Here is a 55,808-nt window from a genome sequence, read left to right on the forward strand (position 1 = left end):
AGCCCGAGGCCTGGATGATCGACTGGTGGAAGGCGACGTTGGCGTCGGAATACTCCAGCACGTGGTCGGCCAGCTCGCCTTCGGCGAAGCGGTCGAAGGTGGCGTGCAGGTCGGCCATGCCGCGCTCGTCGGCGCGCTCGACGAAGAGGCGGGCGGCCATGCCCTCCAGCGCCGCGCAGACGGTGATCATCTCGATGATCTCCGCCTTGGTCTTGCGCACCACGAAGATGCCGCGCCGGGGCATGGAGCGGATGAAGCCCTCCTGCTCCAGCAGCGCCATGGCCTCGCGCACCGGGGTGCGGCTGACGCCCAGCGCCTCGCAGAGCTGGCGCTCGTCGAGGCGGATCTCGCTCGGCCCGCCGTAGATGTCCATCTGGGTGATGGCTTGGCGCAACGCTTGGTAGGCCTTGGCCTTGAAGCTCATCCCCTGATCCAGTGGCGCGACCGAGAAACTCATCGTCTGCATGGCTGTTCCCGTCCCTGACTCTTCTTTCCCCTCGCGTGGGAGGGCCCCCGGCTGAAGGGGTTTGGGCCGCGGTTTCGTTGCCCCGGAGAAGGGAAGCGGCTTGGATTGGTGATACGGTATACCAGATACCACTAGCCCGCAAGCGATTATGTTCGCTCAGCGAACTGTTTCACGAGCGGACTTGGAATGGAGGGGAATGTCCCGCGAGGGTTGCGGAGGCGTGAGGGACGACGAACCCCATCCCCTTGCGTGCCGATTTGCGTGCCGATGACATGGCCGTCCCGCCGCTGCAGTCGGTGGGACGGCGCGCTGTCGGAAGGAGATTCCGGCGATGGAGGCTGAATCGCGGGAGCCGGCTACCCGACGTTCTCCGCCAGGAAGCGCTCGAAGGCGTCCACGTCCAGCGGGCGGCTGATCAGGAACCCCTGGATGCGCGTGCAGCGTTGGCGGCGCAGCATGTCCGCCTGCTCCTCCGTCTCCACCCCTTCGGCGATGGTGTCGAAGCCCAGGCTGTCGGCCAGATTCACGATGGTGTTGACGATGGCCGGGTCGGTGGCCGACTGCACGATGTCACGGACGAAGCTGCGGTCGATCTTCAGCGTGTTGATCGGAAAGCGCTTCAGATAGGCCAGGGAGGAGTAGCCGGTCCCGAAATCGTCGATGGACAGGCGGATGCCGATCCCCTTCAGCCCGTGCAGGATGGTCACCGCCTTCTCGATGTCGCCGATCATGGCGCCCTCGGTCAACTCCAGCTCCAGCCGTTCGGGCGGCACGCCGCTGCGGTCCACGACATCGCGGACGAAGTTCACCAGACGCGCGTCCTGGAACTGGCGCGGCGACAGGTTGACCGACACCGACGCGATGTCCAGCCCTGCGGCCAGCCAGCCGGCCAGCCGGCCGCAGGCCTCCCTCAGGGTCCAGGCGCCGATTTCCCAGATCAGGCCGGTCTCCTCGGCCAGCGGGATGAACTCCGCCGGGCTGACGAGGCCGCGCACCGGGTGGTGCCAGCGGATCAGCGCCTCCGCCCCGATCACCCGGTGGAAGCCGCGCTGCGGCATGTCCACCTTGGGCTGGAAATGCAGCGCGAACTCCTCGCCGGTCGCGGCGGCGCGGCGCAGGTCGCTTTCCAGCCCCAGCGTGAAGCCGGTGCGCTCCCGCATGCCCGCCTCGTAGAAGACGAACTTGCATTCCGGGTTGCGCTTGGCGTGGTACATGGCGAGGTCGGCGTTGCGCAGGAGCTGGTCCGCCGTCTCGCCGTCGTCGGGGAAGAAGGCGACGCCGATCGAAGCGCCGCAGAAGAGTTCCTGGTTGTGGACGGCGAAGGGCTCGCCCATCGAATAGAGCACCTTCTCGACCAGCCGGGCGCCGGCGGCGCGGTCCACCGCATCGGGCGCCACGATCAGGAACTCGTCGCCGCCCAGCCGGCCCACCGTGTCGGACACGCGGGTGCAGTTGCGCAGCCGCTTGGCCACCAGCTTCAGCAGATCGTCGCCGGCATGGTGGCCCAGCGTGTCGTTCACCTGCTTGAAGCGGTTGAGGTCGAGGAAGGCCACGGCAACCTTGGTGCGCATGCGCTGGGCGCGCGCGATGGCCTCCTCCAGCCGTTCGCAGACCAGCCAGCGGTTCGGCAGGTCGGTCAGCCGGTCGAAGCTGGCCTGATAGCGGATCTGGTGTTCCTGGTCCTTGCGCTGGCTGATGTCGGCGAGCGTCAGCACATAGTGTTCCAGCGCCCCGCCCGGCGCGCGCACCGCCGTGACCGACAGCGAGGCCGCGAAGGCGTCGCCGGAATGGCGGAAGCTGGTCACCTCGCCCTGCCAACGCCCCTCCGTGCGGGCCGTGCGCCAGATGTCGTCGATGAAGGCGCGCTCGTGCGAGCCGGGGGCGAAGATCACCAGCGGACGGTGGAGAAGCGCCTCCCGCTGGAAATCGGTCATCACCTCGTAGGCCGGGTTGACCGCCTGCACCGACAGGTCGGGGTCCACGATCAGGATGCCGTCGGCCACGCTGTCGAAGACGGTGGCGAGCAGCCGGATCTTCTCCTCGTGCTGTTTGCGCTCGGTGATGTCCTGGACGGTGCCTTCGTAATAGCGGATGCGGCCCTGCGGGTCGCGCACGCAGCGCGCGTTCTCCGAAATCCAGATGATCGAGCCGTCGCTGCGGAAGACGCGCGCCTCGAAGCTCTGCACCACGTCGCGCTCGGCCATCAGGCGGGCGAAGGCCTCGCGCTTGCCGGGATCGACGTAGAGCTGGCCGGCGATGTCCGTAAGGTTGTCGATCAGGTCGGCCGGCGACCGGTAGCCGTAGATCCTTGCCAGCGCCGGGTTGACCCGCAGATAACGCCCGTCCACCGTGGTCTGGTAAATGCCTTCGACCGCGTTCTCGAAAATACTTCTGTATTGCTCTTCCGTCTCTTGGCTCATGGACCGGGCCTCATCTGGCGCGAGAGCGTTGGCCTCAGGAAAAAGCATGCGAAGGACCTGAGCGGGCAATTGCGATGGACGCCTCTTTTGCGCCGCAAAAAAGTAGAAGGCGGATCGCGACGCGCGTCAAGGCGGTTCGTTTTATATTTTTCACAATTGCAATAAAAGCGGCATATGACCCATCCCGCCCGGACGTTGCATCGCCGCAGCGTCGGGTGGCGGAAAGGCCACAGAATCGGCCCTGATCATCGGTTCGGGTCATTGGCAAACGAAAAGGGCCGGATCGCTCCGGCCCTTGCTGCGCGCGGGATTTCCGCCCTGTAAGAGGCGCCGCCGGGTTCAGTGACCGTGCGTGCCCGTCTTGGCGCCTTCCTTCAGGACGAAGTGGCGCGAGCAGTAGGGGCATTCGACTTTCCCCTCGGCGCTCAGCGTCAGATAGACCAGCGGGTGGCCGAGCGCGCCACCACCACCGTCGCATCCGACGGTCAGAGTCTCGACTTCGATCGTTTCAATTGGCTGCATGGCAGACATCCTCCGCTTTGACACACGCGCGCGTTAACGCCATCGTTAAGATGCCCACCGAATGAGGCACGCGCGCGGGGTCGGATCATACCCAACGCGCCGGACGGATCAAGTGATTGGACAGTGATCGACCCCGGGGGTTCGGACTCGGGGCACGACTGGAAAGGCCCTTTCGATTCCATGGTTGCGAACGCCCCGCTGAACGACGCCGCCCTGCCCGCCCACACCGTCCCCGCCTACGCCGTGGAGGTGCGCGGCCTCACCAAGACCTATCAGGCCGCCGGCAAGTCCGGTCCGAAGCAGGCCCTGAAGGGCATCGATCTGGCGATTCCGCGCGGGGCGGTGTTCGGGCTGCTGGGACCGAACGGGGCGGGCAAGTCCACGCTCATCAACATCATGGCCGGACTGGTCAACAAGACCGGCGGCACGGTGTCGATCTGGGGAACCGACATCGACGCCCATCCGCGGCAAGCGCGGGCGTCGATCGGCGTGGTCCCCCAGGAACTGAACATGGACCCTTTTTTCACCCCTCGGGAAATGCTGGAGCTTCAGGCCGGCCTCTACGGCGTCCCCAAGGCCGAGCGGCGGACCGAGGAACTGCTGGAAGCCGTGGGTCTGCGCGACAAGGCCGACGCCTACGCCCGGTCGCTGTCGGGCGGCATGAAGCGGCGGCTGATGGTGGCGAAGGCGATGGTCCACACCCCGCCCGTCCTGGTGTTGGACGAGCCGACCGCCGGCGTGGACGTGGAACTGCGCATCCAGTTGTGGGAGCATGTGCGCAAGCTGAACCGCGAGGGCTCGACGGTGCTGCTGACCACCCACTATCTGGAGGAGGCGCAGGAGCTGTGCGACTCCATCGCCATCATCAACCACGGCACGGTGGTGGCCTGCGAGCCGACCGCCACGCTGCTCCGCCGGGTGGACGCCAAGGCGCTGACCGTGCTGGTCGACCGTGACCTGGACGCCGTGCCGGCGGAGCTGTCCGCCTTCACCGCCGAACTGGCCGAGCCGCGGCGCCTGATCGTCCGTTACCAGCCGAGCCGCCAGCGGGTGGACGGCATCCTCGCCGCGCTGATTGAGGCCGGGCTGGGAGTCGTCGATCTCAGCACCGAGGAATCGGACCTGGAGGACATCTTCCTGCAACTGACCGGCGGCGCGCACGCCCGCAAGGAGATCGCGCACAATGCGGCGTAGGGCGGTAGGCCGGATGGCGAAACTGATCGTCGGGATCGGCCTTCTGCTGTCCGGCTGCACCGCGGCCTATCAGCCGATGGGCCTTCCCGTAGCCGAGCCGGCCCTGACCGACAACGCCCTGACCGCCGCCGACGGCTTCGAACTGCCGCTGCGGCGCTGGCTGCCCGAAGGCGGAGCGCCGCGCGCGGTGGTGCTGGCCCTGCACGGCTACAACGACTATTCCAACGCCTTCGAAGGGGCCGGGCGCAGCCTCGCCATGCGGGGGATCGCCGTCTACGCCTACGACCAGCGTGGGTTCGGCGCCACGCGGAACACCGGCATCTGGCCAGGAACGGACACGCTGGTGGCCGACCTGAAGACGGCGGTGTCCCAGATCCACACCCGCCACCCCGGCCTGCCGGTCTATCTGATGGGCGAGAGCATGGGCGGTGCTGTGGTGCTGACCGCGATGACCGGCCCGAATCCGCCCAATGTGAACGGCACGATCCTGGTCGCGCCCGCCGTCTGGGGCCGCGACGCGATGGGTTTCTTCCCGCGGGCTCTGCTCTGGCTCAGCTACACCATGGTGCCGGGGATGGTGGTGCACCCGCCGAAGGAACTGAAGATCCAGGCGTCCGACAACATCGAGATGCTGCGCGCCCTGGGCCGCGACCCGCTGGTCATCAAAGGCTCCCGCGTCGATGCGCTGGAGGGGCTGACCGACCTGATGGGCACGGCCCTGGCCGCCTGCGGCCATCTGTCGGTGCCGTCCCTGGTGCTCTACGGCGCCCACGAGGAGGTGCTGCCGAAGACCCCGGTCAACCGCGCGGTCCAGGAGTTCGAGACCGGCGGGCGGCATGTGGTGGCGGTGTATCCCGACGGCTGGCACATGCTGCTGCGCGACCTGAAGGGGCAGGTGGTGGTCAACGACATCGCCGCCTGGATCGAGAATCCCAAGCAGCCCCTGGCGAGCGGCGCCGACCGCAACCGCAGCCTCCTGGCCGCGAAGTAGGCATGAATGGGCCGCCCCGGCGGGGTGTAAAAATGTCGAAAGGAGTGTTTGCACTCGGTCAGGCTTTTCGCTATGGTGCGCCTCCGCTGATGATGGACCCGTAGCTCAGCTGGATAGAGCGCTGCCCTCCGAAGGCAGAGGCCGATGGTTCGAATCCATTCGGGTCCGCCAGCGATTTCAAAGGCTTAGCCGCAATGCGGGCTAGGCCTTTTTTTATTCACATGCCCGTTTGCATCCCCGTATCGCTGTGGGAGCGCTATGCCAGCTCCCGAACAGCGGGGGCATGGCCGCGAGCGCCCGCCATCGGCTCCGCACCGGCTCGGCTCTGATTTCCCCCACCCACCAGATACGCGGCCGTGACCCCCGTTACCCCTCCCCACACCACATGCGCGGCCAGCATCAGACTGTTGCGCGCGCGAGGATGGCGCGTCGCGGGAGTCAGGATGCGCATCGCCGGAATCCACCCCAGATAGCTGGCACCCCAGACCGCGAGGCCGTAGCCGATCCCCGTCACTGCCGTTGGTCCGCCGATCCGCTGCGCGACCGCCGGATACAGCGCTCCGGCGGCGGCGCCATAGCCGTAATGCAGGGCGAGCGTCAGGTCGCGGCGTTCCGGTTCGTCCAGCGCGTCCATCAGCCCGGTCGGGCCGACGACGCGGTCCGTGATGAGGCGCGGCGGCAAGGGGTAACGGTCCTTCTCCGGCAGGGCGCGGAACATCGCGCGCATGGCCGCCGTCATGGCGACGGTGCCGGCCAGTCCGGCGATGGCTCCGGCGGCATATCGGTTCATGGTGACTGGACCAAAGGTTGTTGTGTGGGACCATCGATCAACAGGACCGGGCCTTTCGAGGTTCCTGGCACGGGTGCCGGCGAAACCTCTGGCGCCGCCGAGCGTTGACGGACCAGGGCGTGGCATCGGAATCAAGGTGCAGCACATGCATCGCTTCCTGCGGGACAACGGGTTATCGGTCGCCTTGTTCGGGCTGTTCCTCGTCTCGATCGTCGGGCAGGTGCTGGCCGGATGGCGGGCCCTGGCGGAGGAGCTTCGCCTGCACGCCCAACCGCACGTCGGCTTCCTCGACTATTTGACCACCGGCCATTTCCTGTCGGCGACCTTCGAGAACTGGGAGAGCGAGTTCCTCCAGATGTCGGTCTATGTGCTGCTGACCGCCATCCTGGTCCAGAAGGGCTCCTCGGAATCCAAGAAGCCGGGAGAGGCCAACCCGGAGGACGAGGCGCCCGAGCGGCGGCGCGGCGACCCCGACGCACCCTGGCCGGTGCACCGGGGCGGGCTGCTGCTGCGGCTCTACTCCCACTCGCTCAGCATCGCGCTGGTGACGCTGTTCGTGATGTCCTTCGTCCTGCATCTGGCGGGCAGCACGCGGCGCTCGAACGAAGAGGCGGCGTGGCATCACCAGCCCATCCGGACCATGGGTGAAACCCTCGTCGATCCGGAATTCTGGTACGAGAGCTTCCAGAACTGGCAGAGCGAGTTCCTGTCCATGGGGGTTCTGGTCGTGCTCGGCATCTATCTGCGCGAGCGCGGCTCCCCCGAATCCAAGCCTGTCGCCGCCCCCAACCGCCAAACCGGCGACTGACCGCCCGGCCCTTCACGACCGGCCTTCGGCGGCGTCGGGCCACGCTCGACTCTCGGGCCGCCTTCGGCCATGGTAACGCCCCAAAGGGAAGAGGCCGCATCATGTCCGACGAAAAGACCACCGACACGCTCCAGACCGTCACCGAAGCCCCCGCGCCCGTTGGGGACGGCAGCGGCCTGTATCTGGTGGACGGGTCGGGCTTCATCTTCCGGGCCTTCCACGCCCTGCCGATGCTGAACCGCCCGGACGGCACGCCGGTGAACGCGGTGCTGGGCTTCTCCAACATGCTGCTCAAGCTGCTGGCCGACCTCAAGGCCTCCGCCGTGGCGGTGGTCTTCGATTCGAAGCGGCTGAACTTCCGCAACGAGTTCTATCCCGAATACAAGGCCCACCGCCCCGAGCCGCCGGAGGAGCTGAAGCCCCAGTTCGCCCTGATCCGCGAGGCGACGGAGGCCTTCTGCCTGCCCTGCCTGGAACTGGAGGGCTACGAGGCCGACGACCTGATCGCCACCTACGCGCGCTTGGCGAACGAGGCCGGGCGCGAGGTCACCATCGTGTCGTCCGACAAGGACATGATGCAGCTCGTCCGCCCCGGCGTGCGGATGCTCGACCCGCTGAAGAACAAGCCCATCGGCCCCGACGAGGTGTTCGAGAAGTTCGGCGTCGCCCCCGACCGGGTGGTGGACGTGCAGGCCTTGGCCGGCGACAGCGTCGACAACGTGCCGGGCGTGCCGGGCATCGGCGTGAAGACCGCCGCCCAGCTCATCACCGAATACGGCGACCTGGAATCGCTGCTGGCCCGCGCCGGCGAGATCAAGCAGCCGGCCCGCCGCCAGAAGCTGATCGACTTCGCGGAGCAGGCGCGGATCTCCCGCCGCCTCGTCCTGCTGGACGACCACGCCCCGCCGCCGAAGCCGCTGGAGGAGCTGCGCGTCCGCGAGCCCGACCACCAGAAGCTGATCGACTTCCTGCGCGCCCAGGGCTTCCGCACCATCGTCAGCCGCGTCGAGGCGGAGATGCGCAAGGACGGCACCATCGCCGACGGCGCGGTCCCCTCCTCCGCCACGCCGTCCGCCGGCCCGGCCAGGACGGTAACCCCCTCCCCCGCCCCGGCGGCGGAGGCCGCCGCGCCGCGCAGCCGCCCCGCCCCGCCGACCGACGTCGAGCAGCGCTACGAGCTGGTGCAGGACCTCGACGCGCTGGCCGTCTGGCTGGAGCGCGCCCGCACCACCGGCGTCCTGGCCGTGGACACCGAGACCAACTCGCTGACCCCCGCCACGGCGACGCTGGTCGGCATCTCGCTGGCGACGGAACCGGGGCTGGCCTGCTACATCCCCCTGGCGCATCAGGCCCCCAACGCCGCGGCCAGCGGGGAGCTGTCCTTCGAGACGCCGGAAGCGCCGAAGCAGATTCCGGCGGAGGACGCGCTGAAGGCCCTGAAGGAGGTGCTGGAGGACCCGGCGATCCTCAAGATCGGGCACAATTTCAAGTTCGATCACCAGCTGTTCGCCCGCCACGGCGTGCGCGTGTCGCCGGTCGACGACAGCATGCTGATCTCCTACGTGCTGGAGGGCGGCGCCCACGGCCACGGCATGGACGAGCTGGCGGAGCTGCACCTCGCCCACACGACCATCCCCTACAAGGAGGTCTGCGGCACCGGGAAGAACCAGATCACCTTCGACCGCGTGCCGCTGGACAAGGCGCTGGCCTACGCCGCGGAGGACGCCGACATCACGCTGCGGCTGTGGCGGGTGCTGAAGCCGCGGCTGGTCGACGAGCGGATGGTCACCGTCTACGAGACTCTGGAACGCCCGCTGGTTCCGGTGATCGCCGACATGGAATCCTGCGGCATCCGCGTGGACCGGGCGGCGCTTGCCCGCCTCTCGCAGGATCTCGCCGTCCGCATGGCGGAGATCGAGAAGGAGGTGCATGGGCACGCCGGGCGCAGCTTCAACATCGGCTCGCCCAAGCAGCTCGGCGAGATCCTGTTCGACGAGATGAAGCTCGGCACCGGCAAGAAGGGCAAGACCGGTGCCTACTCCACCGACTCCAGCGTGCTGGAGGAGCTGGCGGAGCAGGGCCACGTCATCGCCCAGCGCGTGCTCGACTGGCGGCAGCTCGCCAAGCTGAAGAACACCTACACCGACGCGCTCCAGGCCCAGATCGTCGAGGGGACGGAGCGGGTGCACACCGCCTTCGCCATGGCGGCGACCAACACCGGCCGCCTGTCCTCGACCGACCCGAACCTGCAGAACATCCCTGTCCGCACCGAGGAAGGCCGCAAGATCCGCCGCGCCTTCGTCGCGGCACCGGGCCACAAGCTGATCTCCGTCGACTATTCGCAGATCGAGCTGCGGCTGGTCGCCGAGATGGCCGACATCGCCGCGCTGAAACAGGCCTTCCAGGACGGCATCGACATTCACGCGGCCACCGCCAGCCAAGTCTTCGGCGTGCCGCTGGACCAGATGACCTCGGAGATCCGGCGCAAGGCCAAGGCGATCAACTTCGGCATCATCTACGGCATTTCCGGCTTCGGGCTGGGCCGCCAGCTCGGCATCGCGCCGGGCGAGGCCAACGCCTTCATCAAGGCCTATTTCGAGCGCTTCCACGAGCTGAAGGTGTGGATGGAGGCGACCAAGGCCTTCGCCCGCCAGAACGGCCATGTGGTGACCCTGTTCGGGCGGCGCTGCTACATCCCCGGCATCCACGACAAGAACGCCGCCCGCCGCGCCTTCGCGGAACGGCAGGCGATCAACGCGCCGATCCAGGGCACCGCCGCCGACATCATGAAGCGCGCCATGGCCCGCGTGCCCGGCGCCCTGAAGGACGCCGGCTTCGACGAGGTCCGCATGCTGCTCCAGGTGCACGACGAACTGCTGTTCGAGGCGCCGGAGGATCAGGCCGAACGCGCCGCCGCCCTGGTGCGCTCGGTCATGGAGGGCGCCGCGACGCTTGGCGTGCCGCTGGTGGCGGAGGCCGGGATCGGCGGCAATTGGGACGAGGCGCATTGAGATGTCCGGCAAGGAAACCAGCGCCAAGGAACCCGCCGACCCCGAATTCGAGGCGCTGATCCGTTACATCCAGGAGAGCCGCGGCCTCGATTTCCGCGGCTACAAGCGCACCAGCCTGCAGCGGCGCATCCGCCGCCGGATGGAGGAGGCCGGCTGCGAGGATTTCGCCGCCTATCACGGCCTGCTGGAAGCCGACCCGCAGGAATTCATCCATCTTCTGAACACCGTGCTGATCAACGTGACCTCCTTCTTCCGCGACACCGACTCCTGGGACGTGCTGCGGAAGGACGTCGTCCCGCAGATCCTGGCGCAGCGTTCCGACCGCGATCCCATCCGCATCTGGAGCGCCGGCTGCGCCTCGGGAGAGGAGCCCTATTCCCTCGCCATGCTGCTCGCCGAGGCGCTGGGCAAGGACGCCTTCATCAACCGGGTGAAGATCTACGCCACCGATCTGGACGACGCGGCGCTGAACACCGCCCGGCACGCAATCTACTCGCCGCGCGACGTGGAAAGCGTGCCGTCGGCGTTTCTGGACCGGTATTTCGAGCGCACCAACAACCACTACGTCTTCCAGCGCGACCTGCGCAAATGCGTGATCTTCGGGCGGCACAATCTGGTGACCGACGCCCCGATCTCGCGCATCGACCTGCTGGTCTGCCGCAACCTGCTGATTTATCTGGAAAGCGACACCCAGAACATCGTTCTGCCGCGCCTCCACTACGCGCTGACCAACGACGGCGTCCTGTTCCTGGGCAAGGCCGAGACCCAGCTCGCCCGCTCCAAGATGTTCGAGCCGGTGAACCTGAAAAGCCGCATCTTCCGCAAGGTGCCGCAGGAATGGCGGCGCAGCCTGGGCGGCAGCCTGACCATCGCGCCGGAGCACAACAACCACCGGCAGAGCTTCCAGAGCCGGCTGATGGAAGGCATCGTGGACAGCAGCGCCACCGCCTATCTGTCGGTCAACGGCGACGGCATCCTCGTCTTCGCCAACGCCATGGCCCGGCGCCTTCTCGACGTGGGCGAGATCGACATCGGCCGCCCGTTCCAGGACCTGTCGATCTCCTACCGCCCGGCAGAGCTGCGCTCGCGCATCGAGGAGGTGCAGAAGACCGGGCGCGTGGTGCGCATCGAGCATCAGGAGTTCGCCCGCCCGCCGGGCGAGCCGATGCGCCTGACCATTGAAATCTCCCTGCTCTACGGGCGCGACGGCAAGCCCTTCGCCACGCTGCTCGGCTTCACCGACACCAGCCGGCATTTCCAGGTGCAGCAGGAGCTGGAGGCCGCCCAGGAGAGCCTGGAGACGACGATCGAGGAGCTGCAAAGCTCCAACGAGGAGCTGGAGACGACCAACGAGGAACTCCAGTCCACCAACGAGGAGTTGGAAACCACCAACGAGGAACTCCAGTCCACCAACGAGGAGCTGGAGACCATGAACGAGGAGCTGCGCTCCGCGAACGAGGAGTTGGAGGTCGCCAACGAGGAGCTGCGCCGCCAGGGCGAGGAGTCCGGGGAGTTCCGCCGCTACTCGGAATCGGTCCTGCGCAGCATGGACGTGGGCATCATCGTTCTGGACCAGGATTTGCGCGTGCGCTCCTGGAACCGCTGGGGCGAGAACATGTGGGGCCTGCGCGCCGAGGAGGTGCAGGACGAGGAGTTCCTCGACCTCGACATCGGCCTGCCGGTGCACCGGCTCCGCCTCGATCTGGAGAGGGTCCTGCACAGCGAGGCGCCGCAGACGCCCGTCATGCTCAACGCCGTGGACCGGCGCGGCCGCGCGGTGACCTGCCGGGTCCGGCTCTCCCCGCTGCTGTACGAGGCGCGGGAAGCCCGCGGCGTCGTCCTGATCATTGAGGACGTCACCGAACAGACCCGGACCGAAGCCTTCGCCGGCTATCTCGGGCGGGTCATCGGCGAATCCCTGAACGAGGTCTATTTCCTGGACCCGTCCAGCTTCCATTTCCTGCTGGTGAACCGCGGCGCCGAGACCAAGCTGGGCTACAAGCTGGAGCATCTGAAGCAGCTGGCCGTCCACGACCTGATGCCCGAAGTGCCGGCGGAGCGGTTCCGGGCGCTCGTGGCCCCGCTACTCTCGGGCGACAAGCAGGAGGTGGTCTTCGAAACGGTGATGCAGGGCAGCCAGCGCGGCCCCCATCCGGTCGAGGTCTGCCTTCAGCATTTCGGCGGGGAACAGCCGCCGATCCTCGTCGCCATCGTGCACGACACCACCGAACGCCAGCATCTCGGCGCCGAGGGCGGCGAGAAGGCGCAGGTGGAGTAAGGAGCGGTCAGAACCGGTCGGGCGCGCCGCCGCTTCCGAGGTGGATGGAGGGGCGAATCCACTCCTCGCCCAGGAAGCGGATCAGCACCTCCGCGCGCTCGCGCGCCTCGCGCCCGGCCTCGTCCCACCGCTTGGCCGACAGCGCCTGCCCCATGCCCTGCGCCGTCTCGGCAAGGCGCCGGCACAGGTCGGCGCGTTCGTTCAAAGCCCGCAACGCCACCTCGAACGCCTGCTCCATCCTGTGGAGTTGCGCCTCCTCCATGCTGTCGGCGCCATAGCGGTGGCCGATGTGGCAGGTGAAATAGGGCAGTGTGTCCACCTTGGTCTCCCGGAGCGCCCCTCCACAATCCGGGCAGGTCAGGGCGGCCGGCCTGTTCAAATCATACATGCCTTCCATAGGTGCCTCCTTGGATGCCGCGGGCGGTGCGGCTTCCGCATCGCGTTCCGCGGCCAACCGGGCGAGCAGCGCACCCATGGCCGCCGCCGGCACGCAGTGATCGACCGCGACGTGGTCGAGCGCGCTGCGCGGCATGCCGGGGTGCCGCGCGTCCGCGGGGTCCTGCACCACGGCGATGCCGCCCCGACGCTTGATCTCGGCAAGGCCCGCCGTGCCGTCGTTCAACGACCCCGACAGAACCACGCCGATGACCGCCGGTCCGCAAGCCCGCGCGGCGGACCGGAACAGCGGATCGACGGCGGGGCGGGTGCCGTGCTCGCGCGGCCCGCGCGACAGGCGCAGGCAACGGGGCGGTTCCACCACCAGATGGCAACCCGGCGGCGCCACATGGATGCGGCCGGCGCGAAGCGGCTCCCGGTCGCGGGCGTGGCTGGCCGGAAGCGGCCCGGCCCGGTCGAGGATCGACGGCGCCGCGCTCGGCCGGTCGCCGATGTGCAGGACGATGCACACCGCCGCCGGCAGGTCGGGCGGCAGGTCCCGGACCAAAGCTTCCAGCGCCTCCAACCCGCCCGCCGACGCGCCGATCACGATCAGGGGGCCATCCGTCATGGGGTCCCAGCCTTTGCCCGTTCCGCATCGGCTGGAGTTCGTCCCATCAATCCTCTCCTTCCTCGGCCAGGCTGCCCGCCAATTCCTGGCCCTGTTTCGACAGCACCTCCTTCAGCATCGCCACGGTCCGCTCGGCCTCCTGCGCCGACCGGGTCCAGTTGGCCTCGACGGTGGGGTGGCCATGCTCGCGAGCCCGCTCGGCCAAGCGCTGGAACATGATGGCGCGGTCCTGATGGGTGCGCAGGGCGACCCAAATGGCCTGCTCAATCGACTCCCGATGCGACTCCGCCAGCGTCGCGGGACCGTAGGCGTGCCCGACCTTGCAGCGGAAGCGCAGCAGTGGCCCATCCTCGACCTCCACCAGATTGCCGCCGCAATCGGGGCAGCTCAGCGTGCTCGGCTTGCCGACGGCGGCGGTGAGTTCCGGCACCGCGTCGAACTCGTTCTCCGGGACGCGCGCCTCCATCGCGATGTCGTCGGGAACCGGCACCGGTGGGCCGGACGGTTCGGTCAGCCGGCGGCCCAGCAGCGCCGACAGGTCGGACAGCGGGGCGCAGGCGTCCACGGAAACGTGCCGCAGGGCGTTGCGCGGCATCCCCGGCCATTCGGCGTCGTCCGGGTCCTGGACCATCGCCAGCCCGCCGCAGCGCTTCACGGCGCGCAGCCCGGCGGTCCCGTCGTCCAGAGTGCCGGTCAGGATCAGCCCCACCGCCCGCACGCCGTAGGCGACCGCCACCGACCGGAACAGCGGATCGATGGACGGCCGGCAGCGGTTCTCCCGCGCGCCGCGGCGCACCAGCGCGCAGCCGTTCCTGACGAGCAGATGGTGATCGGGCGGGGCGACGTGGATCCAGCCCTCCCGCACCGGCTCCCCATCCTCGGGATGGAAGGCGGGAAGCCAGCCGGCGCGCGACAGCAGGACCGGCAGCACGCTGTGCGTCGCGCCGATGTGCTGAACGACGAAGACCGTGGCCGTCACGTCGCGCGGCATCGCCGCGAACAGCCTCCGCAAGGCGGTGATACCGCCGGCAGAGGCCCCGATGGCCAGGATGTCCCTCTTATCCATGATTAGGGAACAACAGTTTTTGCATGCGTTGTGACAACAGCGTGTTGGCCGAGAAATTCCGGCTTTGGTCCTATAACTTTTTCATGCGCGCCGTGTTGTGCGGTCTGTGCAATCATTCTTTCCCAGCGAGGGGGAAGCTTGGACAGATCAGCATCCATCCGCGCGGGGGACGAGAAGCGCGAGTCCGAGCGCGACGTGTTGCTCCAGCGCATCGCAGAGCTGGACCGGAGCCTGGAACAGGCCCTGGTGACCGCGGAGGACGCGCAGGAGGAATCCCGCCTTCTCGCGGCCGACCGGATTCAGATCGAAGAGGAGATGACCGCGCAGCGGCATGAGATCGCCGCGTTGCGCGAACGCCTCATCGCGTCGGAAACCCGCCGGGCGGAACTGCTCGACGCCCTGGCCGATTCCGACCAGCGCTTGAACACGCTCCGCCGGGACGAAAGCCATCTGTCGGAAGAACTCCAGACCTCCTACGAGGAGCTTCAGGTCCTCACCGAGGAGTTGGAGGAGGCCAACGCCGATCTGGAACAGCGGGTCGAGGAGCGCACGGCCCAGCTCACCGAGAGCGAGCGGCGGTTCCGCACCCTGTTCGAGGCGATGGACGAGGGATTCCTCCTGGCCGATGTCCTGTTCGACGGCGACCGGCCGGTGGACGTCCTCTATCTTGAGATGAATCCCGCGGCGCGGCGCATGACCGGGGAGGATTTCGTGGGGCGGCGGCTGCGCGAGATCAGCCCGGCCTTCGAGGACCACTGGTACGAGGTGTTCGGCCGCGCGGCGCGGGACGGGGAATCGACGCGGACGGAGCTGTACGCCGGGCCGCTGGAGAAATGGATCAACTTCTACGTCTTCAAGGTCGGTGACCCCGAACAGCGCCGCATTGCCGTAATCTTCCGCGACGTGACCGAGCGCAAGCGGACGCAGGAGCAGCTCAAGCAAGCGAAGGAGACGGCGGAGGCTGCGAACCGGGCCAAGACCAAGTTCCTCGCCGCGGCCAGCCACGACCTGCGCCAGCCGATCCAGGCGGCGGCCCTCTACGCCCATGTCCTGCTCGGGTCGGTCGGCGCCGACCCGATCGCCCAGGAATCGCTCAACCGGCTGAAGGCCTCCATCGACAGCCTGAACGGCATGCTGAGCGGCCTGCTCGACCTGTCCCGGCTGGAGGCCGGCGTCATCGAGGTGTCGGTCAGCGACTTCTCGCCCACGGCCCTGATGACCCGTCTGGCCGAGGAGTTCCGCGGCGTGGCCGAGGCCTCGTCCATCGAGCTGCGCTGCCGGCCCAGCCGCTTGGCGGTGTGCACCGACCCGCATCTGCTGGAACGGCTTCTGCGCAACCTGCTGTCCAACGCCATCGCGCACGGCCACTCCAAGGAAACGGGCGCCAAGGGGCGCGTGCTGGTGGGCTGCCGCCGCCGGGCGGACGGGGTGGAGTTCCAGGTGTGGGACAATGGGCCGGGCATCCCCGAGGACGCCCGCGAGGCCATCTTCGAGGAGTTCCGCCAGCTCAAAAACCCGGAGCGCAACGCCACCCAGGGCTTCGGGCTGGGCCTGTCCATCGTGTCGCGCATCGCCCGCCTGCTGGGAACGGAGGTGACGCTGCGCTCGTGGGTCGGCTCGGGCTCGGTCTTCTCGGTGACGGTGCCCTACGCCCGCAAGCCGGAGGCCGGCGCCGTGGCGGTCCCGGTCGCCAACCGGGAGCCGCGGCTGAAAGGGCGCACGGTGCTGCTGGTGGAGGACGACGAGCAGGTCCGCCGCAGCATGACCATGATGCTGAAACGCTGGGGCCTGCGGGTGGTCGCCGTGTCCTCGGCGGGGGAACTGGCCGCGACGCTGCCCAGCCTGCGGCGCCCCCATGTGGTGCTGACCGACTACCGCCTGCCGGGCGGCGACTCCGGACGCTCGGTGGTCGAACTGGTGCGCCAGCGCTGGCCGGTGCCGGGCATCATCATTACCGGCGACACCGCCCCGGAGCGGTTGCGCGAGGCCATGTCGCTCGGCTGCCGCCTGCTGCACAAGCCGGTGCTGCCCGCGGATCTGGCCGGGGCGCTGGGTGAGGTTTTGCCCTCCTGATCCTGTCCTCCTGACGGTGGCGCGCCGACACGGGGGCTGCGACCAATCGTCCCTTGTTCCTTCGGCCTAGCCTGATTAGCGTAGCCCCTCACTCGGATTTGGGGTTCGCCCGGGACATGCCGGCTTTGCTCGGAAACATCGGACGCAGGCTGGGCCGCGCCGCCGTGATGGCGGGCGGGGTCGCTTTGCTTCTGCAGCTTCTCGGCTGGGCCTTCCTGATTCCGGTGGCCAACGCCGCGACCGGCGAAACGGTCATGATCTGCACGCCGCAGGGCATGGCCTCCATCGCCCTCCCCGACGCCCCACCCCCTGAGTCCCTGCTTCCGGACGGCAAACCCACGCTGTCCATGGGCGAGGACTGCCCGGTCTGCGGGCTGGTCGCCAGCCTCACCGCGCCGCCGCCGCTTCTGACGGTGGTGCTGCCGGTCTCCGTCGTCGCCCACAGTTCCATCGGGCTGCCCGGCCAGCACATCGCCGCCGGCTGGTTCCTGTCGCGGCTGAAGGCCCGGGCGCCCCCGGCCCTCGTCTGACCACCCTCGGCACGCGCCCTGTGATCGCCGCGCCCGGCTGTTGAGCCCGGCGGCGCGGCCCTCCCGGCCGTGCCCACACCATTCCTCACGCCAGCCTCCGCACCGCAACCCGCCGGTCCCGATCCCTTGCGCCGATTGTCGCGCGGATCGGCGGCCGGGCGGGACGGCACGGCTGCGCCGATCTTCCCTCGTCCGATTCGAGAACGAGCGCCCCATGATTCGCCTGACCACCGCCGCCGCCGCGGCGAACGCCCCCCGCTTGTCCAACCGCCTCCTCGCCTCCACCGCCCTTCTGACGGCGGTCCTCGCCGCTCTCGGCGCGCCGGCCGCAGCCCAGACCCCGCAGGCCCTGCCCGCCGTCCCGGTCGAGACGGAGACCGCACCCGCCGCCACGGCGCCGGAGAAGGGGCTGTCCCAGCCGCTCGGCGCCGGCACGCTCGACGCCGCCGGGATCGCCAGCCGCAAGCTCGCCAGCCCGGACGCCGCGGCGCTGCTGCGCAGCCTGCCGGGCGTGTCGCTCTACAGCGCGGGCGGCTTCTCCAGCCTGCCGGCGCTGAACGGCCTAGCCGACGACCGCGTGCGCGTCCAGGTTGACGGCATGCCGATGACCGCCGCCTGCGCCAACCACATGAACGCGCCGCTGTCCTACGCCGACTCCGCCGTCATCGGCGCCATTGAGGCGATCGCCGGCGTCACCCCGGTCAGCAAAGGCGGTGACAGCATCGCCGGCACCATCTCGGTGACCAGCAAACCCGCCGTCTACGCCCAGCCCGGCGAGCCGATCCACGGCGAGGGCAGCCTGTCCACCGTCTACCGGTCGAACGGCAACGGCACCACCCTGTCCGGCACCACCACCGCGGCGACCGAGCGGTTCAGCCTGCGCTACACCGGTGCCTGGAGCCGCGCGGACGACTATGAGGACGGCAACGGGGACAAGGTCCGCTCCACCCTCTACAACGTGCAGAACCACGCCCTGTCGGCCAGCGCGCGCAAGGACGGGCACGAGATCACCCTGTCCGGCGGCTACCAGTATTCGCCCTATTCCGGCTTCGCGAACCAGCGCATGGACATGACGCTGAACCGCGGCACCACCCTGAACGGCCATTACAAGGGCGAATTCGACTGGGGCACGCTGGACGGCCGGGCCTTTTGGCAGCGCACCGTCCACGCCATGAACTTCCTGCACGACAAGGGCGGCGCCGACCGCGGCGGCATGCCGATGAACACGGACTCGCACGAGATGGGCTACGCCGTCTCGGCGGAAGTGCCGCTGTCAGCGCAGGACACGCTGCGCGTCGGCAACGAGCTGGTCCGCTACCGCATCGACGACTGGTGGCCGCCGGTCGCCGGGGCGGCGATGATGTCGCCGCTGACCTTCGTGAACCTGAACGACGCGCGGCGCGACCGGCTGGGCACCTTCGCGGAATGGGAAAAGCGCTGGACCCCGGCCTGGACCTCGCTGCTCGGCGTGCGCAACGACGTGGTGTGGATGGAGAACGGGCCGGTCCAGCCCTACTCCTGGGCCAACACGATCGGCATGGGCATGATGGGCATGGCGAACCCGGACGCCGCTGCGGCCACCGCCTTCAACCGGGGTGACCGCTCCAAGACGGACGTGAACGTCGACGCCACGGCGCTGCTCCGCTTCGCGCCGTCCGCGTCGGAACGCTACGAGCTGGGCTTCGCCCGCAAGACCCGCTCGCCCAATCTGTACGAGCGGTTCGCCTGGGGCACCGGGGGCATGTCCTCCACGATGATCGGCTGGTACGGCGACGCCAACGGCTATGTCGGCAACCCGGACCTGAAGCCGGAAACCGCCTACACGGTCGGCGCCACCGCCGCCTGGCAGGACGCCGAGGCCAAGCGCTGGTCGGTCAAGGTCACGCCCTATTATTCGCACGTCGAGAACTTCATCGACGCCGACCGCATCGGCACCCTGTCGAACGGCTTCGTCCAGCTGCGCTTCGCCAACCACACCGCCGAGCTGTACGGCATCAACGCCGAGGGCCGCAGCATCGTCCACCAGGACGAGCGGCTGGGCGAGTTCACGGTGGGCGCCGTGGTCAGCTACGTCCGCGGCCGCAACCTCGACACCGGGCGCGACCTCTATCACATCATGCCGCTGAACGGGACGATCGACCTCGGCCACCGGCTGGGCGACTGGAGCAGCGTCCTGGAGTTCCAGATGGTCGGGCGCAAGGTCCTGGTCGATTCCGGGCGGAACGAGCCGGAAACCCCCAGCTACGCCCTGGTCAACCTGCGCACCAGCTATGTCTGGAGCAACCTGCGCGCGGACGTCGGAATCGAGAACCTGTTCGACGCCCACTATGAACTGCCACTGGGCGGCGTCGATTACGGCGATTTCCGCGCCAGCGGCAACCGCCAGCCGATCGGCGCGCTGGCCGGCATGGGGCGGTCCTTCAACCTCGGCCTGACCATGGCCTTCTGATGGAGGCCGGCTGACGAGGCGCCCCGCCTTGCGCGCGATCCGCCTGCATGAGCGTCCCCAGCCGGCCCGCCGGCCGCTGGGGGCGCTCGCCCTGTCCGGGACGTTGCACGCCGGCGTCCTGGCCGTCCTCCTGTCCGCCGCCGGAGCGGCCCCCGGCACGGTCGCGGAGGAGACCGGCGCCGTCAGCCTGAACAACACCATCACCCCGGTGATCGAGGTGATGCTGGTGGCCTCCGAGGCGGACAGCGGCCCGCCGCCGGCAGCGGAGCCCGAACCCGAAAGCGAGCCGCAGCAGGACCCCGCTCCGGAACCGGTCTCGGAACCCGAGCCGGAGGTAGCGCCGGAACCGGTGCCCCCGGCACTGGAGCCGACGGAGCCGACCCCGGAACCCGCACCGGAACCGCCCCCTCCCCCGCCGCCCAAGCCACTGCCGAAGCCGAAGCCGCCCGTCAAGGCGGCGCCGAAACCGCAGGCCGCACCCGTTCCAAGCCCATCACCGACGCCATCCGCCGAAACTGGAACCGGAACTGGTCGCAACGCGGCGGCGGTCGAGGCGGTCTCGGCCAGCCGGGGCGCGGTGGTGGATTACGGAGCACAGGTCTGGGCCTGGATCGGGCGGCACAAGCCGGAGAAGGTGGTTGGCGGTGGGCAGGCCACCGTCAAGCTGACCCTCGGCACGGCGGGCGAGGTGCTCGACGCCTCCATCCTGGCGTCGAGCGGCGACGCGGCGCTGGACCGCGCCGCCCTGGCCGCGGTGCGCAGGGCGTCTCCCTTCCCCGCCCCGCCGCCCAGCCTGACGGCGGAGGACCGCGTCTTCTCCGTGCCCTTCCTGTTCCGCCCGCGGTGAATCCGGCGCACCGGAAGCGGCGCTCAACCCTGCCCACCCCCACTTCCCGTTTGCGCTTTGCGGCTCCACGTAGGATAAAGCGCCCCAATTCCCGAGATTTCCGACGGCGAGCACCCCCATGGGCTTCAATTGCGGCATCGTCGGCCTGCCGAACGTCGGCAAGTCGACCCTGTTCAACGCGCTGACCGCCACCCAGGCGGCCGAGGCGGCGAACTTCCCCTTCTGCACCAAGGAGCCGAACGTCGGCCGCGTCGGCGTGCCCGACCCGCGGCTGGACAAGCTGGCGGCCATCGCCAAGTCGCAGAAGATCATCCCGACCCAGCTCGAATTCGTCGACATCGCCGGCCTGATCCGCGGCGCCTCGAAGGGTGAAGGGCTGGGCAACCAGTTCCTCGCCAACATCCGCGAGGTGGACGCCATCGTCCACGTCCTGCGCTGCTTCGAGGACGACGACGTCACCCATGTGGAAGGCAACGTCGATCCCCTGCGCGACGCCGAGGTGGTCGAGACGGAGCTGATGCTCGCCGACATGGAGAGCCTGGAGCGCCAGCTCACCAGCCTCCAGAAGAAGGCCAAGGGCGGCGACAAGGACTCCAAGATCAAGGCCGATCTGATGGAGCGTGCGCTGAAGGTCCTCCAGGACGGCAAGCCGGCCCGCGTCGTCGAGATCAGCGAGGAGGAGAAGCCGGTCTTCAAGCAGTTCATGCTGCTGACCGCCAAGCCGGTCCTCTACGTCTGCAACGTCGAGGAGGCTTCCGCGGCCACCGGCAACAGCCTGACCGCCAAGGTCGCCGAGAAGGCCAAGGCCGAGAACGCCGGCATGGTCGTCATCTCCGCCGCCATCGAGGCGGAGGTCGCCCAGCTCTCCGACGCCGCCGAGAAGCAGGAGTTCCTGGAATCCCTCGGGCTGGAGGAGACCGGCCTCAACAAGCTGATCCGCGCCGGCTTCCAGCTGCTCGACCTCATCACCTTCTTCACCGTCGGCCCGAAGGAGGCCCGCGCCTGGACCGTGCGCCGCGGCGCCAAGGCCCCGGAAGCGGCGGGCGTCATCCACACCGATTTCGAGCGCGGCTTCATCCGGGCCGAGACCATCGACTTCGACAGCTACGTCACGCTGGGCGGCGAGCAGGGCGCCAAGGACAACGGCAAGATGCGGCAGGAAGGCAAGGAGTACGTCGTCAACGATGGCGACATCTTCCATTTCCGCTTCAACGTTTGATTGGGCAGCCGCGAAACCCTTCTCCTCTCCGGGGGAGAAGGGTTAACGCCTCCCAATCTTATCACCGCCGAGAAATCCGTTAACTCTTTCGTAAATCTAGAAAAACCGCTTAAATACCCCTGAGATATGGTTAACAAGCCTCACTTCGGCTGTTAAGTCCACTGGAATGGGCGACAACCGAGGGCCGGACCGGAGGGGATATGGCGGTGAACCAGAACGCGACCATCGCGCCGGGTGCCATCGCGCCGGGTGCCGGCACCTTCTCCGACCGCGTGCGCGACGCCATCCGACACGGCGAGTTGCGCTTGGCCTTCCAGCCGCAGGCCGACACCCACAGCGGGCGGCTGACCGGGTTCGAGGCGCTGTCACGCTGGCGGCTCGACGACGGCACAGTGATCCCCCCTGACGTCTTCATCCCGATGGCGGAAACCAGCGACGCCATCCACATCCTGGGCGAGTGGACGGTGCGCCGCGCCTGCGAGACCGCCGCGGGCTGGATGCAGGACGGCATCGCCGACGTGCCGGTGGCGGTGAACCTGTCGGCGCGGCAGCTGGAAGACGCCGGCTTCGCCCGCACCGTTCTGGGCATCCTCGCCGAAACCGGCCTGCCCGCCGCCAACCTGAAGCTGGAACTCACCGAAACCGCCCTGTTCGAGCACAGCGAGTCCTCGCGCGAGGTGCTGACGCAGTTGCGCGGCGCCGGGGTGCGGCTGGTGTTGGACGATTTCGGGACGGGCTATTCCTCGCTGTCCCTGCTGCGCCGCGTGCCGGTCGAGGCGCTGAAGATCGACAAGCACTTCACCCAGGCGATGGTGCAGGACCGCGACGCCGCCGCCATCGTGCGCGCCATCATCGACCTCGCCCACGCGCTGGGGATGCAGGCGATCGCCGAGGGGGTGGAGACCAACGAGGAGCTTCTCTACCTGCGCGCCTACCGCTGCGACCGCATCCAGGGCTATCTGCTGGCCAAGCCCCTGGACACGGCGCAGGTTCCAGACTTCATCCGGCGGCTCGCCGCGACGCCGACAGGCGGATGACCCGCTCCGTCTCGTCCCATTCGGTCAGTTCCGCAGCCTCGTCGATGGTGGCCCAGCGGGCCTCCAGGGCATCGTCGGCGCAGATCGCCTCGCCGTCCGGGCTCTCCGCCGCCACCTCGACGATGGTGTAGTGGTATTGGACGGCCCCGGCGTCGTCGAGCGTCATGGCGTCCACCACCGTGACCACCTCCGTCGGCACGACGTGCAGGCCGGTTTCCTCCAGCACCTCGCGCACCGCCGTTTCGAACACCGTCTCGCCCACAGACTGGGCGCCGCCGGGCAGGCTCCACTGCCCCATCCGCGGCGGGCGGCCCCGGCGGATCAGCAGAACCCGGTCGCCGCGCCACACCACGGCACCCACCCCCACCCAGGGACGGTCGGGGTATTCGCGGCCGGAACGGTCGGCGGGGGGTGTGCTGGACATGGCGGCTCCTCGTTGCGCTTGACCCGACGCTAACCCAGGGGGACAGTCGGATACCAGTGGCCAAGAGGCCGAACGAACCGCCGCCCCGGACGCCGCCATGAAGCTCAACGAGATCCGCACCTTCGTCGCCGTGGCCGAAGCCCAGTCGGTGCAGGAGGCCGCGCACCGGCTGGGGCTGACCCAGTCCGCCGTCTCGCGCCTGATCCAGCGGCTGGAGGCGGAGCTTGGCGTGTCCCTGTTCGACCGCCAGACCAAGCCGCTGGCCCTGACCCGCGACGGCGAGATGGCGCTGGCCCACGCGCACCGGGTGCTGAAGGCGACGGACGAGCTGTCGGACGCCTTCGCCGGGGCCGCCCAGCCCCAGGGGCTGCTGCGGCTGGGGGTGGCCCATGTGCTGACCGCCATCGCCGCGCACCATCCGCTGGACCGGCTGCGCGCCGCCTTCCCCGGCCTGACCGTCCGCCTGCATTCGGACTGGAGCACGCCGCTGGTCGAGCAGGTGCGCAACGGCACGCTGGACGGCGCGCTGGTGCTGACCCACGACGCCCAGACGCCGCCCGACGACCTGGACGCCGTCTGCATCTCGCGCGAGCCGGTGCGGGTCGTAGCCTCCGCCGAGCTGGCCGGGCAGCGGGACTGGACGCTGCCGGCGATGAACGCCGTGGGCTGGGTGCTTCAGCCCGACGGCTGCCAGTACCGGACCGCCATGGGCCGGGCGATGGCGCAGCACGGCCCGGCGCTGAACGTCACGGTGGAGGGGTTCGACCAGTCGCTTCTGCTGTCGCTGGTCGCCCGCGGCGTCGGATTCGGGTTGGCCCCGCTGCGGCTGATCGCCCCAACCCTGCACGCCGCCCAGGTGCGGCCGCTGGAGACCCCCGACTTCGCGCTGACCGTCGCGGTGTGGCTGCTGCGCGGCCGCTTCACCGGGCGCATCGGCCCCGTCTTCGACGTGCTGGAGGACAGCCTGCTGGACCTGCTGCCCCCGGCTGACGAGGCGCCTTTGCCCCTGCCCTGCCATTCCGCGGCCGAATAACCTTCTTTCCCATTGTGAATTTGATGCACGCCCGGCGCACGCTTATCGTGTGACCCTGATGAGACGCGGGCCAGCGTTGCCGCACCGGCCACAGCCCGCGCCGAGGGAGGATAACTTGGACACCAGCAACCGGGCGGGCGGGGCGCCTTCGCCCCGCTCCTGGCGGACGCCGGGATTCGTCATCGCCTGCGGCTGCCTGATCGCCATGCTGGCGTTCGGCCCGCGGTCCAGCATGGGCCTGTTCACCGCACCGCTGTCGGAGGCGCACGGCTGGGGCCGCGACGTCTTCGCCCTGTCGATCGCCATCCAGAATCTGGTCTGGGGCATCGGCACCCCCTTCGCCGGGGCGCTCTGCGACCGCTACGGCCCGGCGCTGGTGCTGGGGATCAGCGGCGTTCTCTACGCGCTGGGGCTGGCGCTGATGCCCTACGCCGACACGCCGCTGATGCTGCATCTCAGCTCCGGCCTGCTGATCGGTCTGGGTCTGGCCGGGGCGTCCTTCGGCATCGTCATCGCCGGCTTCAGCCGCATCGTCCCGCCGGAGAAGCGGAGCTGGTCGATGGGTGTCGCCACCGCCGCCGGCTCGATGGGCCAGTTCCTGTTCGCCCCCACCGGCCAGGCCTTCATCGCCGCCTATGGCTGGCAGACGGCGCTGATCCTGTTCGGCGCCTCGATGCTGATGATCCCGGTGCTCGCCTCCTCCTTCGCCGGGGCGGCCGGGTCGAAGAGCGCGCAGGCCGTCACCGGGGCCGACATCGGCTTCGCCGCGACGATCCGGCAGGCCTTCAAGCACCGCAGCTACGTCCTGCTGGTCACCGGCTTCTTCGTCTGCGGCTTCCAGCTCGCCTTCATCACCACGCACCTGCCGCCCTACCTGACCGCCGCCGGGATCAGCCCCGGCCTCGCCTCCTGGGCGATGGCGCTGATCGGGCTGTTCAACGTGGTCGGCTCCTACATGTCGGGCGTGCTGGGCGGCAAGATGAGCAAGCGCCTGCTGCTCTGCGCCAACTACACGCTGCGCGGCCTGTGCACGGCGCTCTTCATCCTGCTGCCGGTCACCCCGGTTTCGGTGATCCTCTACGCCGCGGCGATGGGCCTGCTGTGGCTGTCCACCGTGCCGCCGACCTCCGGCCTCGTCGTTCTGATGTTCGGAACACGCTATCTCGGCATGCTCTACGGCTTCGCCTTCCTCAGCCATCAGGTGGGCGGCTTCCTCGGCGTGTGGCTGGGCGGCGTGCTGTACGAGCGCATCGGCTCCTACGACGTGGTGTGGTGGGCCAGCGTGGCCCTGGCCTTTGCCGCCGCGGTGGTCAACTGGCCGATCGCCGAGAAGCCCGCCCCCGCCCTGGCGGCGGAAGCCAAGGCCTGACGGTCATGACGGACCCGGCGCCCGCCTCCTCTCCCGGCTTCGGCCACGGCTTCGCGCTGGCGCTCGGCGCGCTGGCGCTGGTCGTCTGGGCGATGGTGACGGGGGTGGCGCTGACTCAGGCGGCGCTCAACGAGGAAGACGGCGGCACGGTGCTCGCCATCTTCCCGCCGGGCACCCCGACCGCCGAGGCCTTCACCGCGGTGGTCCGCGCCGGTGGCCAGCCGGTGCGCCAGACCTGGATTCCCTTCGCCTGGGTCGCCCGCAGCGACGGCAGCGGCTTCGTGGGACGCCTGAAGGAAGAGGGGGCGGTCACCGCCTACGGCGAGCTGTCGGTCGGCCCGGCGCTGGGCGGCTGCGCGGTGGTCTCGCTGGACGACAAGAGGCCGGTCGGCTTCCAGTTCAAGTGACGTCACAAACCCGTCATCAAGCGGTAACGGGACCGCAGTTCGGCTATTGACAACCCCCGCAAGGAAGAGCAGGCTACCTCTCAGAGCAACACTGGTTGAGGTGAAGACGCGGTGGACACCGCATCAAGTTGGCCCAAAAGCCGGCTTCTCATCACAGCAAATGTTCCCGTAGCCAGGAGGGTGTGATTGTCATGAGTCCACCTGCGCTTACTTGAGGAAGCCGACCTGTTCGGCCACACATTTCTGAACATTGCCGTTGAGACGGCTCAACCATTGCGGATGTCCTGGCACAACCGCTGAAACCCCCGCCCCCCGCGCGGGGGTTTCGCTTTTTCGGCCTTCCACGCCGCGCGCCATGTTCTCGACGATCCGTCTTCTTGACCGCCCAAAGAAAAACCCCTCCCCCGCGGGTGCGGGAGAGGGGTGAAGGCGTCGTGTCGCTTCAAACAGGCCCGAGGGCCTGGGAGGCAATGCACCGGCCGGTCAGTACATGTGCTGGCCGCCGTTGATCGACAGGGTCGAGCCGGTGATGAAGCCGGCGTCGTCGCCGACCAGGAACAGCACGCCGCGGGCGATCTCCTCGGCCTTGCCGAGACGGCCGACCGGGATGCGGGCGACGATCTTCTCCAGCACGTTGGGCGGCACCGCGCGCACCATGTCGGTGTCGATGTAGCCCGGCGCGATGGCGTTGACGGTAACGCCCTTGGCCGCGCCCTCCTGGGCCAGCGCCTTGGTGAAGCCGTGGATGCCCGACTTGGCGGCGGCGTAGTTCACCTGACCGTACTGGCCGGCCTGGCCGTTCACCGAGCCGATGTTGACGATGCGGCCGAAGCCGCGCTCGCGCATGCCGTCGATGACGTTGCGGCAGAGGTTGAAGCAGGAGGTGAGGTTCGTCGCGATGACGTCGTTCCACTGCTGCGGGGTCATGCGGTGGATCACGCCGTCGCGGGTGATGCCCGCGTTGTTCACCACCACGTCCACCGGCCCGAGTTCGGCGGTGATCTTCGCGATGCCATCCTTCACGGCGTCGAAGTCCGACACGTCGAACTTGTAGACCGCGATGCCCGTGCGGGCCGAGAATTCCTTCGCCTTCTCATCGTTGCCGGCGTAGTTGGCGGCGACGACATAGCCGGCGTTCTTCAACGCGACGGAGATGGCTTCGCCGATACCGCGCGTTCCGCCCGTGACGACTGCAACTCGAGCCATTGGCTCCTCCCCCAAAGCTTGATGTTGGATTCTTTATCGGTTTCTGTAGGCGCACATACGAAACGGGCCGCACCCCGGAGGGAACGGCCCGCTTCTCATCAGCCCCGCTCGACGGTGAGGGCGATGCCCATGCCGCCGCCGATGCACAAGGTGGCGAGGCCCTTCTTGGCGTCGCGCTTCTGCATCTCATAGAGCAGGGTGGTCAGGACGCGGGCGCCGGACGCGCCGACCGGGTGGCCGAGCGCGATGGCGCCGCCGTTGACGTTGACCTTGGAGGTGTCCCAGCCAAGGTCCTTGTTGACGGCCAGGGCCTGCGCGGCGAAGGCCTCGTTCGCCTCGATCAGGTCCAGATCCTCATGCTTCCAGCCGGCCTTCTCCAGCGCGAGGCGGGAGGCCGGGATCGGGCCGGTGCCCATGATCGCCGGATCGACGCCGGCGGTCGCCCAGGACACGATGCGGGCCAGCGGGGTCAGGCCGCGCTTGGCCGCATTCTCGGCGGTCATCAGGACCAGCGCCGCGGCGCCGTCGTTGATGCCCGACGCGTTGCCGGCGGTCACCGTGCCCTCCTTGGAGAAGGCCGGGCGCAGCTTGGCCAGCGATTCCGCGGTGGTGCCGTGCTTCGGATACTCGTCGTCGGCGACGATGATGTCACCCTTGCGGCCCTTGATGGTGACCGGGATGATCTCGTCCTTGAAGCGGCCGGACTTCTGGGCAGCCTCGGCCTTCTGCTGCGAGGCGGCGGCGAAGGCGTCCTGCTCGTCGCGGGTCAGCTGCCACTTCTGGGCGACGTTCTCGGCCGTCGTGCCCATGTGGTAGCCCTTGAAGGCGTCCATCAGGCCGTCCTTCAGCATGGTGTCGAGCATCTCGGCGGCGCCCATCTTCACGCCGTTGCGCAGATGCATGACGTGCGGGGCCTGGCTCATGCTCTCCTGGCCGCCGACGACCATGACCTCGGCGTCGCCGTTGCGGATCGCCTGATAGCCGAGCGCCACCGAGCGCAGGCCCGAACCGCAGAGCTGGTTGATGCCGAAGGCGGTGGCGGAGGCCGGGATGCCGGCGTTGACGGCGGCCTGGCGGGCCGGGTTCTGGCCCTGACCGGCGGTCAGGATCTGGCCCAGGATGACCTCGGTCACCTCCGCGGCGTCGGTCTTGGCGCGGCTCAGCGCCTCGCGGATGGCGATCTCACCCAGGTAATGGGCCGGCACGGTGCTGAGCGCCCCGTTGAAGCTTCCGATGGGAGTACGCGCTGCGCTGGCGATCACAACCTCGGTCATGTTGACGCTCCTCAGATTTTGTCAGTTTTATTATCGTGTCAGTGGGCCGCACGGAGTGGGAAAAACCTTATGCGCGGATTTCCCACAATGCAAGACACCTGACTGGCTGCGGTTATCCTGCCGCACTAAGCCATTCGGCCAGGGGGCGCCAAACGCCTGTTTCAGCTCCGGCGCTGACCACCATGCCAATATGACCGAGCGGCGGCCTGATCATTTGCGCGCTGCCGATTGATCTTGCCAAGGCCACCGCGGAAGACGGCGGAACGATGCGGTCGCGCTCCGGGATCAGCGCCAGGACCGGCATGCGCAGCCGCGCCGGCTCCACCGGCTGGCCGGCGACCAGCCACGCGCCGCGCGCGGTGTCGTTGCGCCCGTACCAGCCGGCCAGCGTGTCGCGGGCCACCCCGGCGACCAGCGGCACCCCGTCGTTCAGCCAGTCCTCCAGCGACACGAAGGCGAGCGCGGCGCGGCTGTCCGGATCCATGCGGGCGAACTGCGAGAACTTCTTCAGCGCCAGCAGCGGGTCGAGCTGGGCGAACAGACCCTGCAGCGCGTCGACCGGCAGTTCCCCCCAGGCGTCGAGCAGCGGGCCGAAGGGCTGGAAAAAGCTCGCGGCGCGGCGGGCCATGCCCGCGTCCTCGGCGTGGAAGTCCCAGGGCGTGGCGAGCAGGCCGAGCGCCGCGACCTCCTTGGGGCGGCGCTGCGCCAGCGCGGTGGCGAGCAGCCCGCCCATGCAATAGCCGACCACCGGAACCGGCCGGCCCACCGCCTCCACCACCGCGGCGAGCGCGCGCTCCAGCCGCCCGGCGATGTAGTCGGTCAGGCTGTAGCGCCGCTCCAGCGGGCCGGGCGTGCCCCAGTCGATCAGGAAGGGGCGCAGCCCCTGCGCGGCCAGCCAGCGCATCAGGCTTTTGCGCGCCGACAGGTCGAGGATGTAGTGGCGGTTGACCAGCGACGGCACGAACAGCACCGGCGCGCCGGTCGCCGGGCCGAGGGCGCCGTAGTCGAGCAGCCGGGACGCCCCTTCCGTCCACGGCACGGGCGGGTCGGGAAGGTCGCGTCGGTAGGGGTGGTGGCGGTAGCGCTCGATCCCCGTCAAGGCGAGGCCGAGCTGGCGGCGGACCTCCCGGTCAACCGCCTGGGCGAACGCGTCCGCGTCGGTTGCGGCCACCCGCCGGCGGAGGTCCTCCGCCCGCTCCCGCAGATGCGGCTTCCATGGCAGCGAGCCGTTCCTCAAGTGCGGCAATGCGGCGGAGGAGCTGAGCAGTGTCGCCGCCACCGTCGCCAGATGCAGCGCCAGGGGCCGCGGCCCAAGCCGTGCGGTGGTGGGGTGCGGGGGGATCGTGGCGTTGTCCCCGGTCACGCGGCTCTCCTTCGGAGGACGGGTGAGATGGGGCCGGCGTTGGATTCCAGCCGGTGCCCGGCGGGCTGGTGTAGGCGAAACCGCCCGGCCCCAGGACGAAGGGCGCCATCGCCGCGGCACCCTGCGCCATCATCTGGAACAGGCGGGCGGCGGCATCGGCCATCTCGGGATCGGCGGCGCAGGCCGCCCATTGTTCCTGCCACAGGTCGAGGTACCGTTGCGCGAGCGTTTCCAGGGACGGGGTGTCGGATTCGGACGATTCGGCCATGGTCGGGAGTATATGAGGGAGGCGGTGCCCTTGACCAGAGCCGCGAAGGACCGATCGAAAATGCCGCAAATCCCGAATTATCGGGGCGGCGCGCATCCGGGGTCGCAGCGCTGCGGCACAGCACTGGACAGGGTGCATTCCTTCGAGTAGTCCTTATATCTGGAACATTCTCGCCGCACGACCCTTCTTGAAAGAAACAGCGATGGCCGACAAGGAAGACCAGAAGTCCGCGACGATCACGATCAAGAAGTACGCCAACCGGCGGCTCTACAACACGGCGACCAGCAGCTACGTGACGCTCGACCATCTCTGTCAGATGGTCAAGGACGGGCTCGACTTTGTGGTCTATGACGCGAAGACCGGAGAGGACATTACCCGCTCGGTGCTGACGCAGATCATCGTGGAGGAGGAGAGCAAGGGCCAGAACCTGCTGCCGATCAGCTTCCTGCGCCAGCTCATCGGCTTCTACGGCGACAACATGCAGTGGATGGTGCCGCGCTACCTCGAATATTCGATGCAGTCCTTCTCGCGCAACCAGGAGCAGATGCGCGACTATTTCCAGAACACGCTGGGCGGCATGTTCCCCTTCGGCCGGCTGGAGGAGGTCGGCAAGCAGAACATGGCGATGTTCGAGCGGGCCATGCGCATGTTCTCGCCCTTCGGCGGCGCCGAGGACGGGCAGCCCGGCGAACATCCCGCCGCCCCGCCCCGCCCGGCGGCTCCCGCCCCGTCCGCCGCTCCGCCCAACGGCGCGGCCGCGGCGGCCAGCCACACCTATGAGGAGCTTCAGAAGCAGATCGACGACCTGCAAAAGCAGATCGCCAGCATCGCCAAGCCGGCACGCCCGGCGAAGCCCGAAGGGAAGTGAACGGTCAGAACCATCGCACGGTCGGCCATCGCATCGACACGCATTGCGGTGCAGGGCGGGGAAAGTTCCCCGCCCTTTTCTGTTTTTTTCGGCACCAGCGGCACGCCCGGCTGTTTGTTCAATGGAACGGTCCAGAGGAGGAACGCCATGAAGACCGAGCTGCAGATGTCGATGGAACTGGAGGTTGCAGACACCCAGGACGCCCACCGTTTCGAGGAAAAGCTGCGCGGCTGGCTGCGCCACCAGAGTCAGGTGGTGTCGGTGTCCGCCACCCACAGCGGTGTCGGCAACGACGTCGCGTGGCGGGACGCCCGTCGGGCGGCGTTCGGCTCGCCCTTGCCGAATCCCTTCGCTCCGGGCCGCGGTCGCTGATTTCTGTAAGCTGATCGCCACCGAGGCGCCCGTTCTGCACCCCGTTGGGACAGGGCGGGCGCCTTCCGTCTTGAGAAGGCGCGTCAGCCGCGGAAGATGTGCGGCACCATCGCCGCGTCGGAGCCGACCCGCGGATCCGCCGATTCACGCACCGACATGCCCAGGCACTTGTCCCCGATGATCCAGCAGTGCAGGAGCGCGCGGACGCCCTCCTCCTCGAAGATCGGCGGGGTTTCCAGCCAGACCCGCCCCCCCGGATACTCGCCGCCGCCGCTGTCCGAAACGGCGCTGCCATGCGCGGTCATGCGCTGGGCCGCGTCGTCCAGCCCGAACAGGCTGCGCTCGGTCACCGCGTCGCAGCCGGCCAGTTCCTCGGGGTCGAGCGCGGCGCGGCACAGGTTCGGGTGGCGCGGGTAGAGCGACCAGAGCGTCGCCAGCAGCCCGTGGTTCGACATCGGCCAGCACCACAGCGGCGACAGCATGCTCATGCCGCCCATCCGCAGCTTCTGCAGGAAGGCGTCGTCGGCCAGACCCTGCCACGGGTAGATCTTCGCCAGCCAGGAGGCCGCCCGCCCCTCGTCGTCGATGAAGCGCTGGCCGTCCCAGCCCAGGCTCTGCAGCGGCAGCAGATGCGTGGCGATGCCGGCCTCCGCCGCGGTGGCGGCCAGATAGACCAGCTCGCTCTCGCGCATCGGGTCGGGGGTGGCGCAGGCCAGATGGAGGAGGCCGCGGCCCGGCATGCCCGCCGCCAGCTCCTCCCAGCGCTCCACCAGCCCTTCATGCAGGCCGTTGAACTGGTTGGCGTCGGCCATCAGGGCCTCGCGCCAGTTGCGCTGGATGATCGAGGCGGCGAACAGCCCCTCCGGCGTGTCGTAGTTGCAGGCCAGCAGCTTGACCGAATCGCGCCCGTCATAGGCCAGCGTCAGCCGCCCGATCAGCGCGCCGGCGCGCTCGTTCAGGCGGCCGGCCGCCCAATAGTCGTTCCAGGAGGCTTCGAGCAGACGCGCCACGCCGCCGCGCACCCCGAGCCGGGCCAGCGCCCGCCCGTCCACCGTCGCGCGCAGCGTCTCGCGCAGCATGGTGTGCAGCTCGTCGGCGACGCTTTCGATCAGGTCGATCTGATGGGCGGAGAACTCGTACCGCACGTCCTCGCGCCAGAAGGCGCCGGCGTTCATGGCGCGGACGCCGAAAGGGTATTTGCGGAGCCCCGGACGCCAATCCGCACGGGGTTTCATGACTGCTCTGCGCATCGTGTGCTTACCGGGCCGCCGGATTCAATCCATGGTTTTGCCCCGCTGCGGCGCGCCGCTTGCGGCCGTCCGGGATTCGGTGGGGGCGGATCATTGCGGCGCAAACGCGCCAACACAAGCGCCTTGCGCGCCCGTCCCTCCGATTTTCCACGCTTCCCCTCGCGGATCTCACAGGCCGGGTGGAAACGCCCGTCAATAGCTGCGGTCGGCCAGCCAAGCCGCGATGGCGTTCTCCATCGCCTCGGCGGTCGGATCGCCGTGCGCCGGGCCGGTTCCCACCATGGGAAGACGGGCCGCCGCAGCGATGTCCTCCGCCGGGGTACCGGTCCCGACAAACAGGTCGCAGCGCCGCAGCAGGGCGCACAGCCCGTCGAAACCCAACCGCCCTACCGCGTTCAGGCAGGCTGCCCCCGCCTCCTCGGCGATGCGCGCCGCGGCGCCCCTGGCGGCCTCCTCACCGACCAGGACCAGGGCGGTGTCGCCCCGCGCGGCAAGCCGGCGGCACAGCTCCGACAGGCTGCCGGTGCCGACGGACGCGGAGAGGCCGACCGCGCAACGCCAGCGCGCTGAAACGCCCTCGGCGAGAAGCGCGGCGGCGGCGCGCTCGCCGGCGGGGGAGGTCCAGACCTCCGTGGCGGGGTCCGGCTCTCCGGCGGTCAGCGCCCCCAGCAGGCCGGCGGGAGTCGGAGCGACGTGGGTCAGGAAGGCGTCGGCGTAATAGCCGCGCACCGGCCGGCCGACCCTGCAGCCAAGACGGAGCGGCGCCCCCGTATCCTGCATCAGGCGGTTGGCGAAGCTGGCATCCTCACCCCGGTGGGGATTGATCGTGAGGTCGAAGGCGCCGCTGAACTGCTGGCCGATTTCCTGGCGCACCGCGTTCACCAGCGCGTCGTCGGGCGCCCGCCCCTTCAGCGGCGGCAGGGTGACGCGCTGGTTGACGTAGGGGCAGAGGGCAAGCGCTGCCTCCGCGTCCGGCGTCGCGAAGACGGTGATCCGGGCCAGCGGCAAGGCCCGCCGCAGCTCCCGCAGGACGCCGGACGCCCGCAGCACGGCCCCCATCCCGTCCGGCAGGAACACGCCGACGCTGCGGATCAGGTCGGTCGGGAAGGGTTGCGGTTCGCCGGGGACGAGCGTGCGGCGGCGGACGGCGGGGCCGGAGTTCCGCAGCAGCGCCATCGCCGGAGCGGTCGAGGCGCCCCGCGCCGGCGGCACGAAGCCCCAGCGTCCGTCGGCATCCGGGCGCGCCAGCGGCTCCACCATGGCATGCTCGGCGCGCGAGACGGTCGCCGCGTCGGTCACCCAAGGGAAGAAATCGCGCAGCGGGAGGGTGCCGTTGCCGACCGTTCGGCCCGCCGCCTGCAGGGCATCCCACCGACCGACCGCGCCGTCGTAGCCGTAATAAATTTCCTTGAACGCGACCTGCTCCCGCGTCGCGTAGGCGAAATGCTGGAAGACCAGCCCGCCCGCCGCCGTCTCCTCGTGCAGGAAGGGGTTGGCCGCGCCGAGTTCGAGGTCCGACCCGTCGGGCTGTGGGCGCATCAGCCGGGGCGGGACGTGCGAGTGCCAGTAATCCCCCGGCCGGTACCGCCATGTGCGCAACCATTCGTAGGCGCGGTAATTGCCGTACTGGTCCAGCCGGTCGAGGACCAGGGACGGGCCGACGAAGAAATGGCAGAGGTAGAGAGCCGCCGTGCGCGACGGCGAATCGAGGAACATCCGGCGCGCCCGGGCGATCTGCTCCGCCGTCCACAGCTCGTCCGCGTCGACCTGCCAGAGCAGGCAGTCCTCGGTCATGGCGGCCAGCGGCGCGGTCACCATCTCCACCTTGCCCTGCCAGAACACGCCGGGCGGCTTGCGGTAGACCGACACGCGCCCGGGCTCCTCCGCGGCGATGCGGTCGAGATACTCCGAGGTCCCGTCGTTGCTGCGGCCGTCGCGGTGAAGGTCCTGCGGGACGCGCCCGCCCCGCTGCGCGCACCAGGAGGAGTCGCGGACCTGCTCCGCCACCCCCTCCACGATGTGCCAATGCCAGGGGAAGGGCAACTGGCGGAACACCTCCAGGTGATAGCGGATGAAGGGATCGCCGTTCAGCACGATGGTCAGGAAATGAACCGGTAGCATGCCCGCAACCCCGTCCTTCGCCCGTTGATCCGTCCTCGCGCAGTCCGCAGGACCTTGTCGGTTCCGCGGGAGCGGTGTCAAGGAAGCCGTGCGACTCCCCCGATGGGGCGCCATCCCCCTCTTGACGGCGGGGGACCCCGCCCCTACCCTGGCGGCGGTTATGGTTCCCCGCGTCCTCCGGTCGCGGGGCTAAGAGGGAAGCCGGTGCGCCGCCCCGATCGGGGAGATACGGCAAATCCGGCGCTGCCCCCGCAACTGTGAGCGGTGAGCGGCCTCGTCCTTTCCGTGTCACTGGCGCCGCCTGCGGGAACGGGCGCCGGGAAGGCCGGACGATGCCGCCTTGACCCGCGAGCCAGGAGACCTGCCGTAACCGAACGTACGTCCTCGGGCGGGGTGCCCCGGTGGTCGCTTGCCGATGTCCGGCCCGACGGCCGCCCGTCTTCCGCAAGCCGTCCCCCCGGTGCGCCCATTCAGGGGACCAAGGGGGTTGCGATGCCGGTGCCTGCCAGCAACGACGCCCCTCCCAACGCATGGCAGACTCGGAAAGGGCATAGAGCATGCACATCGAACCCGGCGTCGTGGACGGCGCCAAGATCGCTCTCAGCTACGCGACGGCCGCCGGCGGCTTCGCGATGGCCGGAAAGCTGGCGCGCGACGACGTCCGCAACAACGGCGGGATCGCGCCGCTGGTGCTGCGCAGCCTGATCGCCACCGCGCTGGTCTTCAGCTTCTTCGAGGTGTTCCCGCACCACCCCGTGGGCGTGTCGGAGGTTCACCTGATCCTCGGTTCGACGCTGCTCCTGCTGTTCGGCGCCGGTGCCGCCTCCATCGGCCTCGCCGCCGGCCTGCTGATCCAGGGCCTGTTCTTCGCGCCGTTCGACCTGCCGCAGTACGGCATGAACGTCACCACGCTGCTGGTCCCGCTGTGGGGCATCAGCCTGCTGGCGAAGCGGATCGTTCCCGACGCCACCCCCTATGTCGACCTGAAGTACTCGCAGGCGCTGGCCCTCTCCACCGCCTACCAGGGCGGCATCGTCGCCTGGGTGGCCTTCTGGGCCTTCTACGGCCACGGCTTCACCGCCGAGACCATGACGGAAGTCGCCTCCTTCGGCGCCGCCTACATGACCGTCATCATCGTCGAGCCGCTGGCCGACCTCGCCGTGCTGGCCGTCGCCAAGGCGCTGCGCCGCCAGAGCCAGGGGCCGCTGTTCAACATCCGCCTGCACCAGGGCGCCTGACCGGCCCTCTGGACCAGACGGTTCGAAGGAAGGGCGGCGGGGACATCCCCGCCGCCCTTTTCCGTTCAGATCACCAGTTCGCCTTTGCGGATCGCCGCGTAGCGGCGGTTCACCGCGCCCCAGTCGACCACGTTCCACCAAGCCGCCAGATAATCGGCGCGCCGGTTCTGGTACTTCAGATAATAGGCGTGCTCCCACACGTCGTTGCCCATCAGCACCGGCACGCCCTCCATGGCCGGCGAATCCTGGTTCGGACGCGCGGCGATGGCCAGCTTGCCCGACGACGGGTCGGCGGTGACGAAGACCCAGCCGCTGCCGAACTGCCCGGCGCCCGCCGTGTTGAAGCGCGTCTTGAAGTCGTCGAAGCCGCCGAAGTCGCGCGTGATGGCCGCCCCCACCTCGCCGTCCGGCGCACCGCCGGCGTTCGGCCCCATGATGCTCCAGAACATGCTGTGATTCGCGTGCCCGCCGCCGTTGTTGCGCACCGCGGTGCGGATGCTCTCCGGCAGTTCCGGCACGCGCTTCAGCAGGTCGGCCAGCGGCATCGCCTGGAGATCGCCATGGTTGGCGAGGGCCTTGTTGAGGTTGTCGACATAGGCCTGATGGTGCTTGTCATGGTGCACGCTCATCGTCATCGCGTCGATGTGCGGCTCCAGCGCGGCGGGCGCGTAGGGCAGCGGCGGCAGCGTGAAGCCCTTGCCGCCCGGTGCCTGGCCTGCTGTTTGAGCCCAAACGAAGCGCGGCGCCGCAGCCAGCACCAGCGCGGCGGCGCCGGCGGACAGCAGCAGTTGGCGGCGATCCAGGCGAACGGACATGAGACCTCCCAATGTTGTGTTTCGTGCCGAACGGCGGGGAAGCCACAGCCTCAGTGCGCCTCCCAACTCACTCAACAGGGCAATGGGCGTAGTCACTCGGTACCGGCGCACCGCGCGCCGACCGATTTCTACAGGCGGGCCTTTCCCGCCAACCCGGCGGACGACACGCGGGCCATGCCCAGCGCCACGGTCCGCCAACGCCCCAGACGGAACCGCGAGGGGGCGGCCGACGGCTTGCGGACCGGCGCGGCCGTGACCGTCTCCGCCGCCTCGAGGATCCCGCGGGCGCGGCGCTCGCGCAGCAGCAGGCGCATCACCTCCTCCTCCGTGACGGGGCGTCCGGCCCTGGCGGTGGCGAGGCTGGCGGTGTCCTGGAGGGCGGCGACCTGCGCCAGGGTGCCGGTCAGCCCCTTGGCCGCGGCGGTGGTCAGCGCTTCGCGATGAATGGCGAGGATGAACGGCTTCAGCCCACGGTCGGGCGTTCCCTGCGGCGGTGTCGGCATGGCGGAAGGGCTCCGGGGATTCGTTCGATCGGGTAGGCCATCATCCAACCGATAACGCCGCCGCGGCAAAGGCCCCTTCGGATTAGTCCCGCCGGTCTCCGCCGGAGGAGCGGCCCTCAGCGGGCCACGTACCAGTCCGTCCGGTGGTTGAAGGCGACGAAGGCGTTCAGCACCGCCGCGCCCAGCATCGAGGCCAGCACCGCCTTCCCGTCGATGACGAAGACCGCCATGGAGAAGATCACCACGTCGAACATGGCCTGGAGCCAGCCGGCGCGGAAGCCCGTCTTCTCCTGGATGTAGAAGGCGAGAATCCCCACCCCGCCGCCGCTGGAGCCGTGGCGGAACAGGCCGATGACCCCGATGCCGATGCAGAAGCCCGCCAGGACCGCCGCCACATAGGGGTGCAGCGCGTCGTAGCGGATCGCGTGGGGCGCCAGCGTGGTCAGCACCGAGATGCTCGTCACCGCCAGAAGCGACTTGGCGGTGAAGCGCCAGCCGATGCGCGCCAGCGCCAGCGCGTAGAAGGGCAGGTTCACCACGAAGAACACCGGGCCGAAATCCAACCCCGTGGCGTAGGCGATGACGAAGGACAGCCCCGCCGCCTGCCCGGTGATCAATCCGGCGGCATGCAGTATGGAAATCCCGAACGCGGTCATGATGATGCCGAACAGCTGCCCCTGCGCATTATCAAATGCGCTGTGCGCCGCCCGTTTGGTTTCATTTGTTGCAACGGCAGTGTTTGGGGCCACGGATACTGCACTTTTCTTGAGCACGCTCGGCACCTTCCAGACTTCATTCCATATCGACAGTATCATCAAAGACCAGACCAAGAATAGAGCGGCGTAAATTCGTCCGCCTCCCCCGCAATCCGTGGGGCAACGCTGCTTCGTGTTCCCGTCGCCCCTCCCCTCGCCGTCGATTCCTCCGGATGGCGCCGGCTTTCCGGGCCGGGGCGCGGGCGGTGGGACGCGGAATTGCGTGGCCTTGCGGCCATCGTTGCGCCCGCTGCGCAAGAATCGGTCGCGCCGACACCACACGCTTTCTCCGCATCGATCGCCGAAGCGCAACCCAGGCGCACAAAACTCACGCGGTCTGCCGGATTCTTTCGCCGGATAGACCAATCGGACGGCATCCCACATCGCTACAGTCGCACCGTCCGCTGTTCACGCATCCCATGGTCGCATGAGGCTGCGCGAATGAGCGACGCCACCAGCGGCCGCCTTTGAAACCGGCCCCACCAGTGAGGAAAGACAATGGCATTTCCGACCGCCGTGAACGACCAGATCACCGATTCCGTCACCCAGGCCAACACCAAGGTCCTGGGCGACGCTCCGGCGATCGCCATGGGCAACCTGTTCCAGGCCACGGCCCAGGCGCTGGCCAACGCGGCCCACAACGCCACCAACGCCCAGCAGCAGTCCTACGTGACCGCGCAGGCCGCCACCACCCAGGGCGTGGCCACGCTCTACTCGATCGACACCGCCTCCACCGGCGTGGCGACGAAGAGCATCCTCAGCACCGGCGTCAAGGGCCTCGGCTCGTAAGCCGGACCCAAGCCGCCGTCGACGTTTCAAATCACCTGCGCCACCCCGCCTTCCATGAGGGACGGCGGGCGGGCGGCAGGCAACCGAAGAGGACGAACAAATGGCTTTCCCGACCGCCGTGAACGACCAGATCACCGATTCCGTCACCCAGGCCAACACCAAGGTCCTGGGCGACGCTCCGGCGATCGCCATGGGCAACCTGTTCCAGGCCACGGCCCAGGCGCTGGCCAACGCGGCCCACAACGCCACCAACAACCAGCAGCAGTCCTACGTGACCATGCAGGCCGCCACGACCATGGGCGTCGCCACGCTCTACTCGATCGACACCGCCTCCACCGGCGTCGCCACCAAGTCGATCCTGGGGAGCTGATGAGCCGACCGGCCAGGACCGGGCGCCCGCGGGCATCCGGAACGGGCCGCCGGCCATCCACCCCGAACCATTCGCCAAGGAATAACGTCAGATGGCTTTCCCGACGGCAGTCAACAGCCAGATCACCGATTCCGTAGCCCAGAGCAACGTCCAGGTCGTTGGCAGCTCGCCGGCGATCGCCATGGGCAACCTGTACCAGGCCACCGCCCAGGCGCTGGCCAACGCGGCCCACAACGCGACCCTGGCGCAGCAGCAGATGTACGTCACGGCGCAGGCCGCCACGACGACGGGCGTCGCGATGCTCTACTCCATCGACACCGCGACCACCGGCGCCGCCACGTCGAAGCTCCTCGGCTGACCGGACGGCGGACGCGGCACCCGCCGCCGTCCGCCGCACCGCCGCCGGCGCTTTGGCCTCAAACCAACGCAACATCCGATGTAAGGAGCGAACACGATGGCTTTCCCGACCGCCCTGAACAACCAGATCACGGACTCGGTCTCCCAGGTCAACACCAAGGTCTTGGGCGATGCCCCGGCCGTCGCGATGGGCAACCTGTTCGTCGCCACCAGCCAGGCGCTGTCGAACGCGGCCCACAACGCCACGAACAACCAGCAGCAGTCCTACGTGGTGATGCAGGCGGCGACCACGCAGGGCCTCTCGACCCTGTACTCCGTCGACACGGCCTCGACCGGCGTCGTCACCACCCAGATCCTGGGCCTCTCCTAAGGAGAGCCGGCGGGCCGCCCTCGGGACACCGGGGGCGGCCTCCGCCGCAGGTTGAAGCGCCCGGTCGCGCATAAGCCCGTGTCCGCAGAGGCTGTGGCGGAAGCCTGAAGGCAGGAGTGTGTGAATGCCGGACGGAAGCTCCGCCGGTCTTGCCGGATCGGTCGCGGCGAACACGGCGATACCGCTTGGCCTGACCCCATCCCTGGCGATGGACATGACCTACGTCGCCATGGCCGACAGCCTCGGCCTGGCCATGCAGAACGCCGTCGCCAACCAGCAGCGCGCCCAGGTCATCACCGAGGCCGCGCTCGCCCAGGTCCTCACGCTGATCATCACCAAGGGAACCGCAAAATCATGAGCGACGAAGGCACCGTGAACACCCAGGTGATCGACGCGACGTCGGACATCGTCACGCTTCTGACGGGACAGTCCCCCGCGCAGTCGTTCGCCATGCTCGACGCCGTGATGGTCGAGACGCTCGGCATGGCGATGCACAACGCCGTGCACCGCCAGCAGAACGCCGGCATGGTCAATTCCGCCGCGGTCACCGCCGCCTGCGCCAAGATGCTGTCCGTGCCCTTCCCCACCACGCCCCCGCCGCCACCCTCGGGCTCGTCCACCTCCGGCGGCAACGCGTCGCCGCTGCAGCCGCTGACCCCACTGCTGACGACCTCGCTCACCACCCTGCCCTCCACGGTCACCGGCGGCTCTGGAAACAGCACCATCACCGGCGGCACCGGGAACGGCACCGTCACCGGCGGTACCGGCAACAGCACCGTCACCGGTGGCACCGGGAACGGCACCGTCAGCGGTGGTACCGGCAACAGCACCGTCACCGGTGGTACCGGGAACGGCACCGTCAGCGGCGGATCGTGATTGACCCCGCGTCCATCCCCCAGCGGCCGGCCGTCCAGGCCACAACGAGCAAGGAGCCTTCATGTCGGAGCCCACGAAGGTCAATGCGCAGATCATTGACGTCATAAACCAGACGCAGGCGGCGACCATGAGCCAGCAGGTCGTCACCACCAGCGGCGCCGGGAAAGCCTATCAGGCGGTCGCCCAGTCCACGGCCATGGCCGTGCAGGACGCGACGGACACGCTGCGCAACGTTTCGACCATCGCCACCACGGCGATCGGTGTCGCGATGGCGCAGCTCCTGGCGACCGGTGATCCGAAATACGTCACCGCCCTGACCCAGGCGCAGGGAATGATGACGAGCGCCGCCAACGACTTCACCAGCATCGGTACCGCGGCCTCCACGGTCCTGAATAGCTTCCCGTCGAGCTGACCCTTACGCAGGTGTCCCCACCATGACCGTCTCTGTCGCCAACAAGATGATCCAGAACCGCGCCGGGCTCACCGACCTGGGGCGGCTTGCGCTCGCCTTCATCGATGGCGGGTCGGAGTGGCTCGACTGGGCCATCAGCAACGCCGGTCCGCGCTACGATTTCCCGGACGAGAGCACGCTCGTGGAGCAGGTCCAGCAGGGTCTTCACGCCACGCGGCTGGCCCTGCTGCCCAATCTGAAGCTGATGGTCAGCCCGGTGAAGCTGATGACGCTGGGTGTGGACAGCCTGCGCACGCTGGCCGATGCCGAATCCGGCGACACCAGCGCCACGGTGTCGGCCCAGGTCAGGCGCATCCTCGCCGACCACAATCTCCTGACGCAGGACGACTTCGCCGCCAGCGCGTCCTTCCTCGCCGGGCTGGGAGTCTCCGGGGCTCCGGTCTTCCAGTTCATGGGCTTCGACGAACAGCTGGCGGTGCAGGAGCTGCTCTACCGCAAGGAAAGCCAGGGGACGGCGAACCCCGAGCTGCAGAAGGAGGCGGCCGCCTTCGCGGTGGACCAGGCGCGCACCGTGCAGGAGTTCGCGGATTATTATCAGTTCTATCTGATCTACGTGAACCGGCTGGGTTCCCTGACCGCGACGCCGGACGACCGGAAGAAGCGGGCCGGCGGCGCGCTGGACACCATCCTGCCGCAGCTGTTCGGCTTCCTGGAATGCCCGCAGGTCCCGCCGCTGGCCGCCCCGGCGGAGGTGGCGCAGGCCGTTTCCAACTGGCAGAAGCGCGGCCGGCCGGTCGGCTTCGCCCGCCTGTCGGACGGGGCGCTGCAGATCGTCCGCGACACGGCCTTCCGGGACGAGACCGGCGACGCGGTGCGGGTGCTAGTGGCCGGCTATCTGTCCGGGGCACAGGCCCTGCTGTCGGCAACGCCGCCGCAACGCGGCATCATGGGCCAGGACGGCGCGTCCTGTCTCTTCCCCATCTTCGGCAAGGGCATCCAGGCGGAAATCCAGATGGGGGCCGCGGGGGTGATCTCGCTGCGCTGCTTTCGCCCCGACCCCCCCGCCGCCACGGCCGCCACCGCCGCCGCTTGACCCGCCTCGACAGGCCGTGACCGTGGCGGTCCCTTCTGCACCGCCCTGTGCCCCGCTTTCTGTGCCGCCCGCTGTGCCGCCCGCTGTGCCGCCCTCTGCGCCATCCACACCGACCGCCAAAGCCGCGGAGGCTTCGGCGCCGGCGGAGACGCAAACACTCCCGGCGACACGCGCACCACAAAACCGAACCGGACGAAGGAGATCGAAGGATGGGCGTTTCCCAGCCCCCCAGCAGCCCGAACCCTGAACCGGCGGCCGCTCCAACGGCGCCGGACACGTCGGCTCCGGCGACGCCTGCGGTGAACGCGCCGGCGCCCCCGTCCGATGCGGCGCCCGATACGTCGCCGTTCGAGGCGGGCACCAAGACACCCGCCGAAATCGCCAGTGCGCTGCTCGACCACGCGGTAAAAAGCGTGAATGCCGCCGCCGAGCAGGCATTGGCCGCCGTCGAACAGGCCATCCAGCTCGCCGGCCACGCCGTGGAGGCGATTCCCGGCCTGACCGCGCACCCCGGCGGCGATGCCGACGAACAGGGCGCGATGTCCCAGGCGAACGAGGCGATGACGCAGGCGCTCCAGGCCGCCAGCGGAGCCGGAGCCGGCGGTCAGGCGATGCAGCAGGCCAGCGAGCAGCAGCAGAAGGCCGTCACCGCGGCCAACGAGGCGGCGCAACAGGCCATGGCCGCGGCCAGCGCCCAGATCGCCCGGGCGATGAACAGCAAGGGCGACCCGGCCCTCTGAAGCCGCCACCACCGACCTGCCGCCCCGGAGCGACCGCGACGCTGCGTGGTCTTCCGGCCCGCGCGGGGCGGGGCTGTTTCCGCCCGTTTCCGAACCTGGATACCGATCCGGGGCCCAACCGAGCTGAAGGACATCCCGCATGCCGTCCCGCACGCGCCGGAGATTGATCGTTGTCGCGCCCGAACCCCCACCCTCCGCCCCGCCGTCCACTCCGGTGGAGGCGAGCTTGGATGCGGTGGCCGACGCTGCTGCGCAGGCGGTGGGCCTGCCGGTCGTGCCGTCGTCCCAGCGCGATACCGCGCACGGCTGGACCGCGGCCGCCGTCCACCCGCTCCAGCCGTCCCAATCCGCCTGGCTGCGGGTGGTCCGTGGATCCTCCATCGGGATCGGAGCGCCCGGCGAGCGCGCCGCCGTCGAGACCGCCGCCATGGAGCGGCTGTTCGTCGCGGGAGAGGGGACGCCGGCCCTCCTGGGCGTGCCTCCCGGAGCGGTCTACGAAGGTGAGCGCTTTCCCCTTCCCGATGACCGGCTGACCGCCGCCCGCCGCCTGCTGAAACAGGCGCTGGGCATCGTCGGCGAGGCGAAGGACGGCCAGCCCATCGGGTCCGACGCCATCTCGCGCCGGCTTCGGAGCGTCCGCGACCTCGTGCTGCCGCTGATCGAGGCTTGTGCCGGACCGGCCGAGACGGGCGGCGCCGCCCCTTTCCTGGAGGAGCGGCGCCAGCTCCGCGGCCTCGACCAGGACATGGCGGCGGCGCAGAGCTGGGACGCGGTGGAAGCCATCATGGCGGGCCTCGCCCGGATCGTCGACAGGCTCGGCGACGCGGCGCTGGCCGCCGGGGCCGTCCATCTCTCCTACACCGCCGAAGCCGCCTGCCGTCTCCGGCTCGCCGTCCGCTTCACGGTCGCGTCCGACAGCCTGCTTTCCGCGGACCGTCTGGCCGACGCCGACCGGGCGCTGACGCGCCTCCTCAACGGCGGCTATCCGCAACTGGCGGGCTGGCTGTGCAGCCGCATGCGGGCGCTCGCCCGGCGGGTGGCGGAGAGTGATCCGTCCGGAAACAGCCGCTTCATCGTGCTGGAGGACGGACGCACGGGAGCCCGCGGGTGGGCCGTCCGGATTCTCGTCAACCCCGGCCTGCCGGCCCCGACATGGTTCGCGCTGTTCCAGCGCCTGCACAACGTCCTCGTCATGGCCCTCTTCTCGCTGAAGCTGGAGCTGTACGGCCTGCTTCACAGGCTGGCCGGCGCGGCGCCCGCGAACAACCCTGTGGCCGACGACGCCGACGAGGCGGCAGGCGGCGGGGCAGCAGACGGCGGCTCGGTGGGCGGCGGTGCGGTGGGCGGCGGAAGCCGGGGAGCCACGGAGTACGGGCGCAACGGCTGCGCCGCCGTGCTGGTCGACGTGACCATCCCCCGCCACGGCACCCTGGCCCTTCAACGGCAATGGCGGCGCTTCACCGGCGACCTGCGTCTTGAGGACGGGCTGCCGCGTCCGGGAACGGCCTACCGCATCACCTCGGCCCTGCGGGCGGTCGACACCCTGTGCCGGTCCGCGCCTTCCCCCCGGAACGCGGCTCCGGCGCTGATCTCCCGGCTGCACGGTCTGCTGGCCAAGCAGGACCAGGCCACGGCGGACGGCATCGCGGCGATCCGCGCCCGCCTTCGGGAGGGTGTCGCCCCGCTGTCCCTGAAGGCCATCGACGGGCTGAGCGACACCGCGGCGCGACGCTTGCTCGTCGTCATCCTGGAACAGTTCTGCCAAGGCTACGGGCTCGCCGCCGACACGGCGCTGGCCGCAGCCTTCGACGGCTGGTTCGCCGCCAAGGTGCCCGGCTATGCGGATCTGGCCGACCTGCCCGAAGCGGTGTCGACGGCCATAAAGGCGGCCAAGGACAAGGGCGCCTGGAACGACGAGACCGCAGCCACCGCGAACGCCGTGGGATTCGGCCTTTGGGTGTCGGGATTCATGGAAAGCCATCTGGAGAGGCGCGCGTCCTTCCTGCGCGATCGCTTCGAAGACTCCGGCTCTCTGCTGACCTGCCTGACGTCCCTGCCCTCCCTGGCGGCGGCGCTGGACGGACCGGACGTCCAGCCGGTCATCCAGGGTCCCTGGGCGGCGGCGCTGCAGTTGGAGCAGGGCTTGCCACGGCAAGGGAATGCCGCGGCGGCAGCCCCCGTCGACATCCTGCTTCAGGACGGCACGTCAGGGCGCTCGCCGGACAGGATCCTCACCGCCGCCGCCTCGCTGATCGAGGATTGGCTGACCACCCACCGCAGCGGTTTCACGCTGACGCGAGACGGCGGACGGCTGGCCATCGTCTGGCACGAGGAGGTCGACCTCGGCATCCTGCGCTACGCACCGGTCGGGGCCACGCTCACGGTGACGGGCGCCGTGCCGGGCAGCGCGCCTCCTTCGCTGATCCGGGGTCTGCCGGTCGCCGCCCTGTCCGATACGATCCGCTCGGTCCGCGAGAGTCTGGCGCAGACCGACGACGGCGCCGTCCGCAGCCGGCTGGCCGCCACGCTGAACGCCCTGACCGCCCTCAGCCTGCGCACCGGGGCGCCGGAGGGCGCCGACCCGTCGGTGACGGCGCTGCGCCATGGCCTGTGCCGCCATCTGATGCTGAGCAGTGCGGAGCAGGCGCAGGGCTCCGCCGCCGACTACCCGCGGAGCTACCACCCCGACGACGCTTTCCGTATCGTCCTGGACGACAACCCCGTCGACGCGGCGCGGCGGCTGGGCCCTTCCCCGACCGGGGCGGAGACCCAACGGACTCTGGATCTGCTCGTCGTGAACCAGGGCAGCGGCGGACGGAGCGCCGACGGAGAGCCGCTGCTGTCCCCCGGAACCTGGACGGCGAAGGCCCTGGCCGCCAGCGTCGTCGCGCCCCTGGAGGCGTCCGGATGGACGGCGAGGACCATCGTCCTGGATTTCCCCTTCTCGGCCCAGATGCTGGAGGTGTTCGCCCCGCTGTGCGCCGGCGGGGGTCGGATCGTCATGACGCTCGGCGACAGCTTGGAGCCGATCATGGACCGGGGGCTGTGGGACGCCGTCCGGCCGGTGCTGGCCCAGGGCGACGCCGAGGCGCTCCGCGACGCCATCGAGGCGCGCGTCGCGGCCATGACCGCGGCCGCGGTTGGCCGCCTGCATCTGGACGATGTCCTGACCGCGCCCGACGCGGCGATCCACGAGCATCTCGCCAGCCATCCCGACGGACGGGATGCGCTGTCGGTGCTGCGCTGCCTGAAGCCGATCGGCGACGTTCTGCAGGATCCGGACACGCCGCTGGACCGCATCGACGCGGTGCTGCGGGCGCTGCGCGGGACGCCGCTGCCCCGGAGCGACTTCGCGGTGGAGGAGCAGGCGCTGCTCGACGCCTTCCCGCGTTCCGTCAGCGAACTGACGACGGATAGTTTGGACCGCTTCCGCGCCGTCTTGCGCCAGCGGGTGGAAACCGTTCTGTCCGATCGCCGATTCCGGATCGGCCTTGACCCGGCGTGGCTGGCTGGCTGGCCCTTGTACGCTCCGGAACCGGTGTACGGTCCGGAACCCGAGTGCCTTTGGAACCTCCTCGGCGGCCGGTGGGCCAACATTCTGGGCCTTGCCCCCGGTCTCTCCCAGGGACAGGCCCGCTTCGCCGTGTTCCATGGTGAAACCGGCGAAATCAAGCTGGTCGGCACGGGCGGCTGACCGGTCTGGCGGTGGGATGGGGCCGGCGCGCCCTCCCAACCTCGGACGAAAGCCCGCCGCACCGGAACGGTTCCAAACCGTTCCGGTGCGGCCTTGCCGGCGCGAAATCACACCGCCGGGCGTCCGTTCGACGGTATCAGAGTTTCGGCATCGGCGGTTCGGAACACAGGAACCGGCCGATCTGTATGGCGTCCAACACCGGCGTCAACGTTCCCTTCCCATTCGTGACTAAAGGCGTAATGAGTTCATTCATTTTATCGACCATGCCCGCGAAACAAACCAAGCCCCCATCGTTCATATTGCTCGATCTTGAAATATCCATGATTTTCCTTACTGCTGAAATGCCGGCGGTGACACAGTTGAATTTGTTTTTCGTTTCATCAAGATCATACCATCCATACATCATTTTACCAACAGGATCATCAAACAGATTTGATTTGTTTTGCTTTAGTTCGGTTATCTTCTCATTAAACAGATCATACGCGGCTTCTGAAACAGGTATCGAAACAACTCGCCGGGCGCTGTCCAAAAACATCACCTCATCATTGTACCATTTTCCAGGTATGGACCCGCCCTCCTTCAGAGTCGATGTGTTGACGAAACTGGATAAAAGCGATGCTGGATTGAAACCGGCAACCGACCTTTGCACGTTTCCACCATCGATCATTTCTGAAAATATTGCAAAATGGCCAGCGTATATGGAGGCGATACCCTGAAGAACGCTTTCACAGGGCGATGTCAATTTAAGATAGTTATAGATCCGCCACAGCCCGGAGACCTGATACCCGAGATTTTCCTGGCAGTACCGAAGGAACTCAGCCATATCGGTTCCTTCGGCATCCTGGAAACTGAAGAATTTATCGAGTTCCTTGTTGCCGGCCCGGAAAGCCGCCTTTTGGCTGACGACGGAAATAAAGCCAATACTGTAAAGCGCCATGATTCCACCCGTTCTGTGATGCCGGCCTGGAAGCCGGCCGGGAAAAGCGAAGGAATGCCGTCGCCGGTGGGCGCCGGGCCGCAGGCGCGGACGCAGGGCAACGAGCATTCCGGTACGTTTCGGACGTTTCGCTGGCGGGAGGCGTGACGGCCGCCCCCTCCGGCCGACCGGCTCACCCGCGCGCGGTGGCGGCGGTCAGGTTGCGCCGATACTCGCGCGGGCTTTCCCCGACGAGGCGGCGGAAGCTCTTTTCGAAATGGCTGAGGTCGCCGTAGCCGACGCTCATCGCCACCTCGGTGATGGGCAGCCGGCGGTCGGTGGCCAGAAGCTCGCGCGCCTTGTGGATGCGGATGCGGCCGAGCAGACCCTTGAAGGAGGTTTGAAGCTCCGTCCGGAACAGGTAGCTGAGGTGGGACGGGCTGACATGGGCCTGCCGCGACAACGCGTCCAGCGTGATCGGGTCGGCAAAGCGCTCGCCCAGGAAGACCAGCGCCTTGCGCAGGCCGCCGTGCAGCCGGGCGAGAGCATCCTGGTCGCGGGTCAGCGCACAGTGCACCCAATGGTCCACGGGCGAGGGAGCCGGCGGGACAACGGACGCGGGCTCCGGATGGCCGTTCGGATGGCCCACCGGATGAATGCCGGACTCCGGGTCCGCCGGCATGGCGCCGCCGACCATCCAGGGGGCGTGGCGGCGCACATCGCCGTGACGGATCGGTCTGCCGCCGGTCATCACCGCCAGCCGGGCGATCACGCGCTCCAGCTCGAACAGGTTCTCCGGCCAGGAATAGGCCATGCAGAGAGCGATCAGCTCGTCGGTCCGCATCTCGTCGGCGCGCCCGCCATGGCGCTCCAGGGCGGCGAGGACCAGCGGCTCGATGTCCGCCGGGCGGTCGCGCAGCGGCGGCACGGTGGCGCATAGGAAATCCAGCTCGGCCAGCAGCGGGCGGGAGAAGCGCCTCTCCTCCGCCAGCCGCCGCAGGTCGGCGGTGGTCGAGGCAATGACCCGCGGGCCCCCAATCCCGTTGGCCGCCCCGCTGGCGCCCAGCGCCCAGCCGCCCGGCGCGTCGAGCCATTGGCCGAGTTGGGACGGCATGTGCTGGACGATCTGCCCTTGCAGGGCCGGCGTCATCTCGTCAACGCCGCTGAGGAACAGGGTGCCCCCGGCGGCCCGCGCGAACCAGTCGGCGGGCGCGCCCGCCGGGTCCGCCCCGTTGACCTGGACGAAGGGACCGTCGCGCCGCGGCCCGGAGCCGTGGATCGCCGCGGCGAGCTGCGCCTTCTCCGTTCCGAACTCCCCGGTCAGCAGGACGGGCAGCGCGCTGTGGGCGGCCTGCTCCAGGAAGGCGTCCAGCTCGCGCAGCGCCGGGCTCATGCCGACCATCAACAGGGGCCGCCCGAACCGCCGCTCCGCCCAGCGCCGCACCTCGTAGCGCTTGGCCAGATAGCCGCACTGACGGGCGACGTCCTGCAGGATGGGCGCCTCGGGCGCGGCGCCGTCCGGCGCGCGGTCGAGGACCAGCCGCATCTCGCCGACCGGCGCGTCGGCATAGGTGATGGGCACCACCACCGCCTCCGGGTCGGCCGCGGCGTCGTTGGGATCGCCGTCCGCCGTCCAGCAGAGGCGGCCGCCCGCCCGGTCCTGGGCGAGCACCAGCGTGCCCATGTCCTGGAGCCACAGCGCCCCGCCGCGCAGCGGCGCGCGGTCGGCCAGCCGCCCCATCAGCCCGCCGATCAGGTCCGGCAGACTGCGGAAATCGGCGGAGGCCGGGTGCAGGATCTCGTCCAGCGAGCCGCAGACCGACACAGTCATCGCACCGCCCCCTTGGTAAAGCCGTGCCGCGTCTTCCGCGCGCGCCGGACCTTGAAGACGAATGCATGCATCGCGGGGCCGCGATGACGGTAATCGGATTGATAGGATCGAATCATGACCGGATTCACCTGCCGCCGTTTCGGACAATGGGTTCACAGCCAATCGACGTTTCATGGTGTCAGGGCGTGAAGTCTTCGGCAGACCGGCTTTTTTTCCGGACAAAAGAAGGGGCCGCCCGGCCTCCGGTTCCCCGGCGCCGGGCGGCCCGTCAGGCCTCAATCAACGTGAGGGGATCACCGCGAACGGACCAGCGCCACCGGCTTGCGCTCCGCCCCGGCCTCCGGCGCGCGCTCCGTCCCCTCGGCGTAGGCGCGGCCGTAGTAGCTGTCCAGCAGGAGCTGCCGGATTTCCGCGACCAGCGGGAAGCGCGGGTTGGCGCCGGTGCACTGGTCGTCGAAGGCGGCCTCGGCGATGGCGTCCAGCCGGGCCAGGAACTCCGCCTCCGGAACCCCGGCGGCCTGGATCGAGGCCGGAATGTCCAGCGTGCGCTTCAGCTCCTCCACCCAGGCGACCAGCGTCTCCACCCGCTCGTGGTCGCGGCTGCCGCCCAAACCCAAATGCCGGGCGATCTCGGCGTAGCGGGCGACGCCCTTGGGCCGGTCGTACTGGCTGAAGGCGGTCTGCTTGGTCGGGATGTCGGCGGCGTTGTAGCGGATGACGTTGGCGATCAGCAGCGCGTTGGCGACGCCGTGCGGCAGGTGGAACTCCGCCCCCAGCTTGTGCGCCATCGAATGGCAGACGCCGAGGAAGGCGTTGGCGAAGGCGATGCCGGCCAGCGTGGCGGCGCTGTGCACCTGCTCCCGCGCCTTGGGGTCCTTGGCGCCTTTGGCGTAGGCGGAGGGCAGATGCTCCTTCAGCAGCTTCAGCGCCTGCAGCGCCTGCCCGTCGGTGTACTCGTTCGCCAGGACGGAGACGTAGGCCTCCAGCGCGTGGGTCACCGCGTCGATGCCCCCGGCGGCGGTCAGGCCCTTCGGCATGTCCATCACCAGATTGGCGTCGATGATCGCCATGGTCGGTGTCAGTTCGTAATCGGCGATCGGGTACTTGATGCCGGTGCGCTCGTCGGTCACCACGGCGAAGGGCGTGACCTCCGACCCGGTGCCCGAGGTGGTCGGGACGGCGACGAACTGCGCCTTCACCCCCAGCCTGGGGAAAGTGTAGATGCGCTTGCGGATGTCCATGAAGCGCAGGGCCAGATCCTCGAAGGCGACGTCCGGGGCCTCGTACATCACCCACATGATCTTCGCCGCGTCCATCGGCGAGCCGCCGCCCAGCGCCAGGATGACGTCCGGCTGGAAGGCGTTGGCGAGCGCCAGCCCACGCCGCACCACCGCCAGGGTGGGGTCGGCGGCGACCTCGAAGAAGGTCTCCACCGCGAGGCCCAGCCCCTTGAGGATGCGCACGGTCTCGTCGACGTGGCCGTTCTCGAACAGGAAGCGGTCGGTGACGATCAGGCAGCGCTTCTTGCCGCGCAGTTCCTCCAGGGCGAAGGGCAGGCAGCCGCGGCGGAAGTAGATGGATTTCGGCAGCTTGTGCCACAGCATGTTCTCGGCCCGCTTCGCCACGGTCTTGCGGTTGATGAGGTGCTGCGGCCCGACATTCTCGGAGATCGAGTTGCCGCCCCACGAACCGCAGCCGAGCGTCAGTGACGGTGCCAGCCGGAAATTGTAGAGGTCGCCGATGCCGCCCTGCGAGGAGGGCGTGTTGATCAGGATGCGCGCCGTCTTCATCGCCTGCCCGAAATGGCGGATGCGCTCCGGCTGCTGGTCCTGGTCGGTGTAGAGGGCGGAGGTGTGGCCGATGCCGCCCAGCGCGACCAGCGCCGCCGCCTTGTCGCAGGCGTCCACGAAGTCGCGGGCGCGGTAGAGCGCCAGGGTCGGCGACAGCTTCTCGTGGGCGAAGGGCTCGTCCTCGGTCACCGCCTCGACCTCGGCGATCAGCACCTTGGTGTGGGCGGGAACGCTCACCCCGGCCATGGCGGCGATGGCGCCGGCCGACTGGCCGACGATGTCGGCGTTGAGCGCGCCGTTCTTCAGCAGCACCTTGCGCACCGCGTCGGCGTCCGCCGCCGACAGGATGTGGCCGCCATGGTGGGCGAAGCGGTCGCGCACCGCGTCATAGACGGCGTCCACGACGATGGCCGACTGCTCCGACGCGCAGACCACGCCGTTGTCGAAGGTCTTGGACATCAGGATGGAGGCGACGGCCCGCTTGATGTCGGCGAACTCGTCGATCACCGCCGGGGTGTTGCCGGCGCCGACGCCGATGGCCGGCTTGCCCGAGGAGTAGGCCGCCTTGACCATGCCCGGCCCGCCGGTCGCCAGGATCAGGTTGATGTCGGGGTGGTGCATCACCGCGTTCGACAGCTCCACCGAGGGCTCGTCGATCCAGCCGATGATGTCCGGCGGTGCGCCGGCCTCCACCGCGGCCTGGAGCACGATCCGCGCGGCCTCGCAGGTCGCCTTGCGGGCGCGGGGGTGCGGTGAGAAGACGATGCCGTTGCGCGTCTTCAGGCTGATCAGCGCCTTGAAGATGGCGGTCGAGGTCGGGTTGGTCGTCGGCACGATGGCGCAGATCAGGCCCACCGGCTCGGCGATCGTCATGATGCCGTATTCCGGGTCCTCCTCGAGGATGCCGCAGGTCTTCTCGTCCTTGTACTTGTTGTAGATGTATTCGGAGGCGAAGTGGTTCTTGACGACCTTGTCCTCCATCACGCCCATGCGCGTCTCGGCGACCGCCAGCTTCGCCAGCGGGATGCGCGCGTTGGCTGCGGCCAGGGCGGCGCTGCGGAAGATGCGGTCCACGGTCTCCTGCGTGAAGCCGGCGTAGAGTTTCTGCGCCTCCCGGACGCGGAGGACGAGGTCGTTGAGGTCTGCAAGCGTGGTGACGGGCATATCGTGTCGCCTCTGCGGTTGGCGCGCCGCCGGCCCCTTCGGGCCGGTCCTGGACAGCGGATGCGGGCGGGTTGAAGCCCTTCACAGACAACGGCATCCAGGGCACGCACGGAAAATCGGTCATGGCCGGGCGGCGCTTTGGTCCTGTCCGCGCGGCAGGGAAACTATCCCCCGAGCATGGGTGAGGGACCATGACCCAGGTCAAAACTGGTATGACCACTTTCGGGGTAGCGCCACCCCCAACCCGCCCGGCCGGACCGGAAAAATCTCTTCCGAACGGGTGGCGAATTGCGCTGGACAAGCGCTCCGGTTCTTCCTATAAGACGCCCCCGCACGCAGCGGCGCCCAGGTAGCTCAGTTGGTAGAGCAGGGGACTGAAAATCCCCGTGTCGGCGGTTCGACTCCGTCCCTGGGCACCATTCTCTCAAGTCTTGCCATGAGAAAATGGTGTGCCGACTGCCCTGGCCGAAGCCAGAGGCCGTACTCAATTCCCCCACATATCTTTGGTTTGAATGACCGCTCCACCGCGGTATGGGTGTCCGTTGTCTACTCGGATGTCCTCTTCACCCGACGATGCTCGATCAACAGCTTCACCTGCTTGATCGCCAGCGACAGGTCGTCATCCACCAGCACGCGGGCGTGCACCAGCAACTCACTCTCCATCTGCGAACGTTCGTCCGTCTGGTCCGGACGCGATTCGAAACCGAGCAGGTCGTTGGGTGAGGTTCCCAGCACGCGGCACAAGCGAAGAAGCGTGTCGTAGTCGGGCCGGCGGGTTCCGGCGACATAATGCCCGTACCGAGGCTCGGCCAGCCCAGCCCGGCGCGCGACCTCCGCATCGGTCAGCCCGAGTTCCCGCGCCCGTTCCCTGAGTTTCGTCGTCAGCACCTGCATGCCGCATGTGTTGCGCGGAGCGGCGTTGCGGTCCATGTACGAACCGACGATAATGAAATCGCCGATACGACAATGGAGTGCTTGGAAATGCCGCCACGCAGCCGTCTCATCCGCTCCATCGCCGCTCCTTCAATCATCACCATACCCCTTGCCTGCCCGCACACACCGCGAGCGGAAGAGCCCGGAGCCGCCTTTATCGCGTTTCAGCGATGGCTGCATGCCGCAGACATGGCTGCCAATGATGCGGCCACTCATGAAATCTGTGGCTGGGGAGTGATCGACCTGCGCACGCCATTCCTCGCCCGCGCGATCAGGCGGGGCGTTGACGCAACAGCGTGGGATGATTTGGCAAAGCGGTATGACGACGCTTCCCGCGAACGGCGGTATGTCGAAGCGATGCTGACCGCGCACGGAGCAAACGCGCCGGTTCAACGAATCGGTGGCATTCACGCGACGGGTGGATGCACAGATGCGCTTCGGGAACGAGTCGAGCGGCAAACCGCACACGACGCGCCGTAACCCTCCTCGCCCGCTGTCAGTGCGGGAGGCTCTCACGCCGCAAAAGTTCAGGCATGGAAAGCAAGCGGATCACCTGTTTTTCAATGGCTCTCTTCGTTGCCAGAAAATGCGGCCAAGCGCTTCGGGGATACGTCGTCACAATCATCAACCCAAAATCAGATATCACGGCACTTTTGCAACCCTGACAATGTCCATGCAATGATGGTGAAGGGGACAGAACGGCGGGAACGCGGAATGATCGGAGCGACCACAGGCCCGGAGCGTCGGAGGGGCGTCATCGCCGCGACGCTGGCAGCGTTGTGCTGGGGGGCGGCAACCGTCCTGTCGAAGACCGCCCTGGAGGATCTACCACCGGTCTCGCTTCTGGTCCTGCAACTGGCCGCCAGCGTCGCCCTGCTGTGGACGGTCGTGGGCATCCGGCGCACACCGTCCAATGGCCGGCGGGATATCCTGGGCTATGCATGGTTGGGGTTGCTGGAGCCGGGGCTCGCCTATCTGCTTGGCCTGATCGGGCTGGCCGGTGTGCAGGCGGGTGGAGCGGTGCTGATCCAGTCCTCCGAAGCCATCATGATCGTCTGCGCATCGGCCATCCTGTTGCGCGTCCGGCCGGGCGGGCGCTTCGTCGGCCTGTCACTGGTCGCATTTTCCGGGCTTACGCTGGCCCTTGGCCTGTTCCGGCCGGAGGATGCCGCCGGTAACGATCCCATCGGCGTCACCCTGATCTTCGCGGCGACCGCGACCGCCGCCGTTTATGTGGTCCTGTCGTCCCGCGTGGCAGCCCAGGCGGACCCCATCATGATCGTCGCCTGGCAGCAAACCGTCGCACTGGTCTTCGCTCTGCTCCTGCTGCCCGCCGATTGGTTGCTGGCGCCGCAGGGGCCGGCCTTTCCCCGGTCGGCGGGCCTCTGGCTGGTCGTCGTGGCGTCCGGAATCCTGCAATACGCGCTGGCCTTCTCGCTCTACATGCTGGCGCTTAGGGCGATCAGCGCCAATGTCGCAGGCAGCTTTTTGAACCTGACCCCTGTGTTCGGCCTCGCCATCGCTTTCCTGTTCCTGGGCGAGACGCTGTCACCGGTGCAACTCACCGGCACAGCGGTCACCCTCGCCGCGGTGATCATGATCGGCCGGCTGGAGCCGGGAGACGCCCACTGATCAAGAATCCCGGCGCCAAAGCCCCCGCTCGCCTGTTATCGTAGTGGGAAGCCTCTCGCGCCACGGGGTTCGGGCATGGAAGAAAAGCTGATCGCCTACATCGGCCGGTTGAAGGAGCAGATCGCCACCCTGCGCTCCGCCGACTTCACCACCCCGGAGGAGCGGGTGTCCTGCGAGGCGGTGGCCGACAGCCTGGAACTGGTCGTGCGCGAGTTGACGGACCTCATCGAGATCCGCTGACCGGCGTCCCGACGCTTTCAAAAACCCCGGCGCGCTCCAGCGTGACGGGCATCGCGTTGGGCGGCCACAGCGTGTCCGGGGTGAGGCCCAGCCAGCGGCACAAGGCGTGCCACGTGCCGGCGTGCGCCACCACCAGCGGCGGCCGCCCGTCCGCCGGAACCGGCAAGCCGTCCAGAGCCGCGGCGACGCGGGACTGGAAGGCGGTGAGGCTTTCGCCGCCCGGAACCTCCTCTCGCAGCAGGTCCGCCGGGACGGCGCCCCCTTCCAGATCACCCCAGCGCCGCTCCTCCAGGCCGGGAACCACCACCACCGGAAGACCCAGCGCCGCGCCGATGATGCCGGCGGTTTCCCGCGCGCGGCGTTGCGGGCTGGAATGGATGGCCGCGACCGGAGCCCCCTGGGCGGCCAGCGCGGCGGCGTCGTGGGCCTGCGCCCGCCCGCGCTCGGTCAGCGACACGTCGCGCGATCCGGCCAGCCAGCCGCCGACGTTGCTCTCCGTCTCGCCATGTCGGCAGAAGACGAGGCGGTTCAACATGCCGAGGCCGCCGACAGCGCCCCCGTCAGGTCGCCGAAGCGCTCCAGGATGCCGTCGTGGGGAAGGCTGTCGAGCGGCACACGCGCGTAGCCG

General features: G+C 68.8%; 52 protein-coding genes, 2 tRNA genes and 1 riboswitch (1 of these 55 running past the window's edge). Of the genes, 33 read left to right on the forward strand and 21 right to left on the reverse strand.

Annotation, left to right across the window (positions count from 1 at the left end; genetic code table 11):
- The 3 genes from ACFPMG_RS15880 to ACFPMG_RS15890 all read right to left on the reverse strand — a co-directional run.
- On the reverse strand, positions 1-466 hold a 466-nt coding region (locus tag ACFPMG_RS15880; RefSeq protein ID WP_376996089.1), incomplete at its 3' end, for a GntR family transcriptional regulator.
- Between the two features lie 356 nt (positions 467-822).
- Positions 823-2,886: a putative bifunctional diguanylate cyclase/phosphodiesterase gene (locus tag ACFPMG_RS15885; RefSeq protein WP_376996091.1), complete on the reverse strand. Its 2,064-nt coding sequence runs from the start codon at positions 2,884-2,886 to the stop codon at positions 823-825.
- A 339-nt stretch (positions 2,887-3,225) separates the two neighbouring features.
- Entirely contained in the window at positions 3,226-3,417 is a 192-nt protein-coding gene (locus tag ACFPMG_RS15890) for a zinc-finger domain-containing protein (RefSeq protein WP_079285642.1), read from the reverse strand.
- 171 nt (positions 3,418-3,588) lie between these two features.
- Between ACFPMG_RS15890 and ACFPMG_RS15895 the strand changes: the two genes are divergently transcribed.
- The 3 genes from ACFPMG_RS15895 (at position 3,589) to ACFPMG_RS15905 (ending at position 5,764) form a co-directional block, all read left to right on the forward strand.
- Positions 3,589-4,602, forward strand: a complete 1,014-nt coding sequence (locus ACFPMG_RS15895; protein WP_376996093.1) for an ABC transporter ATP-binding protein — start codon at positions 3,589-3,591, stop codon at positions 4,600-4,602.
- 13 nt (positions 4,603-4,615) lie between these two features.
- Positions 4,616-5,593 carry an alpha/beta hydrolase gene (locus tag ACFPMG_RS15900; protein WP_376996095.1) on the forward strand — a complete coding sequence of 326 codons (978 nt, stop codon included), beginning with the start codon at positions 4,616-4,618 and terminating at the stop codon, positions 5,591-5,593.
- Positions 5,594-5,687: 94 nt separating this feature from the next.
- Positions 5,688-5,764: transfer RNA gene (locus ACFPMG_RS15905), tRNA-Arg, on the forward strand.
- 85 nt (positions 5,765-5,849) lie between these two features.
- On the opposite strand, the gene ACFPMG_RS15910 is transcribed toward ACFPMG_RS15905, so the two are convergent.
- Positions 5,850-6,383, reverse strand: a complete 534-nt coding sequence (locus ACFPMG_RS15910) for a hypothetical protein (protein WP_376996097.1) — start codon at positions 6,381-6,383, stop codon at positions 5,850-5,852.
- A 145-nt stretch (positions 6,384-6,528) separates the two neighbouring features.
- On the opposite strand from ACFPMG_RS15910, the gene ACFPMG_RS15915 reads away from it, so the two are divergent.
- The 3 genes from ACFPMG_RS15915 to ACFPMG_RS15925 all read left to right on the forward strand — a co-directional run bounded on the left by ACFPMG_RS15915 (position 6,529) and on the right by ACFPMG_RS15925 (position 12,480).
- Complete coding sequence (locus tag ACFPMG_RS15915; RefSeq protein ID WP_376996099.1) at positions 6,529-7,191, forward strand: DUF6766 family protein; 663 nt, start codon at positions 6,529-6,531, stop codon at positions 7,189-7,191.
- Between the two features lie 101 nt (positions 7,192-7,292).
- Entirely contained in the window at positions 7,293-10,202 is a 2,910-nt protein-coding gene (polA, locus tag ACFPMG_RS15920) for a DNA polymerase I (RefSeq protein WP_376996100.1), read from the forward strand.
- Between the two features lies 1 nt (position 10,203).
- Positions 10,204-12,480: a CheR family methyltransferase gene (locus ACFPMG_RS15925; RefSeq protein WP_376996101.1), complete on the forward strand. Its 2,277-nt coding sequence runs from the start codon at positions 10,204-10,206 to the stop codon at positions 12,478-12,480.
- A 7-nt stretch (positions 12,481-12,487) separates the two neighbouring features.
- On the opposite strand, the gene ACFPMG_RS15930 is transcribed toward ACFPMG_RS15925, so the two are convergent.
- Both ACFPMG_RS15930 and ACFPMG_RS15935 read right to left on the reverse strand, forming a co-directional pair.
- A complete protein-coding gene (locus ACFPMG_RS15930; RefSeq protein ID WP_376996102.1) occupies positions 12,488-13,486 on the reverse strand; it encodes a chemotaxis protein CheB in 999 nt (332 codons plus the stop codon).
- Between the two features lie 46 nt (positions 13,487-13,532).
- A complete protein-coding gene (locus tag ACFPMG_RS15935) occupies positions 13,533-14,552 on the reverse strand; it encodes a chemotaxis protein CheB (RefSeq protein ID WP_137117902.1) in 1,020 nt (339 codons plus the stop codon).
- Between the two features lie 138 nt (positions 14,553-14,690).
- Between ACFPMG_RS15935 and ACFPMG_RS15940 the strand changes: the two genes are divergently transcribed.
- The 6 genes from ACFPMG_RS15940 to ACFPMG_RS15965 all read left to right on the forward strand — a co-directional run bounded on the left by ACFPMG_RS15940 (position 14,691) and on the right by ACFPMG_RS15965 (position 22,707).
- Positions 14,691-16,625, forward strand: coding sequence for an ATP-binding response regulator (locus ACFPMG_RS15940; protein WP_376996103.1), 1,935 nt, complete (start codon positions 14,691-14,693; stop codon positions 16,623-16,625).
- A gap of 125 nt (positions 16,626-16,750) precedes the next feature.
- Positions 16,751-17,155 carry a DUF2946 family protein gene (locus ACFPMG_RS15945; protein WP_376996104.1) on the forward strand — a complete coding sequence of 135 codons (405 nt, stop codon included), beginning with the start codon at positions 16,751-16,753 and terminating at the stop codon, positions 17,153-17,155.
- Positions 17,156-17,369: 214 nt separating this feature from the next.
- Positions 17,370-19,604: a TonB-dependent receptor gene (locus ACFPMG_RS15950; protein ID WP_376996105.1), complete on the forward strand. Its 2,235-nt coding sequence runs from the start codon at positions 17,370-17,372 to the stop codon at positions 19,602-19,604.
- A 28-nt stretch (positions 19,605-19,632) separates the two neighbouring features.
- Complete coding sequence (locus tag ACFPMG_RS15955) at positions 19,633-20,451, forward strand: TonB family protein (protein ID WP_376996106.1); 819 nt, start codon at positions 19,633-19,635, stop codon at positions 20,449-20,451.
- A 118-nt stretch (positions 20,452-20,569) separates the two neighbouring features.
- Positions 20,570-21,670 (forward strand): redox-regulated ATPase YchF, encoded by a 1,101-nt coding sequence (gene ychF / locus ACFPMG_RS15960; RefSeq protein WP_376996108.1) that lies wholly within the window; start codon positions 20,570-20,572, stop codon positions 21,668-21,670.
- Positions 21,671-21,870: 200 nt separating this feature from the next.
- Positions 21,871-22,707 carry an EAL domain-containing protein gene (locus tag ACFPMG_RS15965; protein WP_376996110.1) on the forward strand — a complete coding sequence of 279 codons (837 nt, stop codon included), beginning with the start codon at positions 21,871-21,873 and terminating at the stop codon, positions 22,705-22,707.
- Here ACFPMG_RS15965 and ACFPMG_RS15970 read toward each other — a convergent pair.
- Positions 22,670-23,131: an NUDIX hydrolase gene (locus tag ACFPMG_RS15970; protein WP_376996112.1), complete on the reverse strand. Its 462-nt coding sequence runs from the start codon at positions 23,129-23,131 to the stop codon at positions 22,670-22,672. The two genes, ACFPMG_RS15965 and ACFPMG_RS15970, sit on opposite strands and share 38 nt — an antisense overlap.
- A gap of 97 nt (positions 23,132-23,228) precedes the next feature.
- Here ACFPMG_RS15970 and ACFPMG_RS15975 point away from each other — a divergent pair, with 97 nt between their 5' ends.
- From ACFPMG_RS15975 to ACFPMG_RS15985, 3 genes are all read left to right on the forward strand, one after another.
- Positions 23,229-24,164: a LysR family transcriptional regulator gene (locus ACFPMG_RS15975; RefSeq protein ID WP_376996114.1), complete on the forward strand. Its 936-nt coding sequence runs from the start codon at positions 23,229-23,231 to the stop codon at positions 24,162-24,164.
- A gap of 115 nt (positions 24,165-24,279) precedes the next feature.
- On the forward strand, positions 24,280-25,533 hold the full coding sequence (locus tag ACFPMG_RS15980) for an MFS transporter (protein WP_376996115.1): 1,254 nt from the start codon (positions 24,280-24,282) through the stop codon (positions 25,531-25,533).
- A 5-nt stretch (positions 25,534-25,538) separates the two neighbouring features.
- Positions 25,539-25,940, forward strand: coding sequence for a hypothetical protein (locus ACFPMG_RS15985; protein ID WP_376996116.1), 402 nt, complete (start codon positions 25,539-25,541; stop codon positions 25,938-25,940).
- A 483-nt stretch (positions 25,941-26,423) separates the two neighbouring features.
- Here the strand turns inward: ACFPMG_RS15985 and phbB are convergent, their stop codons facing one another.
- The 3 genes from phbB to ACFPMG_RS16000 form a co-directional block, all read right to left on the reverse strand.
- A complete protein-coding gene (phbB, locus tag ACFPMG_RS15990) occupies positions 26,424-27,146 on the reverse strand; it encodes an acetoacetyl-CoA reductase (protein WP_119510469.1) in 723 nt (240 codons plus the stop codon).
- Between the two features lie 98 nt (positions 27,147-27,244).
- Positions 27,245-28,420 carry an acetyl-CoA C-acetyltransferase gene (locus tag ACFPMG_RS15995; RefSeq protein WP_376996118.1) on the reverse strand — a complete coding sequence of 392 codons (1,176 nt, stop codon included), beginning with the start codon at positions 28,418-28,420 and terminating at the stop codon, positions 27,245-27,247.
- A gap of 112 nt (positions 28,421-28,532) precedes the next feature.
- Entirely contained in the window at positions 28,533-29,783 is a 1,251-nt protein-coding gene (locus tag ACFPMG_RS16000) for an alpha/beta fold hydrolase (protein WP_376996120.1), read from the reverse strand.
- A 470-nt stretch (positions 29,784-30,253) separates the two neighbouring features.
- Here ACFPMG_RS16000 and phaR point away from each other — a divergent pair, with 470 nt between their 5' ends.
- Both phaR and ACFPMG_RS16010 read left to right on the forward strand, forming a co-directional pair.
- Positions 30,254-30,919, forward strand: a complete 666-nt coding sequence (gene phaR, locus ACFPMG_RS16005) for a polyhydroxyalkanoate synthesis repressor PhaR (protein WP_376996121.1) — start codon at positions 30,254-30,256, stop codon at positions 30,917-30,919.
- Positions 30,920-31,066: 147 nt separating this feature from the next.
- A complete protein-coding gene (locus tag ACFPMG_RS16010; protein ID WP_376996123.1) occupies positions 31,067-31,291 on the forward strand; it encodes a hypothetical protein in 225 nt (74 codons plus the stop codon).
- An 83-nt stretch (positions 31,292-31,374) separates the two neighbouring features.
- Here the strand turns inward: ACFPMG_RS16010 and ACFPMG_RS16015 are convergent, their stop codons facing one another.
- Positions 31,375-32,526, reverse strand: coding sequence for a glutathionylspermidine synthase family protein (locus tag ACFPMG_RS16015; protein ID WP_376996125.1), 1,152 nt, complete (start codon positions 32,524-32,526; stop codon positions 31,375-31,377).
- 207 nt (positions 32,527-32,733) lie between these two features.
- On the reverse strand, positions 32,734-34,662 hold the full coding sequence (locus tag ACFPMG_RS16020; RefSeq protein WP_376996127.1) for a glycosyltransferase family 9 protein: 1,929 nt from the start codon (positions 34,660-34,662) through the stop codon (positions 32,734-32,736).
- A gap of 144 nt (positions 34,663-34,806) precedes the next feature.
- Positions 34,807-35,045: riboswitch (cobalamin riboswitch) on the forward strand.
- A 174-nt stretch (positions 35,046-35,219) separates the two neighbouring features.
- Here ACFPMG_RS16020 and ACFPMG_RS16025 point away from each other — a divergent pair.
- Positions 35,220-35,900: an energy-coupling factor ABC transporter permease gene (locus ACFPMG_RS16025; RefSeq protein WP_349599314.1), complete on the forward strand. Its 681-nt coding sequence runs from the start codon at positions 35,220-35,222 to the stop codon at positions 35,898-35,900.
- 65 nt (positions 35,901-35,965) lie between these two features.
- Here ACFPMG_RS16025 and ACFPMG_RS16030 read toward each other — a convergent pair whose 3' ends face one another.
- The 3 genes from ACFPMG_RS16030 to ACFPMG_RS16040 form a co-directional block, all read right to left on the reverse strand.
- Entirely contained in the window at positions 35,966-36,715 is a 750-nt protein-coding gene (locus ACFPMG_RS16030) for a superoxide dismutase (protein ID WP_376996129.1), read from the reverse strand.
- Positions 36,716-36,843: 128 nt separating this feature from the next.
- Positions 36,844-37,218, reverse strand: coding sequence for a hypothetical protein (locus tag ACFPMG_RS16035; RefSeq protein ID WP_376996130.1), 375 nt, complete (start codon positions 37,216-37,218; stop codon positions 36,844-36,846).
- Positions 37,219-37,334: 116 nt separating this feature from the next.
- Entirely contained in the window at positions 37,335-37,874 is a 540-nt protein-coding gene (locus tag ACFPMG_RS16040) for a YitT family protein (protein ID WP_035680652.1), read from the reverse strand.
- Here ACFPMG_RS16040 and ACFPMG_RS16045 point away from each other — a divergent pair.
- The 11 genes from ACFPMG_RS16045 (at position 37,873) to ACFPMG_RS16095 (ending at position 46,674) form a co-directional block, all read left to right on the forward strand.
- Positions 37,873-38,064 (forward strand): hypothetical protein, encoded by a 192-nt coding sequence (locus tag ACFPMG_RS16045; protein WP_162473423.1) that lies wholly within the window; start codon positions 37,873-37,875, stop codon positions 38,062-38,064. The two genes, ACFPMG_RS16040 and ACFPMG_RS16045, sit on opposite strands and share 2 nt — an antisense overlap.
- Positions 38,065-38,471: 407 nt before the next feature.
- Positions 38,472-38,762 carry a RebB family R body protein gene (locus ACFPMG_RS16050; protein WP_014200159.1) on the forward strand — a complete coding sequence of 97 codons (291 nt, stop codon included), beginning with the start codon at positions 38,472-38,474 and terminating at the stop codon, positions 38,760-38,762.
- A gap of 100 nt (positions 38,763-38,862) precedes the next feature.
- Positions 38,863-39,132, forward strand: a complete 270-nt coding sequence (locus ACFPMG_RS16055; RefSeq protein ID WP_014200160.1) for a RebB family R body protein — start codon at positions 38,863-38,865, stop codon at positions 39,130-39,132.
- A gap of 91 nt (positions 39,133-39,223) precedes the next feature.
- On the forward strand, positions 39,224-39,490 hold the full coding sequence (locus ACFPMG_RS16060; RefSeq protein ID WP_014200161.1) for a RebB family R body protein: 267 nt from the start codon (positions 39,224-39,226) through the stop codon (positions 39,488-39,490).
- Between the two features lie 96 nt (positions 39,491-39,586).
- Entirely contained in the window at positions 39,587-39,859 is a 273-nt protein-coding gene (locus ACFPMG_RS16065) for a RebB family R body protein (RefSeq protein WP_014200162.1), read from the forward strand.
- 124 nt (positions 39,860-39,983) lie between these two features.
- Positions 39,984-40,217 (forward strand): RebB family R body protein, encoded by a 234-nt coding sequence (locus tag ACFPMG_RS16070; RefSeq protein ID WP_376996132.1) that lies wholly within the window; start codon positions 39,984-39,986, stop codon positions 40,215-40,217.
- A complete protein-coding gene (locus ACFPMG_RS16075; RefSeq protein WP_376996134.1) occupies positions 40,214-40,735 on the forward strand; it encodes a RebB family R body protein in 522 nt (173 codons plus the stop codon). Before ACFPMG_RS16070 ends, ACFPMG_RS16075 begins: the two co-directional genes overlap by 4 nt.
- Positions 40,736-40,796: 61 nt before the next feature.
- The gene (locus ACFPMG_RS16080) at positions 40,797-41,147 is read left to right on the forward strand and encodes a hypothetical protein (protein WP_376996135.1); all 351 of its coding nucleotides are present in this window, start codon (positions 40,797-40,799) and stop codon (positions 41,145-41,147) included.
- Positions 41,148-41,169: 22 nt separating this feature from the next.
- Positions 41,170-42,240 carry a hypothetical protein gene (locus tag ACFPMG_RS16085; protein WP_376996137.1) on the forward strand — a complete coding sequence of 357 codons (1,071 nt, stop codon included), beginning with the start codon at positions 41,170-41,172 and terminating at the stop codon, positions 42,238-42,240.
- Between the two features lie 209 nt (positions 42,241-42,449).
- Positions 42,450-42,980: a hypothetical protein gene (locus ACFPMG_RS16090; RefSeq protein WP_376996139.1), complete on the forward strand. Its 531-nt coding sequence runs from the start codon at positions 42,450-42,452 to the stop codon at positions 42,978-42,980.
- A 139-nt stretch (positions 42,981-43,119) separates the two neighbouring features.
- Positions 43,120-46,674 carry a hypothetical protein gene (locus ACFPMG_RS16095; protein ID WP_376996140.1) on the forward strand — a complete coding sequence of 1,185 codons (3,555 nt, stop codon included), beginning with the start codon at positions 43,120-43,122 and terminating at the stop codon, positions 46,672-46,674.
- A 136-nt stretch (positions 46,675-46,810) separates the two neighbouring features.
- On the opposite strand, the gene ACFPMG_RS16100 is transcribed toward ACFPMG_RS16095, so the two are convergent.
- The 3 genes from ACFPMG_RS16100 to adhE form a co-directional block, all read right to left on the reverse strand.
- Positions 46,811-47,719 (reverse strand): hypothetical protein, encoded by a 909-nt coding sequence (locus tag ACFPMG_RS16100; RefSeq protein WP_376996142.1) that lies wholly within the window; start codon positions 47,717-47,719, stop codon positions 46,811-46,813.
- Positions 47,720-47,783: 64 nt separating this feature from the next.
- Positions 47,784-49,421 (reverse strand): helix-turn-helix domain-containing protein, encoded by a 1,638-nt coding sequence (locus ACFPMG_RS16105; protein WP_376996144.1) that lies wholly within the window; start codon positions 49,419-49,421, stop codon positions 47,784-47,786.
- A 293-nt stretch (positions 49,422-49,714) separates the two neighbouring features.
- Entirely contained in the window at positions 49,715-52,375 is a 2,661-nt protein-coding gene (adhE, locus tag ACFPMG_RS16110; RefSeq protein ID WP_376996146.1) for a bifunctional acetaldehyde-CoA/alcohol dehydrogenase, read from the reverse strand.
- A 343-nt stretch (positions 52,376-52,718) separates the two neighbouring features.
- Between adhE and ACFPMG_RS16115 the strand changes: the two genes are divergently transcribed.
- Positions 52,719-52,794, forward strand: a tRNA-Phe gene (locus ACFPMG_RS16115).
- A 127-nt stretch (positions 52,795-52,921) separates the two neighbouring features.
- On the opposite strand, the gene ACFPMG_RS16120 is transcribed toward ACFPMG_RS16115, so the two are convergent.
- Positions 52,922-53,305 (reverse strand): helix-turn-helix domain-containing protein, encoded by a 384-nt coding sequence (locus ACFPMG_RS16120; RefSeq protein ID WP_376996150.1) that lies wholly within the window; start codon positions 53,303-53,305, stop codon positions 52,922-52,924.
- 51 nt (positions 53,306-53,356) lie between these two features.
- On the opposite strand from ACFPMG_RS16120, the gene ACFPMG_RS16125 reads away from it, so the two are divergent.
- The 3 genes from ACFPMG_RS16125 (at position 53,357) to ACFPMG_RS16135 (ending at position 55,180) form a co-directional block, all read left to right on the forward strand.
- Complete coding sequence (locus tag ACFPMG_RS16125) at positions 53,357-53,788, forward strand: hypothetical protein (protein ID WP_376996152.1); 432 nt, start codon at positions 53,357-53,359, stop codon at positions 53,786-53,788.
- Between the two features lie 234 nt (positions 53,789-54,022).
- Entirely contained in the window at positions 54,023-54,940 is a 918-nt protein-coding gene (locus ACFPMG_RS16130; protein ID WP_376996154.1) for a DMT family transporter, read from the forward strand.
- Between the two features lie 75 nt (positions 54,941-55,015).
- The gene (locus ACFPMG_RS16135; protein WP_014199676.1) at positions 55,016-55,180 is read left to right on the forward strand and encodes a hypothetical protein; all 165 of its coding nucleotides are present in this window, start codon (positions 55,016-55,018) and stop codon (positions 55,178-55,180) included.
- Here ACFPMG_RS16135 and ACFPMG_RS16140 read toward each other — a convergent pair.
- Positions 55,164-55,715 (reverse strand): histidine phosphatase family protein, encoded by a 552-nt coding sequence (locus tag ACFPMG_RS16140; RefSeq protein ID WP_376996156.1) that lies wholly within the window; start codon positions 55,713-55,715, stop codon positions 55,164-55,166. The genes ACFPMG_RS16135 and ACFPMG_RS16140 overlap by 17 nt on opposite strands.
- Positions 55,709-55,808, reverse strand: partial view of a phosphoglycolate phosphatase gene (gene gph / locus ACFPMG_RS16145; RefSeq protein WP_376996158.1) — the final stretch only. The gene runs 596 nt beyond the window's last position; only the last 100 of its 696 coding nucleotides appear in the window; the start codon falls outside the window, past its right edge; it ends in the stop codon at positions 55,709-55,711. The genes ACFPMG_RS16140 and gph overlap by 7 nt, the downstream gene beginning before the upstream one ends.

The sequence above is a fragment of the Azospirillum himalayense genome (assembly GCF_042657465.1).
GTDB lineage: Bacteria > Pseudomonadota > Alphaproteobacteria > Azospirillales > Azospirillaceae > Azospirillum > Azospirillum himalayense.

Coding starts and splice junctions, on each gene's coding strand:
- ACFPMG_RS16060 (WP_014200161.1), top strand. CDS start 39,224: ATGGCTTTCCCGACGGCAGTCAACAGCCAGATCACCGATTCCGTAGCC.
- ACFPMG_RS16035 (WP_376996130.1), bottom strand. CDS start 37,218: ATGCCGACACCGCCGCAGGGAACGCCCGACCGTGGGCTGAAGCCGTTC.
- phbB (WP_119510469.1), bottom strand. CDS start 27,146: ATGGCTCGAGTTGCAGTCGTCACGGGCGGAACGCGCGGTATCGGCGAA.
- ACFPMG_RS15965 (WP_376996110.1), top strand. CDS start 21,871: ATGGCGGTGAACCAGAACGCGACCATCGCGCCGGGTGCCATCGCGCCG.
- ACFPMG_RS15930 (WP_376996102.1), bottom strand. CDS start 13,486: ATGACGGATGGCCCCCTGATCGTGATCGGCGCGTCGGCGGGCGGGTTG.
- ACFPMG_RS15890 (WP_079285642.1), bottom strand. CDS start 3,417: ATGTCTGCCATGCAGCCAATTGAAACGATCGAAGTCGAGACTCTGACC.
- ACFPMG_RS16075 (WP_376996134.1), top strand. CDS start 40,214: ATGAGCGACGAAGGCACCGTGAACACCCAGGTGATCGACGCGACGTCG.
- ACFPMG_RS16010 (WP_376996123.1), top strand. CDS start 31,067: ATGAAGACCGAGCTGCAGATGTCGATGGAACTGGAGGTTGCAGACACC.
- ACFPMG_RS15915 (WP_376996099.1), top strand. CDS start 6,529: ATGCATCGCTTCCTGCGGGACAACGGGTTATCGGTCGCCTTGTTCGGG.
- ACFPMG_RS15950 (WP_376996105.1), top strand. CDS start 17,370: ATGATTCGCCTGACCACCGCCGCCGCCGCGGCGAACGCCCCCCGCTTG.
- ACFPMG_RS15995 (WP_376996118.1), bottom strand. CDS start 28,420: ATGACCGAGGTTGTGATCGCCAGCGCAGCGCGTACTCCCATCGGAAGC.
- ACFPMG_RS15935 (WP_137117902.1), bottom strand. CDS start 14,552: ATGGATAAGAGGGACATCCTGGCCATCGGGGCCTCTGCCGGCGGTATC.
- ACFPMG_RS16055 (WP_014200160.1), top strand. CDS start 38,863: ATGGCTTTCCCGACCGCCGTGAACGACCAGATCACCGATTCCGTCACC.
- ACFPMG_RS16135 (WP_014199676.1), top strand. CDS start 55,016: ATGGAAGAAAAGCTGATCGCCTACATCGGCCGGTTGAAGGAGCAGATC.
- adhE (WP_376996146.1), bottom strand. CDS start 52,375: ATGCCCGTCACCACGCTTGCAGACCTCAACGACCTCGTCCTCCGCGTC.
- ACFPMG_RS16125 (WP_376996152.1), top strand. CDS start 53,357: ATGCCGCCACGCAGCCGTCTCATCCGCTCCATCGCCGCTCCTTCAATC.
- ACFPMG_RS16085 (WP_376996137.1), top strand. CDS start 41,170: ATGACCGTCTCTGTCGCCAACAAGATGATCCAGAACCGCGCCGGGCTC.
- ACFPMG_RS16065 (WP_014200162.1), top strand. CDS start 39,587: ATGGCTTTCCCGACCGCCCTGAACAACCAGATCACGGACTCGGTCTCC.
- ACFPMG_RS15975 (WP_376996114.1), top strand. CDS start 23,229: ATGAAGCTCAACGAGATCCGCACCTTCGTCGCCGTGGCCGAAGCCCAG.
- ACFPMG_RS15910 (WP_376996097.1), bottom strand. CDS start 6,383: ATGAACCGATATGCCGCCGGAGCCATCGCCGGACTGGCCGGCACCGTC.
- ACFPMG_RS16030 (WP_376996129.1), bottom strand. CDS start 36,715: ATGTCCGTTCGCCTGGATCGCCGCCAACTGCTGCTGTCCGCCGGCGCC.
- ACFPMG_RS16045 (WP_162473423.1), top strand. CDS start 37,873: ATGATGATGCCGAACAGCTGCCCCTGCGCATTATCAAATGCGCTGTGC.
- phaR (WP_376996121.1), top strand. CDS start 30,254: ATGGCCGACAAGGAAGACCAGAAGTCCGCGACGATCACGATCAAGAAG.
- ACFPMG_RS16080 (WP_376996135.1), top strand. CDS start 40,797: ATGTCGGAGCCCACGAAGGTCAATGCGCAGATCATTGACGTCATAAAC.
- ACFPMG_RS15925 (WP_376996101.1), top strand. CDS start 10,204: ATGTCCGGCAAGGAAACCAGCGCCAAGGAACCCGCCGACCCCGAATTC.
- ACFPMG_RS15985 (WP_376996116.1), top strand. CDS start 25,539: ATGACGGACCCGGCGCCCGCCTCCTCTCCCGGCTTCGGCCACGGCTTC.
- ACFPMG_RS16070 (WP_376996132.1), top strand. CDS start 39,984: ATGCCGGACGGAAGCTCCGCCGGTCTTGCCGGATCGGTCGCGGCGAAC.
- ACFPMG_RS16025 (WP_349599314.1), top strand. CDS start 35,220: ATGCACATCGAACCCGGCGTCGTGGACGGCGCCAAGATCGCTCTCAGC.
- ACFPMG_RS16130 (WP_376996154.1), top strand. CDS start 54,023: ATGATCGGAGCGACCACAGGCCCGGAGCGTCGGAGGGGCGTCATCGCC.
- ACFPMG_RS16120 (WP_376996150.1), bottom strand. CDS start 53,305: ATGGACCGCAACGCCGCTCCGCGCAACACATGCGGCATGCAGGTGCTG.
- ACFPMG_RS16020 (WP_376996127.1), bottom strand. CDS start 34,662: ATGCTACCGGTTCATTTCCTGACCATCGTGCTGAACGGCGATCCCTTC.
- ACFPMG_RS16040 (WP_035680652.1), bottom strand. CDS start 37,874: ATGACCGCGTTCGGGATTTCCATACTGCATGCCGCCGGATTGATCACC.
- ychF (WP_376996108.1), top strand. CDS start 20,570: ATGGGCTTCAATTGCGGCATCGTCGGCCTGCCGAACGTCGGCAAGTCG.
- ACFPMG_RS15895 (WP_376996093.1), top strand. CDS start 3,589: ATGGTTGCGAACGCCCCGCTGAACGACGCCGCCCTGCCCGCCCACACC.
- ACFPMG_RS15970 (WP_376996112.1), bottom strand. CDS start 23,131: ATGTCCAGCACACCCCCCGCCGACCGTTCCGGCCGCGAATACCCCGAC.
- ACFPMG_RS16015 (WP_376996125.1), bottom strand. CDS start 32,526: ATGAAACCCCGTGCGGATTGGCGTCCGGGGCTCCGCAAATACCCTTTC.
- ACFPMG_RS16090 (WP_376996139.1), top strand. CDS start 42,450: ATGGGCGTTTCCCAGCCCCCCAGCAGCCCGAACCCTGAACCGGCGGCC.
- ACFPMG_RS16095 (WP_376996140.1), top strand. CDS start 43,120: ATGCCGTCCCGCACGCGCCGGAGATTGATCGTTGTCGCGCCCGAACCC.
- ACFPMG_RS16140 (WP_376996156.1), bottom strand. CDS start 55,715: ATGTTGAACCGCCTCGTCTTCTGCCGACATGGCGAGACGGAGAGCAAC.
- ACFPMG_RS16050 (WP_014200159.1), top strand. CDS start 38,472: ATGGCATTTCCGACCGCCGTGAACGACCAGATCACCGATTCCGTCACC.
- ACFPMG_RS16100 (WP_376996142.1), bottom strand. CDS start 47,719: ATGCTCGTTGCCCTGCGTCCGCGCCTGCGGCCCGGCGCCCACCGGCGA.
- ACFPMG_RS15885 (WP_376996091.1), bottom strand. CDS start 2,886: ATGAGCCAAGAGACGGAAGAGCAATACAGAAGTATTTTCGAGAACGCG.
- ACFPMG_RS16105 (WP_376996144.1), bottom strand. CDS start 49,421: ATGACTGTGTCGGTCTGCGGCTCGCTGGACGAGATCCTGCACCCGGCC.
- ACFPMG_RS15900 (WP_376996095.1), top strand. CDS start 4,616: ATGGCGAAACTGATCGTCGGGATCGGCCTTCTGCTGTCCGGCTGCACC.
- polA (WP_376996100.1), top strand. CDS start 7,293: ATGTCCGACGAAAAGACCACCGACACGCTCCAGACCGTCACCGAAGCC.